The organism is Qipengyuania sp. YIM B01966 (assembly GCF_016461955.1).
GTDB lineage: Bacteria > Pseudomonadota > Alphaproteobacteria > Sphingomonadales > Sphingomonadaceae > QFOP01.
The window spans coordinates 110,604-165,364 of record NZ_JADMNM010000005.1; the positions used below are offsets into that span (position 1 = coordinate 110,604).

57 protein-coding genes and 1 tRNA gene (2 of these 58 cut by a window edge) are annotated in these 54,761 nt (G+C 66.2%); 38 read left to right on the top strand and 20 right to left on the bottom strand.

Going from position 1 to position 54,761, the window contains the following annotated elements:
* From ILT46_RS07790 to lptG, 4 genes are all read left to right on the top strand, one after another.
* A protein-coding gene (locus ILT46_RS07790) for a phasin family protein (protein ID WP_199504060.1) crosses the window boundary here: on the top strand, positions 1-663 show its 3' portion. 9 nt of this gene lie to the left of the window's left edge; 663 of the gene's 672 nt are visible here — the last part of the coding sequence; its start codon lies beyond the left edge, outside the window; it ends in the stop codon at positions 661-663.
* A gap of 113 nt (positions 664-776) precedes the next feature.
* A complete protein-coding gene (gene clpS, locus ILT46_RS07795; protein WP_233397094.1) occupies positions 777-1,181 on the top strand; it encodes an ATP-dependent Clp protease adapter ClpS in 405 nt (134 codons plus the stop codon).
* Entirely contained in the window at positions 1,160-2,404 is a 1,245-nt protein-coding gene (gene lptF, locus ILT46_RS07800; protein ID WP_199504061.1) for an LPS export ABC transporter permease LptF, read from the top strand. The genes clpS and lptF overlap by 22 nt, the downstream gene beginning before the upstream one ends.
* A 4-nt stretch (positions 2,405-2,408) precedes the next feature.
* Positions 2,409-3,506 (top strand): LPS export ABC transporter permease LptG, encoded by a 1,098-nt coding sequence (lptG, locus tag ILT46_RS07805; protein WP_199504062.1) that lies wholly within the window; start codon positions 2,409-2,411, stop codon positions 3,504-3,506.
* Between the two features lie 4 nt (positions 3,507-3,510).
* Here the strand turns inward: lptG and ILT46_RS07810 are convergent, their stop codons facing one another.
* On the bottom strand, positions 3,511-4,596 hold the full coding sequence (locus ILT46_RS07810; protein WP_199504063.1) for a fatty acid desaturase family protein: 1,086 nt from the start codon (positions 4,594-4,596) through the stop codon (positions 3,511-3,513).
* A 117-nt stretch (positions 4,597-4,713) separates the two neighbouring features.
* Between ILT46_RS07810 and ILT46_RS07815 the strand changes: the two genes are divergently transcribed.
* The 3 genes from ILT46_RS07815 (at position 4,714) to ILT46_RS07825 (ending at position 7,486) form a co-directional block, all read left to right on the top strand.
* A complete protein-coding gene (locus ILT46_RS07815) occupies positions 4,714-5,871 on the top strand; it encodes an N-acetyltransferase (protein WP_199504064.1) in 1,158 nt (385 codons plus the stop codon).
* A gap of 103 nt (positions 5,872-5,974) precedes the next feature.
* Positions 5,975-6,406: a response regulator gene (locus ILT46_RS07820; RefSeq protein ID WP_199504065.1), complete on the top strand. Its 432-nt coding sequence runs from the start codon at positions 5,975-5,977 to the stop codon at positions 6,404-6,406.
* Between the two features lie 282 nt (positions 6,407-6,688).
* Positions 6,689-7,486, top strand: coding sequence for a response regulator (locus ILT46_RS07825; protein WP_199504066.1), 798 nt, complete (start codon positions 6,689-6,691; stop codon positions 7,484-7,486).
* Between the two features lie 21 nt (positions 7,487-7,507).
* Here ILT46_RS07825 and ILT46_RS07830 read toward each other — a convergent pair whose 3' ends face one another.
* Complete coding sequence (locus ILT46_RS07830) at positions 7,508-9,160, bottom strand: CHASE domain-containing protein (RefSeq protein WP_370592383.1); 1,653 nt, start codon at positions 9,158-9,160, stop codon at positions 7,508-7,510.
* Between the two features lie 191 nt (positions 9,161-9,351).
* On the opposite strand from ILT46_RS07830, the gene ILT46_RS07835 reads away from it, so the two are divergent.
* From ILT46_RS07835 to ILT46_RS07845, 3 genes are read left to right on the top strand one after another with little or no spacing between them, the layout of a single operon-like run.
* The gene (locus ILT46_RS07835; RefSeq protein ID WP_199504067.1) at positions 9,352-9,525 is read left to right on the top strand and encodes a NepR family anti-sigma factor; all 174 of its coding nucleotides are present in this window, start codon (positions 9,352-9,354) and stop codon (positions 9,523-9,525) included.
* The gene (locus ILT46_RS07840; protein ID WP_199504068.1) at positions 9,522-10,124 is read left to right on the top strand and encodes a sigma-70 family RNA polymerase sigma factor; all 603 of its coding nucleotides are present in this window, start codon (positions 9,522-9,524) and stop codon (positions 10,122-10,124) included. Before ILT46_RS07835 ends, ILT46_RS07840 begins: the two co-directional genes overlap by 4 nt.
* Before the next feature lie 20 nt (positions 10,125-10,144).
* Entirely contained in the window at positions 10,145-11,425 is a 1,281-nt protein-coding gene (locus tag ILT46_RS07845; RefSeq protein WP_233397095.1) for an AI-2E family transporter, read from the top strand.
* 59 nt (positions 11,426-11,484) lie between these two features.
* On the opposite strand, the gene ILT46_RS07850 is transcribed toward ILT46_RS07845, so the two are convergent.
* Together ILT46_RS07850 and ILT46_RS07855 are read right to left on the bottom strand one after the other, a co-directional pair.
* Positions 11,485-12,096: a superoxide dismutase gene (locus ILT46_RS07850; protein WP_199504069.1), complete on the bottom strand. Its 612-nt coding sequence runs from the start codon at positions 12,094-12,096 to the stop codon at positions 11,485-11,487.
* Positions 12,097-12,137: 41 nt separating this feature from the next.
* Complete coding sequence (locus tag ILT46_RS07855; RefSeq protein WP_370592384.1) at positions 12,138-13,475, bottom strand: dicarboxylate/amino acid:cation symporter; 1,338 nt, start codon at positions 13,473-13,475, stop codon at positions 12,138-12,140.
* Positions 13,476-13,552: 77 nt separating this feature from the next.
* Here ILT46_RS07855 and glmM point away from each other — a divergent pair, with 77 nt between their 5' ends.
* Both glmM and thiD read left to right on the top strand, forming a co-directional pair.
* Positions 13,553-14,902: a phosphoglucosamine mutase gene (gene glmM, locus ILT46_RS07860; protein ID WP_199504070.1), complete on the top strand. Its 1,350-nt coding sequence runs from the start codon at positions 13,553-13,555 to the stop codon at positions 14,900-14,902.
* Complete coding sequence (gene thiD / locus ILT46_RS07865; RefSeq protein WP_199504071.1) at positions 14,886-15,704, top strand: bifunctional hydroxymethylpyrimidine kinase/phosphomethylpyrimidine kinase; 819 nt, start codon at positions 14,886-14,888, stop codon at positions 15,702-15,704. The genes glmM and thiD overlap by 17 nt, the downstream gene beginning before the upstream one ends.
* Positions 15,705-15,707: 3 nt before the next feature.
* Here thiD and ILT46_RS07870 read toward each other — a convergent pair whose 3' ends face one another.
* Entirely contained in the window at positions 15,708-16,589 is an 882-nt protein-coding gene (locus ILT46_RS07870) for an LOG family protein (protein ID WP_199504072.1), read from the bottom strand.
* Positions 16,590-16,651: 62 nt separating this feature from the next.
* Positions 16,652-16,725: transfer RNA gene (locus tag ILT46_RS07875), tRNA-Gln, on the bottom strand.
* A gap of 173 nt (positions 16,726-16,898) precedes the next feature.
* Here ILT46_RS07875 and ILT46_RS07880 point away from each other — a divergent pair.
* Together ILT46_RS07880 and ILT46_RS07885 are read left to right on the top strand one after the other, a co-directional pair.
* Positions 16,899-18,053 (top strand): Ppx/GppA phosphatase family protein, encoded by a 1,155-nt coding sequence (locus ILT46_RS07880; RefSeq protein WP_199504073.1) that lies wholly within the window; start codon positions 16,899-16,901, stop codon positions 18,051-18,053.
* Positions 18,053-18,721, top strand: a complete 669-nt coding sequence (locus tag ILT46_RS07885; RefSeq protein WP_199504074.1) for an RlmE family RNA methyltransferase — start codon at positions 18,053-18,055, stop codon at positions 18,719-18,721. The genes ILT46_RS07880 and ILT46_RS07885 overlap by 1 nt, the downstream gene beginning before the upstream one ends.
* A 25-nt stretch (positions 18,722-18,746) precedes the next feature.
* Here the strand turns inward: ILT46_RS07885 and ILT46_RS07890 are convergent, their stop codons facing one another.
* A complete protein-coding gene (locus ILT46_RS07890; protein ID WP_199504075.1) occupies positions 18,747-19,484 on the bottom strand; it encodes a c-type cytochrome in 738 nt (245 codons plus the stop codon).
* Between the two features lie 148 nt (positions 19,485-19,632).
* Here ILT46_RS07890 and ILT46_RS07895 point away from each other — a divergent pair, with 148 nt between their 5' ends.
* Positions 19,633-20,526: a prephenate dehydratase gene (locus tag ILT46_RS07895; protein ID WP_199504076.1), complete on the top strand. Its 894-nt coding sequence runs from the start codon at positions 19,633-19,635 to the stop codon at positions 20,524-20,526.
* Positions 20,527-20,529: 3 nt separating this feature from the next.
* On the opposite strand, the gene ILT46_RS07900 is transcribed toward ILT46_RS07895, so the two are convergent.
* Positions 20,530-21,528 carry an isoaspartyl peptidase/L-asparaginase family protein gene (locus ILT46_RS07900; RefSeq protein ID WP_199504077.1) on the bottom strand — a complete coding sequence of 333 codons (999 nt, stop codon included), beginning with the start codon at positions 21,526-21,528 and terminating at the stop codon, positions 20,530-20,532.
* Positions 21,529-21,661: 133 nt separating this feature from the next.
* Here ILT46_RS07900 and ILT46_RS07905 point away from each other — a divergent pair, with 133 nt between their 5' ends.
* From ILT46_RS07905 to ILT46_RS07915, 3 genes are read left to right on the top strand one after another with little or no spacing between them, the layout of a single operon-like run.
* Entirely contained in the window at positions 21,662-22,918 is a 1,257-nt protein-coding gene (locus ILT46_RS07905; RefSeq protein WP_199504078.1) for a mechanosensitive ion channel, read from the top strand.
* A 42-nt stretch (positions 22,919-22,960) separates the two neighbouring features.
* The gene (locus ILT46_RS07910) at positions 22,961-23,476 is read left to right on the top strand and encodes a GNAT family N-acetyltransferase (protein ID WP_199504079.1); all 516 of its coding nucleotides are present in this window, start codon (positions 22,961-22,963) and stop codon (positions 23,474-23,476) included.
* A 12-nt stretch (positions 23,477-23,488) separates the two neighbouring features.
* Positions 23,489-24,445, top strand: coding sequence for an SDR family NAD(P)-dependent oxidoreductase (locus tag ILT46_RS07915; protein WP_199504080.1), 957 nt, complete (start codon positions 23,489-23,491; stop codon positions 24,443-24,445).
* Here ILT46_RS07915 and ILT46_RS07920 read toward each other — a convergent pair whose 3' ends face one another.
* Positions 24,446-25,462: a zinc transporter ZntB gene (locus tag ILT46_RS07920; protein ID WP_233397096.1), complete on the bottom strand. Its 1,017-nt coding sequence runs from the start codon at positions 25,460-25,462 to the stop codon at positions 24,446-24,448. It lies immediately after the preceding gene.
* A gap of 82 nt (positions 25,463-25,544) precedes the next feature.
* Between ILT46_RS07920 and ispG the strand changes: the two genes are divergently transcribed.
* Positions 25,545-26,690 carry a flavodoxin-dependent (E)-4-hydroxy-3-methylbut-2-enyl-diphosphate synthase gene (ispG, locus tag ILT46_RS07925; RefSeq protein WP_199504081.1) on the top strand — a complete coding sequence of 382 codons (1,146 nt, stop codon included), beginning with the start codon at positions 25,545-25,547 and terminating at the stop codon, positions 26,688-26,690.
* 81 nt (positions 26,691-26,771) lie between these two features.
* Complete coding sequence (locus ILT46_RS07930) at positions 26,772-27,500, top strand: murein L,D-transpeptidase catalytic domain-containing protein (RefSeq protein WP_199504082.1); 729 nt, start codon at positions 26,772-26,774, stop codon at positions 27,498-27,500.
* A 5-nt stretch (positions 27,501-27,505) separates the two neighbouring features.
* Here the strand turns inward: ILT46_RS07930 and ILT46_RS07935 are convergent, their stop codons facing one another.
* Entirely contained in the window at positions 27,506-28,876 is a 1,371-nt protein-coding gene (locus tag ILT46_RS07935) for a L,D-transpeptidase family protein (RefSeq protein ID WP_199504083.1), read from the bottom strand.
* Between the two features lie 160 nt (positions 28,877-29,036).
* Between ILT46_RS07935 and ILT46_RS07940 the strand changes: the two genes are divergently transcribed.
* The 4 genes from ILT46_RS07940 to ILT46_RS07955 all read left to right on the top strand — a co-directional run bounded on the left by ILT46_RS07940 (position 29,037) and on the right by ILT46_RS07955 (position 34,140).
* Positions 29,037-29,930: a DMT family transporter gene (locus ILT46_RS07940; RefSeq protein WP_199504084.1), complete on the top strand. Its 894-nt coding sequence runs from the start codon at positions 29,037-29,039 to the stop codon at positions 29,928-29,930.
* A 103-nt stretch (positions 29,931-30,033) separates the two neighbouring features.
* A complete protein-coding gene (gene acnA, locus ILT46_RS07945; protein WP_199504085.1) occupies positions 30,034-32,712 on the top strand; it encodes an aconitate hydratase AcnA in 2,679 nt (892 codons plus the stop codon).
* A 159-nt stretch (positions 32,713-32,871) separates the two neighbouring features.
* Complete coding sequence (locus ILT46_RS07950; RefSeq protein ID WP_199504086.1) at positions 32,872-33,684, top strand: hypothetical protein; 813 nt, start codon at positions 32,872-32,874, stop codon at positions 33,682-33,684.
* 207 nt (positions 33,685-33,891) lie between these two features.
* Positions 33,892-34,140: a hypothetical protein gene (locus ILT46_RS07955; protein WP_199504087.1), complete on the top strand. Its 249-nt coding sequence runs from the start codon at positions 33,892-33,894 to the stop codon at positions 34,138-34,140.
* Positions 34,141-34,223: 83 nt separating this feature from the next.
* Here the strand turns inward: ILT46_RS07955 and ruvB are convergent, their stop codons facing one another.
* Both ruvB and ruvA read right to left on the bottom strand, forming a co-directional pair.
* Complete coding sequence (gene ruvB, locus ILT46_RS07960; protein ID WP_199504088.1) at positions 34,224-35,252, bottom strand: Holliday junction branch migration DNA helicase RuvB; 1,029 nt, start codon at positions 35,250-35,252, stop codon at positions 34,224-34,226.
* Positions 35,249-35,845 carry a Holliday junction branch migration protein RuvA gene (gene ruvA / locus ILT46_RS07965; protein WP_199504089.1) on the bottom strand — a complete coding sequence of 199 codons (597 nt, stop codon included), beginning with the start codon at positions 35,843-35,845 and terminating at the stop codon, positions 35,249-35,251. The genes ruvB and ruvA overlap by 4 nt, the downstream gene beginning before the upstream one ends.
* A gap of 135 nt (positions 35,846-35,980) precedes the next feature.
* Here ruvA and aroC point away from each other — a divergent pair, with 135 nt between their 5' ends.
* The gene (gene aroC / locus ILT46_RS07970; protein WP_199504090.1) at positions 35,981-37,048 is read left to right on the top strand and encodes a chorismate synthase; all 1,068 of its coding nucleotides are present in this window, start codon (positions 35,981-35,983) and stop codon (positions 37,046-37,048) included.
* A gap of 26 nt (positions 37,049-37,074) precedes the next feature.
* The gene (locus tag ILT46_RS07975; protein WP_370592385.1) at positions 37,075-37,635 is read left to right on the top strand and encodes a ferric reductase-like transmembrane domain-containing protein; all 561 of its coding nucleotides are present in this window, start codon (positions 37,075-37,077) and stop codon (positions 37,633-37,635) included.
* On the opposite strand, the gene ILT46_RS07980 is transcribed toward ILT46_RS07975, so the two are convergent.
* The gene (locus ILT46_RS07980; protein WP_199504092.1) at positions 37,620-38,135 is read right to left on the bottom strand and encodes a type II secretion system protein GspK; all 516 of its coding nucleotides are present in this window, start codon (positions 38,133-38,135) and stop codon (positions 37,620-37,622) included. The two genes, ILT46_RS07975 and ILT46_RS07980, sit on opposite strands and share 16 nt — an antisense overlap.
* A gap of 209 nt (positions 38,136-38,344) precedes the next feature.
* On the opposite strand from ILT46_RS07980, the gene ahpC reads away from it, so the two are divergent.
* The 3 genes from ahpC (at position 38,345) to ILT46_RS07995 (ending at position 41,262) form a co-directional block, all read left to right on the top strand.
* Entirely contained in the window at positions 38,345-38,911 is a 567-nt protein-coding gene (ahpC, locus tag ILT46_RS07985; protein WP_199504093.1) for an alkyl hydroperoxide reductase subunit C, read from the top strand.
* A 71-nt stretch (positions 38,912-38,982) separates the two neighbouring features.
* Positions 38,983-40,581 carry an alkyl hydroperoxide reductase subunit F gene (ahpF, locus tag ILT46_RS07990; protein WP_199504094.1) on the top strand — a complete coding sequence of 533 codons (1,599 nt, stop codon included), beginning with the start codon at positions 38,983-38,985 and terminating at the stop codon, positions 40,579-40,581.
* Positions 40,582-40,626: 45 nt separating this feature from the next.
* On the top strand, positions 40,627-41,262 hold the full coding sequence (locus ILT46_RS07995; RefSeq protein WP_199504095.1) for a phosphatase PAP2 family protein: 636 nt from the start codon (positions 40,627-40,629) through the stop codon (positions 41,260-41,262).
* Here ILT46_RS07995 and ILT46_RS08000 read toward each other — a convergent pair.
* Genes ILT46_RS08000 through ILT46_RS08010 form a run of 3 tightly spaced genes read right to left on the bottom strand, consistent with a single transcriptional unit; the run spans position 41,235 to position 43,683 of the window.
* On the bottom strand, positions 41,235-41,801 hold the full coding sequence (locus ILT46_RS08000; RefSeq protein ID WP_199504096.1) for a Smr/MutS family protein: 567 nt from the start codon (positions 41,799-41,801) through the stop codon (positions 41,235-41,237). The genes ILT46_RS07995 and ILT46_RS08000 overlap by 28 nt on opposite strands.
* The gene (gene mltA / locus ILT46_RS08005) at positions 41,801-43,015 is read right to left on the bottom strand and encodes a murein transglycosylase A (protein ID WP_199504097.1); all 1,215 of its coding nucleotides are present in this window, start codon (positions 43,013-43,015) and stop codon (positions 41,801-41,803) included. The genes ILT46_RS08000 and mltA overlap by 1 nt, the downstream gene beginning before the upstream one ends.
* A 5-nt stretch (positions 43,016-43,020) precedes the next feature.
* Positions 43,021-43,683, bottom strand: coding sequence for a Tim44/TimA family putative adaptor protein (locus ILT46_RS08010; protein WP_199504098.1), 663 nt, complete (start codon positions 43,681-43,683; stop codon positions 43,021-43,023).
* Between the two features lie 260 nt (positions 43,684-43,943).
* On the opposite strand from ILT46_RS08010, the gene secB reads away from it, so the two are divergent.
* The 6 genes from secB to ILT46_RS08040 all read left to right on the top strand — a co-directional run bounded on the left by secB (position 43,944) and on the right by ILT46_RS08040 (position 48,928).
* A complete protein-coding gene (gene secB / locus ILT46_RS08015; RefSeq protein WP_199504099.1) occupies positions 43,944-44,516 on the top strand; it encodes a protein-export chaperone SecB in 573 nt (190 codons plus the stop codon).
* Positions 44,517-44,550: 34 nt separating this feature from the next.
* Positions 44,551-46,161, top strand: coding sequence for a murein biosynthesis integral membrane protein MurJ (gene murJ / locus ILT46_RS08020; RefSeq protein ID WP_199504100.1), 1,611 nt, complete (start codon positions 44,551-44,553; stop codon positions 46,159-46,161).
* Between the two features lie 27 nt (positions 46,162-46,188).
* Positions 46,189-47,208 carry a tryptophan--tRNA ligase gene (trpS, locus tag ILT46_RS08025; protein ID WP_199504101.1) on the top strand — a complete coding sequence of 340 codons (1,020 nt, stop codon included), beginning with the start codon at positions 46,189-46,191 and terminating at the stop codon, positions 47,206-47,208.
* A gap of 165 nt (positions 47,209-47,373) precedes the next feature.
* Positions 47,374-48,081 (top strand): DUF4136 domain-containing protein, encoded by a 708-nt coding sequence (locus ILT46_RS08030; RefSeq protein ID WP_233397098.1) that lies wholly within the window; start codon positions 47,374-47,376, stop codon positions 48,079-48,081.
* A 287-nt stretch (positions 48,082-48,368) separates the two neighbouring features.
* Entirely contained in the window at positions 48,369-48,647 is a 279-nt protein-coding gene (locus tag ILT46_RS08035; protein WP_199504102.1) for a hypothetical protein, read from the top strand.
* Entirely contained in the window at positions 48,602-48,928 is a 327-nt protein-coding gene (locus ILT46_RS08040) for a hypothetical protein (protein ID WP_199504103.1), read from the top strand. The genes ILT46_RS08035 and ILT46_RS08040 overlap by 46 nt, the downstream gene beginning before the upstream one ends.
* Here ILT46_RS08040 and dut read toward each other — a convergent pair.
* Both dut and ILT46_RS08050 read right to left on the bottom strand, forming a co-directional pair.
* Entirely contained in the window at positions 48,925-49,383 is a 459-nt protein-coding gene (dut, locus tag ILT46_RS08045) for a dUTP diphosphatase (RefSeq protein ID WP_199504104.1), read from the bottom strand. The genes ILT46_RS08040 and dut overlap by 4 nt on opposite strands.
* A complete protein-coding gene (locus ILT46_RS08050; protein ID WP_370592387.1) occupies positions 49,376-50,908 on the bottom strand; it encodes a bifunctional phosphopantothenoylcysteine decarboxylase/phosphopantothenate synthase in 1,533 nt (510 codons plus the stop codon). Before ILT46_RS08050 ends, dut begins: the two co-directional genes overlap by 8 nt.
* A 106-nt stretch (positions 50,909-51,014) precedes the next feature.
* Between ILT46_RS08050 and ILT46_RS08055 the strand changes: the two genes are divergently transcribed.
* Entirely contained in the window at positions 51,015-51,404 is a 390-nt protein-coding gene (locus tag ILT46_RS08055) for a hypothetical protein (protein WP_199504105.1), read from the top strand.
* Here ILT46_RS08055 and ubiB read toward each other — a convergent pair.
* Complete coding sequence (ubiB, locus tag ILT46_RS08060; protein ID WP_199504106.1) at positions 51,401-52,957, bottom strand: 2-polyprenylphenol 6-hydroxylase; 1,557 nt, start codon at positions 52,955-52,957, stop codon at positions 51,401-51,403. The genes ILT46_RS08055 and ubiB overlap by 4 nt on opposite strands.
* 15 nt (positions 52,958-52,972) lie before the next feature.
* Positions 52,973-53,710: a class I SAM-dependent methyltransferase gene (locus ILT46_RS08065; protein WP_199504107.1), complete on the bottom strand. Its 738-nt coding sequence runs from the start codon at positions 53,708-53,710 to the stop codon at positions 52,973-52,975.
* Positions 53,711-53,764: 54 nt separating this feature from the next.
* Between ILT46_RS08065 and mutM the strand changes: the two genes are divergently transcribed.
* Positions 53,765-54,577, top strand: coding sequence for a bifunctional DNA-formamidopyrimidine glycosylase/DNA-(apurinic or apyrimidinic site) lyase (gene mutM, locus ILT46_RS08070; protein ID WP_199504108.1), 813 nt, complete (start codon positions 53,765-53,767; stop codon positions 54,575-54,577).
* 124 nt (positions 54,578-54,701) lie between these two features.
* Positions 54,702-54,761, top strand: partial view of a 30S ribosomal protein S20 gene (gene rpsT, locus ILT46_RS08075; RefSeq protein WP_199504109.1) — the start only. Its footprint extends 201 nt past the window's final position; 60 of the gene's 261 nt are visible here — the first part of the coding sequence; it begins with the start codon at positions 54,702-54,704; the stop codon falls past the right edge of the window.

Sequence of the window (54,761 nt, forward strand, 5' to 3'; positions counted from 1 at the left end):
ACCGTCAACCAGAACGACTTCAAGACCGAAGCGAAGCAGGCCGAAGCCAGCGCGGCTACGGTCGACGCCACCGCGAAGAAGCCGATCGAAGCGACCGCCGCCCCGGCGACCAAGACCACTGTCGACCGCAAGCCTGCGGCGCGGACCGTTACCAAGCGCAAGCCGGCCGCCGGCAAGCGCGCCGCCGCCGCTGTTGCTACCCCGAAGGAACCGAAGATGACCCAGACCACCAACAACGCCAACAATTCCCAGCAGACCGTCGCCGAAGCTGGCGCCGACGTGCAGAACCGCGTGCGTGCCGCTTACGAGCGGAGCACCGAAATGACCGGCGAGATGACCGAGTTTGCCAAGGGCAACGTCGAAGCCATGGTTGCATCGGGCCGCATTCTGGCCGCCGGTCTGCAGGATTTCGCCCGCAGCGAAATCGAAGCGGTCAAGTCGGCTTACGAAACCATGACCGACGATATGCGCCAGATGGCTGCCGTGAAGTCGCCGGCCGAACTGCTGCAGCTCCAGAGTGAAATCATGCGCCGCAACTTCGACGCGATGATCAAGCACGGCTCGAAGAACACCGAGAACATGGTTCGCCTCGCCAATGACGCCTTCGCTCCGCTGTCGAACCGGATGAGCCTGGCCGCTGAAAAGGTTGCCAAGGCCGCCTGAGCGCGCGCCGTGTGGCGCCTCGGGCGCTGAACAACAGATACGGGCCGGAAGAGCGATCTTCCGGCCCGTTTCCTTTGACCGCGCATCTTGCGCTTCTGCACCGGAAACGTGATATGGCCGCGATGATGGCCCGCTTCGCCCCAACCTTTCCGCAAGTCACCTCGCACTGGGCAGGCAATGACGATGCGGATGGCCAGAGCCCCGGCGGCGGCGATGACGGGGCCGGTCAGGTTGGCATCGCCACCCGCACGCGCACCCGGCCCAAGAAGCCCAGCCAGTACCGCGTGCTGCTGCTCAATGACGATTACACGCCGATGGAATTCGTCGTCATGGTGCTCAAGCGGTTCTTCCGCATGGACATGGAACAGGCGACGCGGGTGATGCTGCACGTCCACCAGAAGGGCGTCGGCGTGTGCGGCGTGTTCACTTACGAGGTGGCGGAAACCAAGGTCAATCAGGTGATGGACTTCGCGCGGCAGAACCAGCACCCGCTGCAATGCACGCTGGAGAAGGCGTAGCCCATTTGCTGCGCTTCCTCCCCGCCATCGACCGGTACATTCTGCGCCTGGTGCTGGTGCCGATGCTGGGCGTGTTCGTCATTGCCGCGTCGCTGTTGATCCTCGACAAGATGCTGCGCCTGTTCGATTTCGTGGCGGTCGAAGGCGGCCCGGTTGGCGTGGTGTTCAAGATGCTCGGCGCGCTGATCCCCGAATATGCCAGCCTCGCCATCCCGCTTGGTCTGATGCTGGGCATCCTGCTCGCCTTCCGCAAGCTGGCGACCACCAGCGAACTCGACGTGATGCGTGCGGTGGGGCTGTCCTATACGCGCCTGCTGCGTGTGCCCTATGCGATCACGCTGATCCTGCTGGCGCTCAATGCGGCGCTGGTGTTCTATGTGCAGCCGATCAGCCGCTATTACTACGAGCAGCTCGAATATGATCTTCGCTCCGGCTCGCTGGGCGCATCGATCAAGGTGGGCGAATTCACCTCGCTGGCCGACCGGATGGCGCTGCGGATCGAGCGCAGCGAGGAGGACGGGCGGCGGCTCATCGGCATTTTCGCGCGAGTGGCCAATGAGCGCGGACAGGTGCTGTCAATCACGGCGCGCGAGGGGGAATTCCTCTCGACCAGCGACAATCCCGACACGATCATCCTCAGTCTGGCCGATGGCACGATCGTGCAAGACATGAACACCGGCAGCCCGCGCGTGCTCAGCTTCACGCGGCACAATCTGCCGATCGATCTGCCGGCGATCGAACGCTTCCGGGCGCGCGGGGATGCCGAACGCGAATATATCCTGCCCGAATTGCTGCGCATCGGCTGGGACCGCGACGCGCCGGATGACAAGCAGGATGCCAGCCAGGCCAGCTTCCATTTCCGGCTGGTCGAGGTGGTAATGATGCTGCTGATGCCGCTCTTGGCAGTCGCGCTGGCGATCCCGCCCAAGCGTTCGACATCGGCGCTCGGCGTGTTCCTGTCGGTCGTGCTGGTCGTCGCGTATCACAAGATCAACCAGTATGGCGAAGATGTCGCAGCACTCGGGCGGGTCGATCCGATCATCGCCCTGTGGGTGCCCTTCGCACTGTTCGCCGCGCTGATCCTGTGGTGGTATCACCGGGTAGCGAACGTCCCCGGCGGCCAGGCAATCGGCGCGCTCGAAGCTTGGTTTGCCAAACTGGCCAAGCGGCTGCGGCGGCTGGTGGCGCGGCGGCGACCCGATCCGGTGATGGGCGGCGCCTAGTTTCATGCAACTCGACTTCTTCCCCTCACGCACGTTGACGTTCTACCTTGCGCGACTGTTCTTCACCCGGATCGTGGCGATGCTGTTCGTGCTGGTGCTGGTGCTGATGATGCTCGACCTGCTGGGCACCAGTGGCGACATTCTGGCGGTTCCCGGCAACGGACAGGCGGAAGTGCTGCATTACGCCATGCTCAGAATACCCCAGCTTATCGCGCGGTTCCTGCCCTATGCCGTATTGCTGGCGACGATTATCACGCTGATCGCGCTAAACCAGAATAGCGAGGTGGTGGCGATGAAGGCGGCCGGGCTGTCGGCCCATCAGGTGCTCGCCCCGTTGCTGCTGACGGCGGCGCTGTTTTCCGCCGGCAGCTTCCTGTTCAACGAACGCGTGGTGACCCGCGCCACGGCGACGCTGTCGGCATGGGAAGCCAACGATTACGCGCCCGTCGCCGCTGGCTCGGAGGTCCGCACCCACGTCTATCTGGCCGACGGCCCCAACATTCTCTACGCGCAATCCATCACCGGCACCGGCGATGCGATGCGGATGACCGGGGTCACCTGGTACGAGCGCACGGCGCAGGGAATGCTGGTGCGCGAAGTCCGCGCGCCGCGCGCGCATTACACGGGCGCCGGCTGGCAGTTGCAGGATGCGCGGATTTTCGACGTTGCCAGCGCCCGCACCGCGCTTGCGGGAACGATGGTTGTCGCGCCCGGCCTGACCCCGACCGAGGCGGCGCTGGGCAAGGTCGATGCCGAGAGCATTCCGTTCTGGCGCCTGAAGCCGGTTATCGACACGCTGGAGGGCGCTGGCCGGCGCACGGCCGAATTGCGTGCGCAGTGGTGGCACAAGCTGTCGGGGCCGCTGTCGGCCTTCCTGATGCCGCTGCTGGGTGCGGTGGCGGCCTTCGGGCTTGCTCGCTCGGGCCAGCTATTTGTCCGCGCAATCGTGGGCATGGCGCTCGGCTTTGCCTATTTCGTGGTCGACAATGCAGCGCTGGCGATGGGCAGCTTCGGCGGCTATCCGCCGTTCCTCGCGGCGTGGGCGCCCTTCGTGCTGTTTCTGTTCATCGGCGAAGCGGTGCTGATCCGCACCGAGGAATAGACCCTCAGCGCCAGCGCATCGTGCTGCGGGCGATGCGCCCGATCAGCGGCGCCATGCCGGCATGGTTCGCCCCGTCATAGGTCGATCCCGCGCCCAGCTCGACCACCAGCCGGCGATGCGCCTCGGGCAGCGCGTGATAGGGCATCGAGGGCATCAGATGATGCAGCGCATGATAGCGCAGGCCCACCGGCGCCCAGATCTCGGCAATCCGGCCGGGCGGCGGAACATTGACCGAATCGAGGAACTGCGCCGTCACGCTCATCGGCTCGCCATCGTTCTCCCACAGATGCGCCACCAGCGTGCGTAACTGGTTCAGCACGGCAGCAAGCGCCATCACCGCCAGTGCAATCAGCAACGGACGCCAGCCATAAATCGCGCTGGCGGTGATCAGACCGATCGCCCAAACGCTACCCGCCAGTTCCTGCCAGAACACGCGCGGGCGCAACTCGTCATCCGGGGGGCGCCGGCGAAAATCGGGATTGATCGCCAGCGCGGAGAACCGCTGCCACACCAGGCGGCGCAGCGGCGGGATCACTACGCCGAGCGGCACCAGCACAGCAAAGCGCAGCAGCAGCGCCACCGGCAGAAGCATCGCAATCAGCACGAAAAGGGGCAGCGACCACGGCTTCATCATAGCCAGCGGCAAATATTCGGGATCTTCCACCGTGCCGTAGCGGGTTCGCTGGTGATGCAGCATATGGACCCCTTCATACATGAAGGACGGCGTCAGCAGCGGCACCCCGACCAGCGCGTTCCAGCCGAACCTAAACCCCGGTAGCGCATTGCGGTGGATGTGCGACAGTTCGTGAATGAACAACGTCGCGCGGTACAGCGCCAGCGCCGACACGACCGCGCACAGCACGGCCACGGCCGGATTGCCGGCAACGATCGCGCCAGCAAGCGCCGCATAGCCGAGCACGGCGGAACCGGTCATGTCGGCCCAGTAGATTGCCGGGCGCGCAGTGCCGAGGTCCTTGGTCAGATCGCGCGCCGCGCGCAGCATCGCCTTGTCGTCGCCCGCACGCAGCCGCGCCTGTACCGCCGGAGCGGGGGCGTGATCGATCAAGGGCGAGGCAGCAACAGACTTCATGTGGACTCGTGAATGGCACCGGCCGGCGAACCAAGGACCCGGCGCTGCTTGACAAACCTTCCCAATCACAGAACGGGCTAACCGAGGCTGAACGCCGTCGCCGTGGCAGGAAAGACCGTGACAACGCCCGAGATAAGCATCACCGCCGTCACCGACAAGGCCGGGCGGGCCGCCTTCGTTGACCTCGGCCGCAGCTTTGCGGGCCAGACGCCCCACTCGGTGCCGCAATTGCGCTCCGAGCTGCTCGAGCTGGTCGATCCTGGCAAAAACCCCTTTTTCGGCCATGCCGACGTGCAATTGTTCATCGCCCATCGCGCGGGCCGGCCGGTAGGGCGCATCTCGGCGCATATCGACCGCCTGGCGCTGGTCCAGCCGCCTGAACAGGGCATGGGTCCGGGAACGGGCAATTTCGGCTATTTCGACGCTGCCGACGAACAGGTTGCCCGCGCGCTGCTGGCGCGCGCGGAGCAGTGGCTGCGCGAGCACGGGATGAACCGCGCCCTCGGGCCGATCTCGCTATCGATCTGGGAAGAGCCGGGGCTGCTGGTGGCGGGCCACGACCATGCGCCATCGCTGCTGATGGGGCACCATCCGCCGCATTATCAGGGCTGGATCGAAGGCGCTGGGTACACTCCGGCCAAGCGGCTGCTGACCTATCGCCTACCGATCACCGGCGATTTCCCGCCCCTGATCGCGCGGATCGTCCAGTCGGGCGAACGCAATCCGAAGATCGCCCTGCGCCGCGCGGGCGAAGTCGACTACGAGGGCGATGTGCGGATTATCCTCGCGATCCTCAACGATGCGTGGTCGGACAATTGGGGCTTTGTCCCCTTCACCGACCGCGAAATCGCCTATGCGGCTAAGAAGCTCAAACCGCTGGTCCACCCCGAGCTGGTGCGTATTGCCGAGGTCGAGGGCGAGCCGGTCGCGTTCATGCTGACCTTCCCCGACATGAACGAGTTGCTCGCGCGGATCGATGGCCAGCTGTTTCCGTTGGGCTGGCTGCGCGCGCTGCGCTGGATGCGCCGGCCGCGCGCAAAGACCATGCGGGTGCCGCTGATGGGCGTGCTCAAGAAACTTCAGAACTCGCGCCTTGCCAGCCAGCTCGCTTTCATGATGATCGAATCGATCCGCCACGACGCCACCCGTCAGTTCGGCGCGACCGAGGGCGAGTTCGGCTGGATTCTCGAGGACAATAAGGGGATGGTCGCGATCGCCGAAGCGATCGATGCGCGGATTAGCCGCGAATATCTGATCTACGAAAAAGCGCTGTAAGGCACGCCGGGCTATCGGGAACCAGCCGCGGCCATATCCCGTTAAAAGCCCTTGGACCAAAGGCTGCGCTTCGCACCAGGCCGGTGAGGATTAGGGTGGGTCAATGAGCAGGAAAGCGCCAGCCGTAGAAGGGGCCACGCCGTTCAACCGCGCGCTGGTGGTCGAAGATGACGGCCTCATCGCGATGACGATCGAACAGGCGCTGCTCGATGCCGGATGCGCGGAAGTGCGGTTGTCCGCTTCAACGGTAGATGCGATGGACGTGTTGCGCGCGTGGCATCCTGACGTCGTCGTGCTCGACGTCCACCTCTCGGACCGCAACGATGGCTGGGCGATTGCGGAACTGCTGCGCGAGCTGGGTCCGTCGCGGCCGCAGATCATCTTTTCGACCGGGGCCCCCGATGCCATCCCGCCGCACGTCGCCGAGCTCGGAAGTGTGCTCGAAAAGCCGTACCAAGCCGATGCGTTGATCGCATTGCTCCGCCAGCCGGCCAAAAGCGGGCTGCTATCGCGCATAAAGAACGCGCTTCAATGAAGCCTTCACTGGCTTGTAACGACTCACCCTTCGCCCAGAAAAAAAAGGCCTTCGTCTGCGACGAAGGCCTTTTGGGATCGTATCACTGCCGCTTGGACGGGAGGGGGGTCTCGGCGGTGATATAACAATAATGAACCGCCCGCAGGATGGTTCCCGACGGGCGAATGAAATTTCACGCGCAGCCCGGCGCATCGGCGGCGCAGGTTGTCAAACGGTGCGCAGTCTGCTCTTTGCGCCGTCATTCATCTGCCGCGCTCGGCGGCTATCCGTGGGAACTACATGATGTCTCTTGGCGACCAGATTGCCTCCAACCTCCCTTATCTGCGCCGCTACGCGCGCGCGCTGACCGGTTCGCAGGCGACAGGCGATTCCTTCGTCCGTGCCACGCTCGAAGCCGCTCTGGCCGATAGCGAGCTCAAGGCGTCGCTCGAACATGGCCGCGTGCCGCTGTACCGCGCATTCAACAAGGTCTGGTCGAGCGCGTATATGGAGGTTCCGGCCGAAGACGCCGAAACCGGAAACATGCACGAGATGGCAGCGCATGAACGCTTGCGCGTGGTGACGCCCCTCAACCGGCAGGCGCTGCTGTTATCGACGCTTGAAGATTTTTCGACACCCGAAGTGGCCCAGATCATGGATCTCGGCGAGGACGAGGTCGATGGCCTGATCCAGGAAGCGGTTGCGGAAATCGATCGCGAATCGACCACCAGCGTGCTGATCATCGAGGATGAGCCCCTGATCTCCATGCAACTGGAAGATCTCGTTCGGTCGCTCGGTCATGACATCTGTGGCACTGCGGCAACGCGCACGCAGGCGCAGGAGGTGGTGGCTGAATGCACACCTGGGCTGGTGCTGGCCGATATCCAGCTGGCGGATGGCTCTTCGGGGCTCGATGCGGTGGACGACATCCTGGCGATGGGCAGCGTCCCGGTGATCTTCATCACTGCCTATCCCGAGCGGCTGCTGACCGGGGATCGGCCCGAACCGACCTATTTGGTAACCAAGCCGTTCCAGGAATCGACCGTGCGTACCGCAATCAGCCAGGCATTGTTCTTCGGATCGAGCCGCCCCATCGATTGAGCGGCGCTGATCGGCGCGAGGTCAGCCTCGCGCGCGGATCTGGAAATCGTTGGCCAGCCGCACGGGTACGCGCAGCCGGCAGCGCACGCCCCGGGGATCGAACTGAAGTTCCACCGGGTGCTTCAACTCGTGCGCGAGGATCTTCTGGATCAGGTCCATGCCGAAGCCCCGATTCGGCGTATCGGCAACTTGTGGTCCGCCTGTCTCAACCCAGCTTAGCTCGACCAAATTGTCGGCCACCAGCTGCCAATCAATGCTGACCCGCCCGTCAGGCACGCTGAGGGCGCCGTATTTGGCCGCGTTGGTTGACAGCTCGTGCAGGGCCAGCCCCAGCGACAGGGCATCGTTCGGCGCCAGCTCGACATCGGGCCCGCTGCTCGTCACGGCGGCGCTGTCACCCTGCACGTATGGGGCGAGCTCTGCCCGCACCAGATCGCTGATCGGTGTCTCACCCCATTCCGATTGCGTCAGCAAATCGTGCGTTGCCGATAGTGCCCTGATGCGGCCATCCAGGGTATCGGCAAAATCATCCAGCCGCGTCGCCCGTCGCCGGGTCAGCGCAATGATCGACAGGACGTTGGCGAGGGTGTTTTTGACGCGGTGGTTCAGTTCCCGGGTCAGAGTGTTGCGGATCGAATTCTGTTCCGCCAGCCAGCGCAGCGAGGACTGGTCCTCCACCGCCTGCTGCGTCAGCAAGCGCGCGATCAACATCAGCAGGCTGGCGACCATCAGCCCGAAAATGAGGGTGAGCATGGACATCTGCGACAGGGCGGAGCCGCGCGAGGATTCGACCTCGAGCATCATCGTCCGGTTGGCGATCTGGACGGGACGAGTGATCGTCATCCCGGTAAGGCGTTCGGGCGGCAACTCGGCGATGAGGGTGCCCCCGTCGCCCAGATGGTCGTCATAGAGGCGAACCCCTTTGTCTCCCTGGTTTTCAAGGATCAGCGCCGATTCCAGAAAGTCTTTGGCGTTGAACGGGCTGTAGATGAACCCTGCCAGGCGTTCGCCTCCCCCCGCGCTCATCATTACCGGCATGTAGATCAGGAAGCCGGGTGCTTTCCGACGGCCCTCCTGTTGCAGCACAACCATGCCGCTGGCGGTCGGTCGGCCGCTTAGCACCGAACTGTCCATCGCCTCGCGGCGGACGGCTTCGGAATACATGTCGTAGCCCAGCGCCCGGCGGTTTCGCGGGGTATCCGGCAGCAAATAGGTTACCGGAAACAAGATCGCGCGCGCATTTGTCGGAGCAGGGCGGATCTTCACCTCGCCCGGAGCGCCGCTCAGCCGGTCGCGTTCGAATTCCGGCGCGTCGGCTGCGTTCACCGCTTGGGCCCAGCCCAGCCCCTCGACCCCGCGATAGTCGCTGTCCATCCGCAATTCGCTGACGAACCGGGTAAAGATATCGGGCTGCACTTCACCGGCCGTGGAGAACAACGCTGCGCCGGCGCGCAGGTACGATGATGCTGTCGCCCCGCGCCGCTCCAGCGCCGAGGCGACGGCGCGCGCGGTTTCCCGCATATTGGCCTGCTCCTTGAGCCGCGCCCCGCGCTCAATTGCAAATACGCTGAGCAGGGTGATCGACATGACCAGCAGAAATATGGCCACCGGCACAGCGCGCGGATATTCGATCAGCCAACGCCGGGTCAGACCTCGGTCTACTGTACTGGCCACGTCCGTTCCCTGTTTCAAGCAGCGCCTGCACCGGCAGGACACTTGCCCTGAAAATCGCCATTGACTAGACGCGAAACCGGTCGTGCGGGGAACAACGCTACGGGCGGTTCGTTCCCCGCTATAATCAATCTGTGTTATATTTTTCCGGCCCTGCGTTTTGTCGCTGCCGGCGCAAGGAACTTTATCAGATCATGGATTTCGAAGGTCACGCGTCAGCCGGGTCAGCCCCGAAGCCTGTGCGAAAAAACCATGCCGCGCCGGCCTGGGCATCGGGGCTGCGCCAGCTTTACGACCAAGTCATAGAAGAGCCCCTGCCCGACAGTTTCAAGGACCTGCTCGACAAATTGGACCAACCCGACAGATGAGCGAAGCCCGAACGGCCCGCGAGAAGGCCGATTTCAAACGCGAGCTGACCGAGGTCGTGCCGCACCTGCGGGCGTTCGCGCGCGGCCTCTGCGGACGGCCGGACATGGCCGACGATCTCGTGCAGGAGGCGTTGCTGAAGGCCTGGGCGGCTCAGGACCGGTTCGAGCCCGGCACATCCATGCGGGCGTGGACCTTCGTGATCCTGCGCAATGCCTATCTCACTGATATGCGCCGCAACCGCTTCCGCGGTGAATATGACGAGACGGTTGCCGAGCGCATTCTCACTGCGCCTGCTGGCCAGGAGGAGCCGATCCATCTGTCGGACATGCATCGCGCCTTGCTGACCCTGCCGCCTGAACGGCGCGAGGCGTTGCTTTTGGTCGGTGCCGGTGGCTTTTCGTACGAGGAGGCGGCCGAGATCTGCGGCTGTGCAGTGGGGACGATAAAGAGCCGGGTGGGCCGCGCACGGGCGGCGCTCAACGCCATGCTCGAGGACGGGACCATTCCCCGCCGAACGATTGATGATGATCCAGCCCATCGCGCGATCCTGCAAGAACTCGACGATGTGTCAGCAGGATACACCGGCACCGGAAAATAACCGGTGCCCGCGGGCAGTGCTTGTCCATCGCCGCAATCCCCGTCACAACCCGGCCAATGGATGCGGCGACACCTGATCCCGGGCCCGACAATACGCTGATCGGCGGTGCTCAAGGCAACTCAGGCGCGCCAGTGTCCGCCTCGGTGGCGCGCGCCGTCCGCCGCGCCGCGTTTGCCGAGCAGGAATTGCGGTTGGTCTCGGCGCTGGTGGTGATCCTTGGCCTGGGCCTTTTCATGGCGCTGCCTTTCGTCTTGTCGATCGGATCGGTTGTGTTTCTGCCGCTGGTGACGGCGATTGTCCTTACGATCATCCTGTCGCCGCTGGCCGACCGGATCGCTGGCTGGGGCGTGCCCAACGCGCTCGCCTCGATCCTGGCGCTGATGGTCTTTTTTGCCGTGCTGCTCGCCGCGCTGGCGCTGGTATTACAGCCGGCCATCGACCTGTTCGACAAGGTTCCGCAACTGATCGCGCAGGTCGGCAACCGGTTCAGCGAACTGCGTGACGAATTCGCATGGATTTCGCAGATCAACGAGCAGTTGGCCCGGTTGACCGGAAACACCGGCGGGCGCGAGGTGGTGCTGGCCACGCCATCTTTTCTTGAACAGGTCGCCTTCGCCACGCCCAGCGTGGTGATCGAGGTATTGCTGACTTTCCTGATGACCTATTTCATGATCGAGGCGCGGACCCGCCTGCGGCGCCATCTGCTGTTCGAACGGGCCGATTTCGGATCGAGCATCAAGGCCGCCCGGGTCATCCGTGAGGTGCAGGACCGGGTTGCCGCCTACATTTTCACTGTGTCGTGGGTGAATGCGGGCGTCGGGCTGATCGCTGGCCTCGGTGCCTGGGCATTGGGGCTCGACGCGCCGATCATGTGGGGCGGGCTGGCGATGCTGCTCAACTTTCTACCCTATGTCGGGCCGCTGCTGATGGTCGGGTTGCTCGCCCTGTTCGGGATCGGCACCAGCGACACCATTCTCCTCGGGCTTGTCCCGGCGGCGGCCTATCTGGCGCTCCACACGGTCGAATCGAATATCGTCACCCCCTCGATTCTAGGCGCGAGGTTCACCATGAACCCGGTGATGATCCTGATCGCGCTGAGCTATTTCACCTGGATCTGGGGGGTGGCCGGTGCGCTGCTGTCGGTGCCGATCCTGCTGACCGTGACAGCGTTCATCGAACATACCGGGCGGCCCAATCTGATCGGATTCATGTTTGGCGAGCCGCTGTTTCCCGAACGGCTGCTCGATGCAGAAGCCGATGCAAAAGAGGGCGAAAGCGTGATCCCGGCTGCCAGCCGGTAAAGCAAAGAAAACCCCGCCAACAGCGCTGGCGGGGTCTCGTTTGGTCAAACGCTGGCGGGTCAGCCGGGATATTTCCAGGTTTCGCCCCGCTCCAGATTTTCAGCGGCAAACGCCCAGTTAAGCTTTTCGTCCACCACCCCGGCGAGATATTTCGGCCGGGCATTCTGGTGATCGAGATAATAGGCGTGTTCCCACACGTCGATCGTCAGCAGCGGGTTGAAGCCCTGATCGGCCAGCGTGTCGCCATCATGGGTTTCCTCGATCGACAGCTTGCCGCCTTTTTCAGCGAGCCACACCCAGCCGCTGGCGAAATGCCCCGCGCCGCGATCCTTGAGCTTGGTTTTGAGTTCGTCGAGCGAGCCGAACGCCTCGTCGATCATGGTGGCCAGCCTGCCTTCGGGTTTGCCGGTTTCGCCCGTCAGCGAATGCCAGTAGAACCCGTGATTCCAGCTTTGCGCCGAATTGTTGAACAGCCCCTGATTGCTGCCGCGCGCGGCCTTGATCACCTCTTCCAGCGACTTGTCGGCGAGGTCGGTGTCCTTGATCGCGTCGTTGGTCTTGTCGATGTAGGTCTGGTGATGCTTGCCATGATGATACGACAGCGTTTCTGCCGAAATGACCGGGTCGAGCGCGTCTCTGCCATAAGGCAGGTCGATCAGCTTGAAAGCCATGATATTCCTCCGCGTGTGTTGGTTGTCAGCAGTTCACTCATTCAATGCGCCAGAGGGCCGTTCGTTGCAGCACTGTCGGCGTTTTCCCCGTGCAGATCCGTCGCGGCTCGATCCGATGCCGTGGCGAGCGCCACATCCTGGGTTACATTGCCGACCGTCCGGACGATGTCGGGCAGCATCTCGACCGCGACCAAAAGCGCCAGCGGCTCAACCGGCACGCCCATCGCGAGCGCGATCGGGCCGACCGAGATGACGAAGCTGATCGTGCCGGGCAGGCTGACAGAGCCGATGCTGATGATGAACGCCACCGCCACGCCGGCGGCCAGTTGCGCCGGGCCGGGGGTTATGCCCGCCAGCGCCGCGACATAGAGCGCAACGGCGAGGTTCATCGCCGGGCTGGTCGCGCGGAAAATCGCCACCGCCAGCGGCAAGACGAAATCCGCCGTGCTTTCGCGAATACCCAGTCGCCGCGCGCTGGCGAGCATGGCCGGCAGGCTGGCGAGCGAGCTCTGGGTCGAAATCGCCACCGCCTGTGCGGGCAGCATAGCTCGCGCAAAACCAAGCAGGGAGTGGCGGCCGATCAGCACCGCGACAAGATAGCCGACCAGCGTGACGATCACGCCGACTGCGGACACCACCAGAATGTAATGGGCAAACGCGGCAAAGGCGCCCCCGCCTGCCTCCACCGCCACGCCCAGCGCCAGCGCGAACACGCCCACCGGGGCGAGGAACAGCACCCAGCCGATCAGGATCAGCATCGCGTTACCCAGTGCGACGAAGAAGCCGATCATCTGCGCCCGTTGGCCCGCGGGCAGCCGCGCCACCGCAAGCGCGAACAGCGCGAAGAACACCGTCAGCGGCAAGGTCGCTGTCTCGGCCGCGGCGGCGATCACATTGGGCGCCACCAGCGAGGTTATGAAGTCGGTGATGCCGGGGACTTCACCCGCCGCACCGGCCGCCCCGCCGGCCATCAGCGCGGCAGCTTCAGGGGGTATCGGAAAGGCGCTGAGCAGCAGCGGCATCACGGTTACCGCGATCACTCCGCCCAGCACCAGCATCGCAGCGATGATGAGCAGCATCCGCCGTGCCACCGGCCCGGCCCGCGCGGCTTCGGCCATCCGCGCAATGCCGACCACCAGCAGCGCCGCGACTAGCGGAATAATCGTCATCTGCAAGGCGCGCAGCCACAGGCTGCCGAGCGGTCCCGTCACCGACAGCACGCTGTCGGCGGCTGCGCTTCCGGCCAGCAGCATCCCGGCAACCAGGCCGGCGACCAGCCCGCCCAACGTCCACCACACGGGCAGGCGGATCGCGACCAGGCCGTTTTCGTCGCCCGGCGGGGCGGGACGGGTACTCGTGTCGTGCACTGTCTCGCTCACCGCAGCCCCTTCCCTTACCCGCTGCGACACGCCACAAGCGCCCGCACATCCATCGACCGAGGTTCGGGCAAAATACGATGACACGCAAGTTTTTCGGCACTGACGGCATTCGCGGGCGCACCAATGAAGGCGTGATGACCGCCGCCACCGCGATGCGCGTGGGCCAGGCGGCCGGTCGCCATTTCCTGCGCGGCGATCACCGGCACCGGGTGGTGATCGGCAAGGACACGCGGCTGTCGGGCTACATGATGGAGAGCGCGCTGGTGGCAGGGTTCACCAGCGTCGGGATGGACGTCATCATGACCGGCCCCTTGCCCACCCCGGCAATCGCCATGCTGACGCGCGAGATGCGCGCCGATCTGGGCGTGATGATCTCGGCCAGCCACAACCCCTATCAGGACAATGGCATCAAGCTGTTCGGGCCAGACGGGTTCAAGCTGTCTGATGCCGATGAAGAGGCGATCGAGGCCGCGCTCGATGCGCCTGATGGTTGTACGCTCGCCGCGGCGACCGAGATTGGCCGCGCCCGGCGGATCGATGACGCGGCCGGCCGCTACATTCACGACGTCAAGCGCACTTTGCCTGACAATATCCGGCTGGACGGGCTCAAGATCGCGCTCGATTGCGCCAATGGCGCAGCCTATCAGGTAGCCCCCTCGGCAATCTGGGAGCTGGGGGCGAAAGTGGTCGCGCTTGGCGTTGCGCCCAATGGGCGCAATATCAATGACGGGGTCGGCTCGACCGCGCTCGATGCGATCAAGTCCACCGTGGTTGCCAGCGGTGCCGATATCGGCATCGCGCTTGATGGGGATGCCGACCGGCTCATCGTGGTCGACGAAAAGGGCGAGACGGTCGATGGCGACCAGATCATGGCACTGATCGGGATGGAATGGGCCCGTCAGGGCAAGCTGCGCGGCGGCGGCGTGGTGGCGACGGTGATGTCCAATCTCGGGCTTGAACGGTTCCTCGGCGGCCACGGCCTCAATCTGGTTCGCACCAAGGTCGGCGATCGGCACGTGCTCGAGGCGATGAAGGCGCAGGGTTATAATGTCGGCGGCGAGCAATCGGGGCACATGATCCTGCTCGACCATGCGACCACCGGCGACGGTACGGTGGCGGCGCTGCAAGTGCTGGCGGCGCTGGTGCAATCGGGCAAGCGGGCGAGCGAGCTGCTGCACCAGTTCGATCCGGTGCCGCAACTGCTCAAGAATGTCCGTTTCGCCGGGGGCGATCCGCTGGCCGATGCCAAGGTCCGCCAGGCGATTGCCGATGCCCAGAGCGACCTTGGGAGCGGCGGGCGGCTGGTGATCCGCAAATCGGGCACCGAGCCGCTCATCCGGGTGATGGCCGAAGGCGACGATGCGGCGCAGGTTGAACGCGCGGTGGACAGCATCTGCGACGCGGTGCGCCATGCTGCCGCCAGCTGACAACGCGCGCCCCCCGCGCATCCTCGCCATTGCCGGATCGGATTCGTCCGGCGGGGCAGGCATCCAGGCCGATATCAAGACCATCACCATGCTGGGCGGCTACGCGATGACCGCAATCACCGCGATCACTGCGCAGAATACCACCGGGGTGAGCGCGATCCATCCCGTGCCAGGCTCCATGATCGCCGAGCAGATCGCCGCCTGCGTAGATGATGTCGGAGCGGACGCGGTCAAGATCGGGATGCTCGCCGATGAAGCGACCGTCGCGGTCGTGGCGGAGGCTTTGCAAGCGGTGGATGCGCCCATCGTCGTCGATCCCGTGATGGTCGCCACCTCGGGCGCGGTGCTGACCGATGATGCCGCGATGAGGGCGCTGACCGCGCAGCTGCTGCCCCGCGCTGCTCTTGTCACGCCCAACCTGCCCGAACTGGCCCGGCTGACGGGTCTCCCCACCGACACCACCGAGCAGATCCACGCGGCGGCGCACCACCTTGCCGAACGGTGCGACGCGCCCGTGCTCGCCAAGGGCGGGCATGATGCGCGCGATCCGCTGCGGGTCCACGATTATCTGGTCTGGCCGGACGGGGCGTTTCATTCCTTCGACCATGCGCGGATCGACACCACCAGCACGCACGGCACGGGCTGCACGCTGTCATCGGCGATCGCCACCCTGCTCGGCCACGGACAGGCTTTGCCGCACGCGGTGCGGCTGGGGCGCGAGTTTGTGCGCCGGGCAATTGCCGCCGCGCCCGGTTACGGCGTCGGTCACGGCCCGCTGGGCCATCAGGCCGTGCGCGGCTGAGCCTCAGTCGAGCTTGTAGAATGCCTTGATATGGCCCCACGCCTCTTCGGCGGTTTCGCACCAGCGGAACAGGTCGAGATCGGCATGGCTGATCGTGCCTTCCTCGGCCAGCGCCTCGAAATTCACCACCCGTTCCCAGAACTCGCGACCGAACAGCAGCACCGGGATCGGCTTCATCTTGCCTGTCTGAATCAGCGTCAGCAGTTCGAAAAACTCGTCGAACGTGCCGAACCCGCCGGGGAAGACCGCCACCGCCCGCGCGCGCATCAGGAAATGCATCTTGCGCAGCGCAAAATAGTGGAACTGGAAGCTGAGATGCGGGGTCACATAGGGATTTGGCGCCTGTTCGTGCGGCAGCACGATGTTGAGCCCGACCGATTCGGCATTGGCGTCCGATGCGCCCTTGTTCGCCGCTTCCATGATCGACGGGCCGCCGCCCGAGCAGACTACGAACTGCCGCTGCCCGTTCTCGATGATCGCCCGCTCGCTGGCAATCCGCGCCAGCGCGTGAGCCTGCGTGACATAGCGTGCCTTGGCCGCCAGCCGCTCGGCCACCATGCGCTCGCGCTCGGGCAGGTCGGCCGCGGCTTCGAGCAGCTCGGCGGCCTGCGTTTCGGAAGGAATGCGCGCAGAGCCATAAACCACCAGCGTCGAGCCGACCCCCGCCTCTTCCAGCAGCATTTCGGGCTTCTGTAATTCGAGCTGGAAGCGCACCGGGCGCAGTTCATCGCGCAGCAGGAAATCGGTATCGCGGAACGCCAACCGATAGGCCGGGTGGCGGGTCTGCGGCGTGCCTTCCTGCTGGTCAGCGAAATCGACTTCCTGGTCGGCCGGGTAGAATTTGCGATCCGTCAGATCGCGCTCGCTTTTCTCACTATCGTTCATCTGCGCGGGATAGGCGCACGCTCACCGTGCGACAAGCGGTGTGGCAAGAATGCTAGAAAAGCTGGATGCCCCGCAAGGATTCGAACCTTGATTGACGGAGTCAGAGTCCGCTCTCTTACCATTAGAGGACGGGGCATCAGGTCGCCACGCGCATAGGCCGCTGGGCGAGGGGCGCATCTAGTTTCGCCGTCAGGCTTGGTCAAGCCCGACCTCGCCGCGCCCCCGCTTGCCGCGCGCCCGACGCTGGGTTAGGGTGACAACAAGTCCCCGCCGGGCTGAACTCGTGCGGGAGGAACAGAAAGCATTACGATGGCGGATATCTCTCCGCCGGACACGCAGAAAAGGGCAGGTCACAAGCAGGGACAGACGTCCGGCAAGGTAGCCGATTTTCGCTACAAGCGTCCCTCCGCCCCGTCGCCGCGTCAGCCCGCACTGCAGCGGCCGCGTGGTAATGGCCACATACGGCAGGCCTATGCCGCGCTCGATCTCGGCACCAATAATTGCCGGCTTCTGATCGCCCGTCCTTCCGGCCCTGACTTCACTGTCATCGACGCGTTCAGTCGCGTCGTTCGGCTGGGTGAAGGGCTGGCGATGTCCGGTCGTCTGTCCGATGCGGCGATGGAGCGGGCAATGGGCGCGCTGCATATCTGTGCGGAGAAACTGCGCCGCCGCAATGTCCAGCTCGCCCGCTCGGTGGCGACCGAAGCCTGTCGCCGCGCGGCCAATGGCGCGGAGTTCATTGCCCGCGTACGCGCCGAAACCGGCATCGCGCTCGACATCATCTCGGCGCAGGAGGAAGCGCGGCTGGCCGTGCTCGGCTGCCACGTCCTGCTTGATCGCGGAACGGGGCCAGCGATCATTTTCGATATTGGCGGCGGCTCTACCGAACTGGTGCTGGTCGAGGCGGGCGGCGCAGTCCCGCGCATCATCGACTGGCAGAGCGTGCCGTGGGGGGTCGTTTCGCTGTCGGACACGATCGGGCGCGACGAGGGCGCGTCGGGCGAGCAGCGCGCGAACCGTTACCGGGCCATGCGGCGCACCGTGCTCGAAAGCTTCGCCCCCTTTGCCGAGCGCATTTCCGGCGCGCGCGCGAGCACCGAAACAATCCGCTTACTCGGGACCAGCGGAACCGTCACCACGCTCGCCAGCCTGCATCTCGAACTGACCCATTACGATCGCCGCGCGGTTGACGGGCTGATCGTGCCGGCACCGGCGATGCGGGCGATCAGCGACCGGCTGTCGACCATGCCGTTCGATGAACGCCGCACGCTTCCCTGCATTGGGCCCGACAGGGCCGATCTGGTGGTGGCCGGCTGCGCGATCCTCGAATCGATCCTCGATATCTGGCCTGCCGCGCAGCTGGGCGTGGCTGATCGCGGTATTCGCGAGGGCATATTGCGCTCGCTGATGGCGATCGACGGTCCCGTCCGCGTACCGCCCCGCCCGCGCGCCAGGCCCGCCTGATGGCCCGTTCCGGCCGCAATCCCGACCGGCGGGTCAAGACCTCGCGCGGGCGCACCGCCAGTTCCACCCGCTGGCTCGAACGCCAGCTCAACGACCCGTATGTCCGGCAGGCCAAGGCCGAAGGCTATCGCAGCCGTGCGGCCTACAAGCTGATCGAACTGGACGAGAAGTTCGCGCTGCTGAAAGGCGCGCGGCGCGTGGTCGATCTGGGCGTTGCGCCGGGCGGATGGGCGCAGGTCGTGCGCAAGCTTGCCCCGCGGGCCGAGGTGGTCGGGATCGACCTGCTCGAAACCGAACCGCTTGAAGGCGTCACGCTGCTGCAGATGGATTTCATGGCCGACGCCGCGCCAGCCGCGCTGACGGCGGCGCTGGGTGGGTCGCCCGATCTGGTGCTGAGCGACATGGCCGCCAACACGGTCGGGCACAAGCAGACCGATCATCTGCGGACCATGGGGCTGGTCGAGGCGGCCGCTTGGTTTGCGGTCGAGAACCTCGACGATGGCGGCACCTTTGTCGCCAAGGTGCTGGCCGGCGGGACCGATACCGAACTGCTGGCGCTGCTCAAGCGGCACTTCCGCACGGTCAAGCACGCCAAGCCACCGGCGAGCCGCAAGGGCTCGTCGGAATGGTATGTCGTGGCGCAGGGGTTCAAGGGCCGCGCCGAATAACCGGCGGTGGCCTTGGCTGGTCGCTCTAGCGGGTGCCCGCTGCCGGGGCTGCCTGCGTGGCAGCTACTGGCTGAGCCGAACTGGTAGCGCCGGCGGCCTGGACAGGCGTAGCCGGCTGACCCGCAACGGGTGCGGGCGCAGCCGTCGCGCCTTCGGCTCCGCCTTCTGCCGGGGCTGCCGTGCCATCGGCAGGCGCTGCCGCGCCGTCTGCCGGTGCCGCACCCTCTGCTGCGGGCGCCGCTTCGGCCGCCGGCAGTTCGGGCCCGCCGCCATTGGCGCGCAGGAACAGCATCAGATTGGCGCGGTCTTCCGCGCTCGACAGGCCGGCAAAGCTCATCTTGGTGCCATTGGCAAAGCCGCGCGGGCTCTTGAGCCAGGCATCCATGTTCTCGTAGGTCCAGTCGCCGCCATGGCCCGACAACGCCGCCGAATAGGCAAAGCCCGGAACATGCTTGCCAATCGGCTTGCCGAGCACGCCGTTAAGGTTCGGCCCGATACCGTTGGCGCCACCGGCATTGATGGTGTGACAGGCTGTGCACTTGGCGAACACCGCTTCACCCTTGGCCACATCGCCGGCGGCTAGCAATGCGCCGAGGCCCGGCCCACTATCCGCGCCGCCATCCGCCTCGACCCCGGCGATCGGGTAGCCCATTTCTTCCGGCCGTTCGGTGTGGAACAGACGGCTCGACACGCTCGACAGGCCGAGCGCGACGACGCCCGAAAACAGAAGCCATCCGGCGGCAGTGTTGAAGCGGTCTTGCATGGGTCGAAGGTTCCGGCTCGCATCGCGATAGGGTTTGAGATGCGCGAGGCTCTAGTAAGCACAGGGCCGCCGCGCAAGCCTGCTCTGCCGGTCGGCTGACAGTCCGGGTTCTTGCCCCGTCCGGGCCCGCACGCTAGCGCGGGTGGCGATGGACAGTTTTCCTGGCCCTGCCCTGGCCCTGGTTGAACGGCTGCGTGCGGCGGCCGCCGCTGATCCCGCGCGGGCGATCGCGCTGCAGGGCGCCCCGGGGGCGAATTCGCATCGCGCGGCGCAGGAATATGCGCCTGATGCTCTGCCGCTGCCGTGTTTCAGCTTCGAAGATGCGATCGACGCGGTGAAGCAGGAGCGGGCCGGGCGGGCGATTATCCCGATCGAGAACAGCCAGAACGGGCGGGTCGCCGATATCCACTTCCTGCTGCCCGAAAGCGGCCTGTCGATCGTTGGCGAATATTTCATGCCGATCCGCCACGCGCTGATGGGTATGGGCGCGGGGCCGTTTCGCGCCGCCTACAGCCATCCGCAGGCGCTCGGCCAGTCGCGCTTCTTCCTGCGCGAGCGCGGGATTGTGCCGCTGGCGTTCTCCGATACCGCGGCGGCCGCCGCTCATGTTGCCGAACTGGGCGATCCTGCGCTGGCCGCCATCGCGCCCGAACTGGCAGCCGAACTCTACGGCCTCACCGTTGCCGAGCATGGGGTTGAGGACGCGCACGACAATATGACCCGCTTTGTCGTGCTGGCGCGCGAACCGCTGCGCCCGGCGGATCTCGCAGGCCAGGCGACCGTCACCACCTTCGTGTTCGAGGTCAAGAACATCCCGGCCGCGCTCTACAAGGCGATGGGCGGGTTCGCCACCAACGGGGTCAACATGACCAAGCTTGAAAGCTACCAGCAGGGGGCGAGCTTTTCGGCGACCATGTTCTATGCCGATATCATTGGCGCACCCGGCGATCCGGCGGTTGACCGCGCGCTGGAAGAGCTGGCGTTCCATTCAAAGCACGTGCGGATGCTCGGCACCTATCGGCAGGGCCGGCCGCGCGGTTAGCGTTTATTCGGCGTCGGCTGCGAAGATTGCCACCTCGTTAACGCCGGTGCTGTCGGCCCGCCCGCGATACATGCCGCTGCTGTTGAAACTGAACAGCGCCTCGCCCGCCGGGGTCATCAGGATCACCCCGCCCTCGCCGCCCAGCGCGCCGATCTCGGCGATCACTGCATCGGCGGCGCCTTGTGGCGCTTCGCCGGCAAGGCGGATGCGGGCGCAGATCTCGTGCGCGGCGGCGGTGCGGATGAAATATTCCCCCGAACCGGTGGCCGAGACGGCGCAGGCCCGGTCGTCGGCATAGGTGCCCGCACCGATAACCGGCGAATCGCCGATCCGCCCCCAGCGCTTGCCCGTCATCCCCCCGGTCGACGTGCCCGCCGCGAGGTGCCCGGCCGCATCGCGCGCGACCGCCCCGACGGTGCCGAATTTGAGATCGACCTCCAGCGCCGAGATCTGTTCGGCCTTCATTCGTTCGAGCGCGCGACGGCGCGGTTCGGTGGCGAAATAGTCGGGCGGCGCGGTTTCGAGCCCCCGTTCCGCGGCGAACTGTTCGGCCCCCGCCCCGCTCAGGAAAACGTGCCGCCCGTCGCGCAGGATCGCGCGGGCGAGGCGGATGGGGTTTCTGATGCTTGTCACCCCGGTCGCCGCACCGGCCGCGCGGGTGGCGCCGTCCATGATCGCTGCGTCAAGCTCGTTGCGCCCATCCCAGGTGAACACCGCGCCGCGCCCGGCGTTGAACTTGGGGTCATCCTCCATCAGGACGATCGCCGCCTCGACCGCGTCCATCGCGCTGCCGCCCGCCGCAAGGATCGCGCTCGCCGCCGCCAGCGCGCCTTGCAGCGCGGCGCGGTATTCGGCCTCGCGCTCAGGCGTCATGTCCGCGCGCGACAGCGTACCGGCACCGCCATGGATCGCGACCGACCAGCGGGGCGGTTCGGCTGCTTGCGCGGCAAACGGGACAGCAGCGAGGCCAAGGGCGAGCGCGGCAAGAGCGAGTGTTTTCATGACGCCAAGCCTAACACACGCCGCCCGCCGCGCCACCCGCTTCGTGTTTGGCGCTCAGGCACTTGCATGATAGGCTGCCAGGTGTCGCAGACCGTCCGGCGCCAGATCGGGCGGAACATGGGGAGTGCAGCCAATGCGCATAGGCAATTATTATTTCGACCAGTCGCTGGCGACGGACATCATGCAAAAGGTGATCCTGGCCGCGCTGATCCTGCTCGCCACCTGGGCGCTGGCCCGAGCCGCAAAATGGGCGTTTGCCAAGCTGGTCGACAATGTCGCCTTTTTCCGCCGCCACACGGGCAGCGGCTCCAGCCTCGGCGAATCGCTGGGGCGGATCGTGTCGCTGCTGGTCTGGCTGTTCGGCCTCGTCGCGGTGCTGCAGGTGTTCAACCTCAGCGGCGTGATGGGCCCGGTCCAGCAGATGCTGAATTCGGTGATGGCGTTCCTGCCCAATCTGATCGGCGCGGCGCTGATCTTCTTCATCGGGCTGATCGTTGCGCGGATCGTGCGCGATCTGGTTGTCACCGCGCTCCAGACTGTCGATTTCGACCGCTGGGCTAATCGTGGCGGGGTCGATAGCGTCACCGGCAACAGCGCGATCAGCAAGACCATCGGCACGATCGTCTATGTGCTGATCATCATCCCGGTGGCGATTGCCGCGCTCGAAGCGCTCGATATCGAGACCATCTCGCGCCCGGCATCCGATATGCTGCGGATGATCTTCGATGCCATTCCGCGCATCCTCGGCGCCGCGATCATCCTTGGCCTCGGCTATGTCATCAGCCGCTTCGTGGTGCAGATCCTCAAGGAAGTGCTGCCGGGTCTCGGCGCGGACCGGGCGATTGCCGAAGCGGATATCCTGCCAGCCGGGACCACGCTATCTTCGGTCGTCGCGCGGATCGCCCAGATCGCGATCATGCTGTTCGCCGCGATTGCCGCCACCCGCCTGCTGGGCTTCCCCGAACTGACCGCGATCCTCGACCGCGTGCTCGAACTGGGCGGAAGGGTAATTTTCGGCGCCGTGGTGATCATGGCTGGCTTCCTGATCGCCCGCCTTTTGGCGCGGATGATCGGCGGGTCCGACGAAACCGGCTTGGCCGCAGGGATCGTCAAATGGGCGACCATCGTGCTGTTTACCTTCATGGGCCTCGAGTTCATGGGGGTCGGCAACGACATCGTCCGCATGGGCTTTGGCGCGCTCGTCATCGGCGGCGCGGTCGCGGCGGCGCTGGCCTTCGGGCTCGGTGGCCGCGAATGGGCCGCGAAGAAGCTTGAGCACGCCGATACGAAGGCGCAGGCGCTCGCCGCGCGCGAAAAGAGCGCCGAAGTCCGCGCCGAGGCGATTTCCGACGCGCACCGCGCCAACGATCCGCTGCCGCCGGGCGCCTGACCGGCTTTCCGGCCCATAGGGGCCCGTGATAGGGGCGCAGGCATGATCCTGCGCCCCGCTTCTTTGGCCGATACCGCGCCGCTCGCCGCACTCGGCCGCGACAGCTTCGTCGCCGCCTTCGGTGACCTCTACCAACCACGCGATCTGGCCGCGTTCCTCGATGCCGTGTTTTCCGACGAGGCCGTTGCCGAGGAGATTGCCGGCGCGCGCTGCACGCATTGTCTGGCCGAAGAAGAGGGCCGGCTGATCGGCTATGCCAAGCTGCGTGATCCGAGCGATTATGCCCGGCACAGTGCCGCGCGCCGCCCGGTCGAACTGGGCCAGCTCTATACCGCGCCCGGCGCCACGGGCCGGGGTATCGGGGCGGCGCTGATGGACTGGGCAATCGCCACCGCGCGCAGCGGCGGGCACGACGCCATCTTGCTCTCCGTCTGGGCAGAGAATTACCGCGCGCAGCGGTTTTATGGGCGCTATGGCTTTCGCCACATCGCCGATATCGACTTCTGGGTGGGCGACCACCGCGACGATGAGTTGCTCTACCAGCTCGACCTTGCCTGAAAGGACCACCGGATGACCGTTTTCAACGCCCAATCGACTGCGGACGAGGTGCTGGCCGGATGCGATCTTGCCGGGCAGACAATCTTAATCACCGGCGGCGCCTCGGGGCTGGGTCAGGAAACCGCGCGGGCCATGGCGGCGCGGGGCGCGCGCGTCGTGCTGGCCGCGCGTGACGAAGGCAAGCTTGCCGCCGCCGCCGACGCGATCCGTGCCGAGATACCCGGCGCCGAGGTCGAGACGCTTGTGGTCGATCTTGCCTCGCTCGCCAGCGTGCGCGCGGCAGGCGAGGAGGCCGCAAGCCGGTTCCCGGTGATCGACGTCCTGATCAACAATGCCGGGGTCATGGCCTGCCCGCAGGGGACCACCGCCGACGGGTTCGAAACCCAGTTCGGCACCAATCACCTCGGGCATTTCCTGCTGACGAAATATTTGCTGCCCTCGGTCGAAGCGGGTTCAGCCAAACGGATCGTGAACCTGTCGAGCCGGGCACATCACCGCGCCGGGGTGGATTTTTCCGATCTCGATTTCACACAGCGCCCCTATGACAAATGGGAAGCCTACGGCCAGTCCAAGACCGCCAACATCCTGTTCACCCGCGCATTGCAACAGCGGCTGGCGCCGCGCGGGATCGATGTGTTTGCCGTTCATCCGGGCGGCATTGCCACCAATCTCGGCCGCCATCTGACGCAGGATGATCTGAAGGAACTGGTCGCGCGGATGCAGGACGCGACGGCTGCCGGGGCCAGCGCCTTCAAGACCATCCCGCAAGGCGCCGCAACCACCGCTTGGGCCGCCACCGCGCCCGAGCTTGCCGGCAAAGGCGGGGTCTATTGCGAGGATTGCCATATCGCCGCCCAAGACGATGCCGATCCGCATGGGGGCGTCAGATCCTACGCCTATGACGATGAGGCGGCCGAGCGTCTGTGGACTGTATCGGAAGAGCTGGTGGGCGAGAGTTTCCGGCCCTGATCAGAGCCATTTCCACCAGCGGAACAGCAGCACCATCCCGAACACCAGAGCGAGGCACAGCAGAACGATCCACCAGAACGCTTGCGGATCGGTCGCATAGGGGATGCCCTCGACATTCATCCCGATAAGGCCGGTCAGAAAGGTCAGCGGCATGAAGATCGTCGCCACCAGCGTCAGCAGATAATTGGTGCGGTCCGACCGGGCGAGCGCCCGCGCGCGCAATTCATCCATCAGCACCACCGCGCTTTCCTTGCTGATGTCGATATCCTCGAGATAGCGTTTCAGGCGGAAGATCGTCTCGCCGATCTCGCGCCGGTCGTGGTCCTCGAACCAATCGGGTGCATCGCGGCTGATGCTTTCGAGCGCGACGTGTTCGGGCCCCATGTGCCGTTGCAAGGCCAATGCGCCGCGGCGAACTTCGGCAATCTCGCTGACCATCGCGTCCGGTGTGCCGCGCACTTGACGCCGGTCCAGCTCGTCGATTTGATCGTTGAGGTCGATGATCGCCGCACTCATCCGGGTGATGATGTGTTCGATCAGCCGGGTGATCAACGCGCCGGCATCCACCGGGCCGCGGGCCTCGTTCAGTTCCTGTACGATATCGCGGGTGGTTTGCAGCGGCAGGCGGCGCAGGGTGACGACGCGGGCGCCGTCGCTCCACAGCTGGAGCGACACCATATCTTCGGGCTCGGCGCCGGGGTTGAAATTGATCGCCCGCAGCGTTGCCACCAGCGTATCGCCCTCGCGGAACGCGCGCGGGCGGGTGGAATCCGATACCAGCAGGTCGAGCGTGGGTGGGCGTATCCCCAGCGCCCCGCTCAGCCAAGGGCGCACGTCGGGCATCGTCCGGTCGAGATGGGTCCACAGCACCTCGCCCGGCCGGGCCGGCTGCCAGGCCTGCGCCTCGGACCAGCCCAGCGCGCGCGCCCCGCCCTCGCCGTCGAGCAGGCGGGCAAACAGCAACGGACCGTCGGGCATGGCGGGCGATGGCAGGGACGGGTGCGGGTCGGGTATCATCGCGCCTCTGCTTGCCGATTTTGCGCGCCGCTGCAATCGCGCGTGTTCCGCCGCGCTCCGCTTGCTGCTAAAGGGCCAGGCCATGAACGCGATCCGCCCCTGGCGAACCATCATCCGCCGTCCCAGCCGCCAGATCATGGTCGGCAATGTCCCGGTGGGCGGCGATGCGCCGATCACCGTGCAGACGATGACCAACACCCCGACCGAGGATGCGGTGGCGACGATCGACCAGATCCGCCGCTGCGAGGATGCCGGCGCGGATATCATCCGCGTATCCTGCCCGACCGAGGAATCGACCGCCAGTTTCCGCCAGATCGCCCGCGCCGCCCGCGTGCCATTGGTGGCCGACATCCATTTCCACTACAAGCGCGCCCTCGAAGCCGCCGATGCGGGCGCGGCCTGCCTGCGGATCAATCCGGGCAATATCGGTTCCTCCGAACGCGTGGCAGAGGTGGTCCGCGCGGCCAAGGCCAATGGCTGCGCGATCCGCATCGGCGTCAATGCTGGGAGCCTCGAAAAGGACCTGCTCGAGAAATATGGCGAACCCTGCCCCGAGGCGCTGGTCGAAAGCGCGCTCGACCATATCAGGCTGCTGCAGGACCACGATTTTCACGACTACAAGGTGGCGGTGAAGGCGAGCGACGTGTTCCTTGCCGTCGCCGCCTATCAGGCGCTGGCCGAAACGGTCGATTGCCCGCTGCATCTCGGCATTACCGAAGCCGGCGGGTTGATCGGCGGGACGGTCAAATCCTCCATCGGCATCGGCAGCCTGCTGTGGGCCGGCATCGGCGACACGATCCGCGTCTCGCTCTCGGCCGAGCCGGAGAAGGAGGTCAAGGTCGGGTTCGAGATCCTCAAAGGACTGGGACTGCGCACGCGTGGGGTGCGGATCGTCTCGTGCCCGTCGTGCAGCCGGCAGGGCTTTGACGTGATCCGCACGGTCGAGGCTCTTGAGGCGCGGCTCGAACACATCAAGACCCCGATGAGCCTGTCGGTGCTCGGCTGCGTCGTCAACGGCCCCGGCGAAGCGCGCGAAACCGATATTGGCATTACTGGCGGCGGCGCGGGCAAGCACATGGTCTATCTGTCGGGCGTGACCGACCACCACGTCGAAAGCGGCGCGATGCTCGACCACATCGTCCGCCTGGTCGAAGCCAAAGCCGCCGAAATCGAAGCCGGGATGAGCGATGCCGGTAACGCCACCCACACGGCGGTGGCCGCGGAATGAACGGCGCGCCTGGTCGCACGAGGGGAACGGCCCACGCCTCGTTCATGGCGCGGCTAATGGCGGGCTGCTAGGCGCCGGACGATGAAACGGCGTGATCTGTTGAAGGGTGGCCTTGCTGCCGGCGCGGCGATGGCGGTGCCGGTGCGCGGGCTGGCCCAGGCGGCCACCGTGCCGGCCGCGCCCACCGCGCTCGGCCAGCGCGACCGCGCGCTGTTCGAGATCGCGCGCCGCGAGCTGGCGCGCGCGCCGGCCGGAATCCTGTGGAAGCATGACATTGTCGGCATCGCCGATTTCGGGCTGCATTCGGCCTATCCCCGGCTCCACTTCGTCAATCTCGAACAGGGTTCGGTCAATTCCTATCTCTGTTCGCATGGCTCTGGGTCCGACCCGGAACATGATGGCTGGCTCAACTGGTTTTCGAATGTCCACGGCTCGAACGCGACCAGCCGCGGGGCTTATGCCAGCCGTAACTGGTACACCGGCCAGTTCGGTGTGTCGGTGCGCCTGATGGGCCTCGACCCGACCAATTCGAACGCGCTCGACCGGGCGATCGTGCTGCACCGCGCGCATTACGCCGAACGCAGCCATGTCGATCGCTGGGGCCGGCTGGGCCGGTCGAACGGCTGCTTTGCGATGGGTGTGGCCGATTTTCGCATTGCCTTGCAGCAGCTTGCGGGCGGTCGGTTGCTGTTTGCCGACCGCCTGGGCCTGATGCCCGACGGCGTCCCCCCACCCCCACCGCCGGGCCAGCTTCAACTGCTGAACCCGCAGCCAAATTACGGCCCGCGCGAGAACCCTGGGGTCTTCTGACTGGCTCAGGTCGTCTGCAAATCGTCGATGATCTCGACCGCTTCTTCGCTGGTGCGGCGGGCGCGGTTTTCCTGGCGCGGGGCGTCCAATGCCGCCAGCACCGGGGCGTCGCGCCCATAGATGTCGGCGAAGGTCGCCAGATTGCCGTTAATGTCCTGCGCCATGGTGAAATAGGTGATGTAGACCGGCATCCGCCGCTCGACCGGGACACGGGTATATTTGCCCGAGGTGGAGATCCGCACCGCCTCCGCGGCGGCCGCCTGCCGCGCTTCGGGGGTGGTCGCATTGTTGCCGAGGATAGCCAGCGTGATCGCCAGTTCCTGCGCCCGCTCGGTCCGCACGCAGCCATGGCTGAGCGCACGATTGGCCTGATTGAACAGCCCGCGGTTGGGCGTGTCATGCAGGAAGATGGCGTGCGGATTGGGCATGTCGAGCTTCATCAGGCCAAGCGAATTGCCGGGCCCAGGCTGCTGGACCACGGTGACGAACCCGTTGGCCCCGCGCGTCCCGACATAGCCCGCGCGCCGTGCCCATGCCGGGTTGCCGAGCACGCGCGCCCCCAGCCCCTCGCCGCGCACGATCGATTGCGGCACCGTCCAGGTCGGGTTGAAGATTACCCCTTCGACCGTTTCGGCCAGTTGCGGCGTGGCCGTTCGCCCCGGCTTCCCGACAATTGTACGATAGGTGCTGATAATCTTGTCATTGACCGTCAGCCGGAGCTGATATTCGGGGACATTGGTAATGAGATACTGGCTGCCCAGATCGCGCGCGAGCCAGCGCCAGCGATCCATATTGGCGCGGATCAGCTTGGTCCGGCGCGGATCGGTAGTGGTCGCCAGTTCCTGTTTCAGCCGCGCATAATCAGGATGCGTCGGGTTGAGCATGGCCAGTGCGCCGGCGATGTCGCCGCTGGTAAGCGCGCGGGTCATCACCTCGGCGGTCGGCATCCGGTCGGCATCGGGATCGACCACGAACCACTGGCGGCGGGCCGACATCGGCGTGCGCCCGTCGCGCAGATCCTCGACCAGCCAGGCAAAGGTGCGGCTGGCCATTTGGTCAAGCTCCGCGCCCGGGCCGGCCGACAGCGCCGCTTGCAGTTCGGCAGGCCGATAATCCGCCGGGTCGAGCCCTTCGGCGCCGATCCCGGCAATCACCGCCTGCAGCGCGCGGGCATTGGCAGGCGACCATTGCTGCACCAGCGGCGCAGCTGTTGCAGCAACATCAGCGGATGGTTCTGATGCGGGCGCTTGCGCGGCGGGCTGATTTTCCGCGGGGAGCAAATTGGCCGGCGCAGCCTGTGCTCTGGCGGTATTGGCTGACAGCGCCAGAGCCAAAGCGCCCGAGGTGAGGCCGAGAGTGCGAACCGCGAAATTCATGATCTGTATTCGTCCTGCTGAGTGGCTACGGGCTGTGGCCGGCTTCATAGCGCGCGATGCGGACAAAAACCATCGTCCCTACTGCCTGAAGCCACGCTGAATCCGCAATTTTGCGCAGTCGCCTCGCCAAGGCTGTCTGTGCGGAGTAAGTCCTCCGGCGATGCGCGCCCATCCGACCCTCCTGCCATTCGCAGCCACGTTCCTGGCGGTGGGCCTGCTGTCGCTGATGGACGCGCTGATGAAAGGAGCGGCACTGGCGGCAGGGGCGTACAGCGCCGCGCTGCTGCGGTCAGCCATTGCGGCGGCAATCGTGATCCCGCTTTGGCTGGCGGGCGGCGGCAGCTGGCCTGCCCGACCGGCGTTGCGGGTCCATCTGCGCCGGGGCGTGGTGGCCGCGTTTATGGCGCTGACCTTTTTCTATGCGCTGACCAAGCTGCCGATCGCCGAGACCATCGCCATCTCTTTCGTCGCTCCGCTGGCCGCGCTGTGGCTTGCGGCGTTTGTGCTGGGCGAGCAGATCCGGCGCGAGGCTATTGCTGCCGCCGTGTTGGGGCTGATCGGGACGCTTGTCATCATCGGCGGGCGGATCGGCAATGCCAGCTTCGACCACGACACACTGCTGGGCCTCCTGGCCATCCTGTTCTCGGCTGCGCTCTATGCGTATAATCTGGTGCTCACCCGGCAGCAGGCGCTACTGGCCGGGCCGCTCGAAGTGGCGACTTTCCATAGCGGCGTGGGCGTGGTTACGCTCGCCGCCGCCGCGCCGTTCCTGCTGACGATCCCCGATGCGGCCACGCTGCGGCTGATTGGCGCATCGTCCTTCCTGACCATTGGCGGCAGCATGGCCTTTGCCTGGGCCTATGCCCGAGCGGAGGCACAGGCGCTGGTGCCGATCGAATATTCGGGTTTCCTGTGGGCGGCCTTGTTCGGCTGGCTGTTCTTCTCCGAAACCGTGACGACGACCACGCTCGCCGGAACGGTCCTGATCGTAATCGGCTGCTGGCTGGCGACGCGCCGAGCGCGGGCCGACCCGCCTGAACAGCTTGCCGTCTAGCGCCAGCGGCCTACCCGCCACCTTGACGCCGCCGCCGTGAAAGCGCAGGTGCCCGGCCAAATGTCAGGCGCCCGGCGCCGCAGTAGCGAAAGGATCCGCCCCCATGGCCCAGGTCGGCAAGAACTCTCTCGACACGCGCGCGACGCTCAGCGTTGGCGGGCGCGACTACGCCTATTATTCGCTTGCCCGGGCAGCGGAAAAAGTAGGCGATGTCAGCCGCCTGCCGTTCTCGATGAAGGTTCTGCTGGAAAATCTGCTGCGTTTCGAAGATGTCGGCCATACCGTCTCGATCGGCGATGTGCAGGCGATTGCCGATTGGCAGCGCAACCCCGTCACGGGCAAGGAAATCCAGTACCGCCCCGCGCGCGTGCTGCTGCAGGACTTCACCGGCGTCCCCTGCGTGGTCGATCTTGCCGCGATGCGCGATGCGATCAGCCGGCTGGGCGGCGACACCGGGAAAATCAATCCGCAAGTGCCGGTCAACCTCGTCATCGACCATTCGGTGATGGTCGATGAATTCGGCCATCCGCGCGCATTCGAACAGAATGTCGAGCTGGAATATGCGCGCAATGCCGAACGCTACGACTTCCTCAAATGGGGATCGAAGAGCTTCGACAATTTCTCAGCCGTGCCGCCGGGCACCGGCATCTGCCATCAGGTGAACCTCGAACACATCGCCCAATGCGTCTGGACCGGAGAGGACGCTGACGGTGTCACGGTTGCCTATCCCGACACCTGTGTCGGCACCGACAGCCACACCACCATGGTCAACGGCCTTGGCGTGCTCGGCTGGGGCGTTGGCGGGATCGAGGCCGAGGCGGCGATGCTGGGCCAGCCGATTTCGATGCTGATACCCGAAGTGGTCGGGTTCAAGCTCACGGGCAAACTCAGCGAAGGCGTCACCGCGACCGATCTCGTGCTGACCTGCACCCAGCTCCTGCGCGCACATGGGGTGGTCGGCAAGTTCGTTGAGTATTACGGCGACGGGCTATCCACGCTGAGCCTCGCCGACCGGGCGACGCTGGCGAACATGGCGCCCGAATATGGCGCGACCTGCGGATTCTTCGGGATCGACGACAAGACCCTCGATTATTTGCGCCTGACGGGCCGTGACGAGCAGCGCATCGCACTGGTGGAAGCCTATGCAAAAGAACAGGGCCTGTGGCACGATCCCTCGGCGCCCGACCCGGTGTTCTCGAGCACGCTCGAGCTCGATCTTGGCAGCGTTGTGCCCTCGCTTGCTGGCCCCAAGCGGCCGCAGGACCGGGTCGATCTTGGGCTGGTGGACGACACGTTCAATGCCGATCTCAGCAAGACCTATGGCCGCGCAGCGGGCAAGCGCGCCCCGGTAGAAGGCAAGGGCCACGATATTGGCGATGGCGACGTAGTGATCGCCGCGATCACCAGTTGCACCAACACCTCAAACCCGGACGTGCTGATCGCGGCCGGACTGGTGGCCAAGAAAGCCAATGAGCGCGGCCTGACCCGCAAGCCGTGGGTCAAGACCAGCCTTGCGCCGGGATCGCAGGTGGTCACCGACTATCTCGAGAAAGCCGGCCTGCAAACGCATCTCGATGCACTGGGGTTCGATCTGGTCGGCTATGGCTGCACCACCTGTATCGGCAATTCCGGCCCGCTGGCCGAGCCGATTTCAAAGGCGATCAACGAGAACGAGATCGTCGCTGCCAGCGTCTTGTCGGGCAACCGCAATTTCGAAGGCCGCGTCAGCCCGGACGTGCGCGCGAATTTCCTCGCCAGCCCGCCTTTGGTAGTCGCCTATGCGATCAAGGGCACCGTGACCGAGGATATCACCACCGCGCCGATCGGTATGGACCGCAACGGCGATCAGGTGTTCCTGCGCGATGTCTGGCCGACCAGCCTCGAAATAGCAGAACTGCGCGCATCGAGCATAGACCGAGGCATGTTCGCGGCGCGCTACGCCGATGTCTCCAAGGGCGACGCGCATTGGCAGGCGATTACCGTCGAAGGCAGCGACACCTATCAGTGGCGCCCGGGCAGCACCTACATCGCCAACCCGCCCTTCTTTGACGGAATGACGATGACCCCGGCACCGGTGACCGACATCGTCGATGCGCGGCCGCTGGCGATCCTCGGCGATTCGGTGACCACCGATCACATCAGCCCAGCCGGCTCGATCAAGGCCGACAGCCCGGCCGGGCGGTTCCTGCTCGAACATCAGGTCCCGCGCGAGGATTTCAATTCCTATGGTAGCCGGCGCGGCAATCACGATGTGATGATGCGCGGCACCTTTGCCAATATCCGCATCCGCAACGAAATGGTGCCCGGCACCGAAGGCGGGTTCACATCGTACAAGGGCGAGACCATGGCGATCTATGATGCCGCCATGCGCCACCGCGAGGACGGGACGCCGCTGATCGTGGTTGCGGGCAAGGAATACGGCACCGGCTCGAGCCGCGACTGGGCCGCCAAGGGGACCACTCTGCTGGGCGTGCGCGCCGTGCTGGTCGAAAGCTTCGAGCGTATCCACCGGTCGAACCTCGTCGGGATGGGTGTGCTGCCGCTCCAGTTCAAGGATGGCGACAGCCGGCTCACGCTGGGCCTGACGGGCGAGGATCAGTTCACCATTCGCGGCCTCGCCGATCTGGTGCCGGGGCAGGATGTCACCGTCGATGTCACTCGCGCCGACGGCTCGACCTTCAGCTTCGCGGTCAAGTGCCGGATCGATACCGCGAACGAGATGGATTATTACCGCAACGGCGGCATCCTGCACTACGTACTCCGCAAGCTCGCTGTGGGCTGATGGCAGGCCTCAGCGGCCCTGTGCGGACGTGAAAAGGGCGGCCTTCCATCGCGGGAGGCCGCCCTTTCCTTTGCGCCTGGCGAGGCTCAAATCGCCTTGCGCGCAGCCAGTTTCCGGCGACTCAGTATGGCTGCGGCGGCCATGCCGAACAGGATTGTCATGGGCGGCGCAGGAACCTGCGTCCCACTGGTGGTGCCGCCCGAAGCCGAGGTCGAGGTCGAGGTCGACGTGGACGTGCTGGTTGCCCCGCCCGAGGTGCTGGTCGAGGTTGAAGTGCTGGTGTCACCACCCGACGTGCTGCTGGAAGTCGAGGTCGAACCGCCCGAGGAACTCGAACTGGACGAAGAGGACGAAGACGACGAACTGCTCGTGCTCGTGCTGACATTGCCCGAACTCGACGTGCTGGTCGAGGTGCTGATTCCCCCCGTGCTGGTCGAAACTCCGCCAGTAGACGTGCTGACACCTCCGGTCGAAGTGCTTACACCTCCAGTGCTGGTCGACACCCCGCCGGTAGACGTGCTGACGCCGCCCGTCGAGGTACTGACACCGCCGGTGCTGGTGGTCGTGCTGCTGCCCCCGGTCGAAGTCGAGACCCCCCCGGTTGAAGTCGTGGTGCTGCTGCCGCCGGTCGAGGTCGAAACGCCGCCAGTGGTGCTCGAACTACCGCCCGTCGAGGTTGAACTGCCCCCCGTCGAGGTCGAGCTACCGCCCGTGGAGGTCGAGGTTGAACCGCCCGTGGTCGTCACCCCGCCGGTCGAGGTCGAAGTCGAGCCGCCCGTGGTCGTCACGCCGCCGGTCGAGGTGATCACGACATTGCCGCCGCCCGATCCGCCGCCGCCGAAGAAGCCGCCGAAGAAACCGCCCCCGCCGCCCCAGCCACCTGGGCCGCCGCCGATGACGGTCACCCCGCCATTGCCGCCGCCGCTACTGACCGCCGGCATCGGCGGAAGCGGCGCCGGGACCGCGGCATAAGCCATCCGGTAACGCGGGCCGCAGCGCTCATCCTGCACCGCGCCGGCGGGAATCGCCTGACCGGGTTCATAAGGCACGCATTCGACCACGCGGCGCACGATCCGCCGCTGCGGTGCGCGCGCCGGTGCGGCCCTGCGCGCGACGCGGCGCGGCGGGGTTGCCTGCGCCCGGCGAGCCTGCGGGGCACGGCGCGCCTGGCGCGGCCCCTTGATCGATTTGTACGAAGGCGCATCGGTGATCGGACGCTCGGCAACATGCACCGCGCCGCCCGCCAGCATCGCACCGCCAGCAGCAGTGGTCGCCAATTTCGTCAGAGCCATTCTTACCGACATCGTGGTCCTACTTTCATCCCCCTTGCGGGAGGGCGCCGGACAACGGCGTTCTTCCGCTCATGCCACAGAACGCAGCAATGTGGCACCGGGCAATGGTATTAACCAGTATATTGCCGCCAGATAGCGCATTTTGGCAAGCGAGGGGCACCTGCGCGTTAGGCTTGTCCCACTATGGAACCGATGGCACCGCGATTGCTGACCATTCGGTTATTTGGCCGGCGGAAAGAGTCCGCCTTGCGTGCCCGATGGCGGCACCATGTCGAGATGCTGCCAGCCCGATTCGTTGAGACACCGCCCCCGCGCGGTGCGCGCGATCAGGCCGAGCTGGATGAGGTAAGGCTCGATAACTTCTTCCACCGTATCGCGCGGTTCGGCGAGGCCTGCGGCGAGCGTTTCGACCCCGACCGGCCCCCCGCGATAGGTGTGCGCGATCATCGTCAAATACCGGCGGTCCATCGCGTCGAGCCCGAGCCGGTCGACTTCGAGCCGGGTCAGCGCCTCGTCCGCCACCTTGGCGCCGACACTGGCGGCGCCCGCCACATGGGCGAAATCGCGCACCCGGCGCAGCAATCGTCCGGCGACGCGCGGCGTGCCGCGGCTGCGGCGGGCAATCTCGCGCGCGCCGCCGGTATCGAGTGGCAGGCCGAGCAACCGGGCGCCGCGGGTGACGACCTGCTCCAGCTCCTCCACGGTGTAGAAATTGAGCCGCACCGGGATGCCGAACCGGTCGCGCAACGGCGTGGTCAGCAGCCCCTGCCGCGTGGTGGCGCCGATCAGCGTGAAAGGCGGCAGATCGATCCGCACGCTGCGCGCCGCCGGCCCCTCGCCGATGATAAGGTCGAGCGCGCGATCCTCCATCGCCGGGTACAGCACCTCTTCGACCACCGGGTTGAGCCGGTGGATCTCGTCGATGAACAGCACGTCGTGCGGTTCGAGGTTGGTCAGCAACGCGGCCAGATCGCCTGATTTCGCAATTACCGGCCCGCTGGTGGCGCGAAAACCGACGCCCAGCTCCTTGGCCACGATCTGCGCCAGCGTGGTCTTGCCGAGGCCGGGCGGGCCGAAGAACAGCACGTGGTCCATCGCTTCGCCCCGCCCGCGCGCAGCCTCGATGAACACGCGCAGGTTCTCGCGCGCGACCGCCTGTCCGACGAATTCGCCCAGCGATTTGGGCCGCAGCGCGGCGTCGGGATCGTCAGGCTGCCGTTCGGGGGAATGGAGGGGTTGGTCAGTCATCCCGCCGCCCGCTTCAGTGCCACGCGCACCAGATCGCCGAGCGCAGCATCCACGCCCAGTTCAGCGCTCGCTTCCGCGACGGCGGCGGCGGCGATGGCGGGTTTGAAGCCGAGGTTCTGCAGCGCGCTGACCGCATCGGCGCTGGGCCCGGCGGCGGGGAGCGCGGGGACGCTGCCTGGCGCGGTTGGTAGGCCGCCGGCCTTGTCGCGCAATTCGTTGACGATCCGCCCAGCCAGCTTCGGCCCCACCCCCTGGGCGCGCGCCACGCTGGCCGCGTCACTCCCGGCGCAGGCGCGCTGCAATTCTTCGGTCGAGAGCGCCGAGAGGATCGCCAGCGCGACCTTGCTGCCCACGCCCTGCACGCCCGTCAGCAGGCGGAACCAGTCGCGCTCCGCGCCATGGGCGAAGCCGAGCAGGCGCATGTCGTTTTCACTGACCTGCAGATCGGTGTGGACGGTGCACGCCTCGCCCAGATCACCGAGGGCCGCGAGCGTCTTGGACGAACAATGGACCAGATAGCCCACGCCCGCGACGTCGATCAGCGCCCAGTCGGCGCCGGTTTCAGCCAATGTCCCCCGCAGCCGCGCAATCATGCTTTGTTCCTGAACTATGCAGTCCGCTTTGGCCAGAGCGACCGGGCGATTTTCATCCGCTCTTTCCCTCCACCAACAAAATCCTTGGCCGCCATGGTTGGACAGCGGCGGCATCTTGCGGCACATCGCCGGCCCATGAGCTGGAACACTTTCGGCCGCGTGCTGCGCTATACCACCTGGGGCGAAAGCCACGGCCCGGCGCTGGGCGCGGTGGTCGATGGCTGCCCGCCGGGAATCGCGCTCTGCGAAGGCCACATCCAGCCCTTCCTCGAAGCGCGGCGGCCGGGCCAGAACCGCTATACCACCCAGCGGCAGGAAGCTGACGCCGTGCGCATCCTGTCGGGCGTGTTCGAGGGGCGGACGACGGGCACCCCGATCAGCCTGATGATCGAGAACACCGACCAGCGCAGCAAGGATTATTCCGAAGTAGCCAAGGCCTACCGCCCCGGCCACGCCGACTACGTCTATGACGCCAAATACGGGTTGCGCGACTATCGCGGCGGCGGGCGGTCGTCGGCGCGCGAGACGGCGGCGCGGGTGGCGGCGGGCGCGGTGGCGCGGTTGATCATCCCCGAGGTGACGATCGACGCCTATGTCGTCGAACTGGGGGGCGATCCGATCGACCGGGCCGGATTTGACCCGGCGGAAAGCGGCAACAACCCGTTCTGGTGTCCGGACGCGGCCGCCGCCGCGCGCTGGGCGGGCGCGGTCGATGCCGCGCGGCTGGCCGGGTCCTCGCTTGGCGCGGTGGTCGAATGCGTGGCGCACGGCGTGCCCGCCGGCTGGGGCGCGCCGCTTTATGCCAAGCTGGACGCCGATCTCGCCGCGGCGATGATGGGAATCAATGCGGTAAAGGCGGTGGAGATCGGCGATGGCTTTGCCGCCGCGCGCCTGACCGGCGAAGCGAACGCCGACGCGATGCGCCCCGGCGAAAACGGGCCGGAGTTTGCCGCCAATCATGCGGGCGGCATTGCCGGTGGGATCAGCACAGGCCAGCCGGTGGTGTGCCGCGTCGCATTCAAACCGACCAGCTCGATCCTGACCCCGGTACCAACGATCACGAGCGAGGGGGAAGCGACTGAAATCCGCACCAAGGGGCGCCACGACCCCTGTGTCGGCATGCGCGGCACGCCGGTCGTCGCCGCGATGATGGCGCTGGTGCTGGCAGACCACAAACTGCTCCACCGGGCACAATGCGGCTAGGCCGGAGGCGGCTCGGCATCGGCAGGGTGGCGCTGTGGGCTGCGCTTGCCCTCCCAGCGCTGGCAATTGCCGGGCGCTGGACGCTGACGCCTGCCGATTATGGCTTCGGCCATGCGATCAAACAAAGCGGCGACTGGGCCGCCTGGCTGCTGCTGGCAACGCTCGCGGTCACGCCGGCGCGACTGGCGCTGGGTACGCGGCCGTTCACGCGCTGGCTCGGAATCCGGCGGCGCGACCTGGGGGTGGCGAGCTTTGCCTATGCTGCGCTCCACACCGCGATTTACCTGGCCGACAAGGCCGGGATAGTTGCCATCCTGGCCGAAGCGCGCGGGGTCGACTTGCTGACCGGATGGTTGGCCTTGGTGCTATTTGCCCCGCTTGCGATCACTTCGAACGACCGCTCGGTACGGGCGCTGAAGCGGCGCTGGAAGGGGCTGCACAGGCTGGTCTATCCGGCCGCGGTGCTGGTGTTCGTGCACTGGGCGCTGACCGCGTTCGACCCGCGCACGGCCTATGGGCACATCGCGATCCTGGCCGCCATCGAAACGGTCAGGATCGCGCTGCAATACCGTCAGAGAGTGACGTAGCTCCGCAGGCGGGCAACCTCGGCCTCGTCGACATATTTGCCGATCTCGCGATCGAATTCGGCCATGTTTTCATAGGGGCGGTATTCGAGGAATTCATGGACCATCTTGGGCGTCATGCCGGGGATCTGCTTGATCGCTTCCTCGCTGTCGGTGTTGAGATTGACCGGGACGAACACGCGCGCGCCCACGGTTTCCGCCGCGGCAGGCAGCGTTTCGCGCAGCTTGGCGGCAAAGGCGGCGGCATCGGCATAGGGGCGGCCGGCGACGATCGCGGCGGCTGCTTCGGGGGTCATCCCGGCAATCGCAGCGAGTTGTTCGGCGGTGGCCGTATTGGGGTCGAGCACGGCCGCCGGCGTCGCGGCGGCAGTGGTGGTCGCAGTCGGCGCGGCCGGGGTCGCCGTTGCAGCGGCGGTCGTGGCGTTGGCGGCGGGGGCCTCCGCATTATCCGAACAGGCGGCAACCAGCGCGAATAGCGGAGCGGCGAGGATCAGGCGATTCATAAGAGTTCCTTATTGCGAGAGGTTCGCAATAACACAATCTGCGGTTCAGGGAAGCGAAATTTACGCCTTATGAATCGTCTTTTCCGATTGAACGGCCAGTGATTGATTAATTCGCTCTAACTAATCGGAAGACTCCGTTTCCGCACGCAGCAACCGGTCCCTATCTCTGAGCCTGTCAGTTTCACCCCCCAAGCTCAGGAGCATGAATAATGGGTATCATCGGCAGCAGCATCAAACCGTTCAAGGCCACCGCCTTCCAGAAGGGCAAGGAATTCTTCGACGTCACCGATTCCGACGTGAAGGGCAAGTGGGCGATCTTCTTCTTCTATCCTGCCGACTTCACCTTCGTCTGCCCGACCGAGTTGGAAGATCTCGGCAAGCAGTATCAGACGCTGAAGGGAATGGACGTCGAAGTCTATGCCGTCTCGACCGACACGCATTTCAGCCACAAGGCGTGGTCGGACACGTCGGACAAGATCGGCAAGCTCGAATTCCCCTTCCTTGGCGACCAGCTGCACACGCTGTCGAACAATTTCGGCGTGCTGCGCGAGGAAATGGGCCTCGCTGACCGCGCGACTTTCGTGGTTGATCCCGATGGCGTCATCCAGCTGATGGAAATCACCAGCGAAGGCGTCGGCCGCAATGCCAGTGAACTGGTCCGCAAGATCAAGGCTGCCCAATATGTCCGCGCCAATCCCGGCCAGGTGTGCCCGGCGGCATGGGAAGAAGGCGGCGAAACGCTGGCCCCCAGCCTCGACCTCGTCGGCAAGATCTGAGCCTTGCCGGTCGTCCCGGGGGCTGTTGTACCAGCCCCCGGGGCCCCGCTGATCATATACGGACTGTACCCATGCTTGACGCAGAACTCACCCAGCAGCTTTCCACGTATCTCGCCAATCTGCGCGAACCGATCGAGCTGGTCGCCTCGCTGGGTGAAGATCAAGCCTCGGCGCAGACACGTGAGTTGCTGAACGAGATCGCGGCGCTGCACCCCCAGGTGTCGGCGCAGTTCGATGGCGAGGATCAGCGCCGTCCCAGCTTCATCGTCCGCCGGGCGAGCGATCCGGCCGTGTGGGTCCGCTTTGCCGGCCTGCCGCTGGGGCACGAGTTTACCTCGCTGGTGCTTGCCCTGCTGTGGGCCGGCGGGCACCCGCCCAAGGTCGATCCCGAAACCATTGAACAAATCCGCGCGCTCCAGGGCACTTACGAGTTCGAGATGTATTTCTCGCTCTCGTGCCACAACTGCCCCGACGTGGTGCAGGCGCTGACGCTGATGGCGCTGTACAATCCGCATATCAACGCCACGCTGATCGAAGGCGGTGCGTTCAAGGACGAGGTCGAGGCGCGCAATGTGATGGCGGTCCCCTCGGTGTTCCTGAACGGCGAACCTTTCGCCAACGGCAAGATGGGGGTGGCCGAGATCCTCCACAAGCTTGACGGCAATGCCGGCGCGCGTGCGGCAGCCAAGCTGGCCGAGAAGGCCCCGTTCGAAGTACTGGTGGTCGGCGGCGGCCCGGCCGGCGCGGCGGCGGCGATCTACACGGTCCGCAAGGGCTATTCGACCGGCATCGCCGCCGAACGGTTCGGCGGGCAGGTGCTCGACACGATGGGGATCGAGAATTTCATCTCGGTGCCCTATACCGAAGGGCCCAAGCTGGCCGCGCAGCTCGAGGCGCATGTCGCCGAATATCCGATCGACGTGATGAACCTCGCCACCGCCACCCGGCTGATTCCGGCCGCAGAGCCAGGCGGTCTGCACACCGTCGAGTTCGATAACGGCGCACAGCTCAAGGCGCGCAGCCTGGTGCTGAGCACCGGCGCGCGCTGGCGCAACCTTGGCGTGCCGGGCGAGTTCGAATATCGCACGCGCGGGGTCGCCTATTGCCCGCATTGCGACGGCCCGTTGTTCAAGGGCAAGCGGGTTGCCGTGATCGGCGGCGGTAATTCCGGCGTCGAGGCCGCGATCGACCTCGCCAATATCGTCGGCCACGTCACGCTGATCGAATTCGACCACCAGCTCCGCGCCGACCAGGTGCTGCAGGACAAGCTGCGCTCGCTCGGCAATGTCGATATCGTGCTGTCGGCTGCGACCACCGAGATCACCGGCGATGGCGAACGCGTGGACGGCCTCGTCTACATGGATCGGAACAGCGATGACGAACATCGCCTCGCGCTCGAAGGGGTGTTCGTACAGATCGGGCTGGTGCCCAACACCGAATGGCTCCAGGGTTCGGGCATGGAACTGAGCCGCTTTGGCGAAATCGTGATCGACGAGCGCGCGGCAACCAGCCTCCCCGGTATCTTTGCCGCGGGCGATTGCACGACGGTCCCGTACAAACAGATCATCGTCGCTATGGGAGAAGGGTCCAAGGCCGGGCTGTCGGCGTTCGACTACCTGATCCGCACACCCGAGCCTGCCGCAGCGCAGACGGTGGCTGCTGCCGCCTGAAACAACACAGCGCTTCGCTCATTAATGTTTCGAGCAGGGACGCAGATGAGCACCACCACCGATACGACCGAGCACAATCCGCTGCCCGAAGGCGCGCCCGATATAGCCCGCGCGATCGAGGAGGTTGATATCGAGGTCGCCGACGCCGCCGGGGCGATCCGCGAACACCCGGTGGTGGAAACGCTCGGCACCGTGAGCGAGATGGCCGATCAGCCGCCGCTGATCATCGGCTCGACGCTCGTGCTCGCAGTCGGCCTGCTGGCGCGCAACCCCCGGCTGGCGCGCGCTGGAGGGCGGATGCTGGCAAGCCATCTGCTCGCCACTTTCATCAAGGGGCAGGTCAAGCAGCGCGTCGACCGCACGCGCCCGTTCGTGATCCACGAGGAGGGGCGCTACGAGGTGGGCACCCAAGCGCCCCGCGACGAGGGCAAATACAATTCGTTCCCCTCGGGCCACACGGCTGGCGCAGTGGCCGTGGCAGAAGCGCTGATCCGCGAATATCCCGATACGGCCAGTCCGGCGCGGCTGTGGGCGGGCGCCATCGCGCTCATTCAGGTGCCCCGCTGCAGCCATTACCCAAGCGACATCGCCGCCGGGGCGCTGGTCGGGCTGGCGGCCGAGCGAGCGGTGAATTTCGCTTTCGACCAGGCCGATCAGCGCTCGCGCCGCAGCACAAGGTAGAGCGCCCCGCCCCCGCCATGGCGGGGATGTGCCGGCCGGATCGCGGCGATGGCGCTGGCGTGGGGGCCAGCGGCCAACCAGTCGAGCAACTTGGCGCGGATGGCCCCGCGCCGCTCGCCCCGGTCCGCGTGCTCCACCGGGCGATGCCGGCCGGCGATTACCAATACCACGCGCGCGCCCATCGCCCGCGCCTGCGACAGCCCGGCATCGAGCCGCTGATGCGCCGCGTCGAGGCCGTAACCATGCAGGTCGAGCGTCAGTTCGGGCGCAGCTGTCCCGGCCCGCAGCCGCCGCTCCCAATGCGAATCGAGCCCGTGCCCGCGCGCGTGCACCGACTTGGGCGATGGCGCGGGCGGCGGCGGGACGGGGCGCACCCACGCGCCTTTGGGCTTGGCGGCGTTTTTGGCAGGCGCGGCGTTCGGGACCGGGATTGCGCCCGTTTTCAGAGGCGGCGCCGGATGTAGCGGGGTGACCGTGCCGGCGACCTGCGCCCACAGGGCGGCCTCGTCGCTGCTGAGGCCGCGCGGGGGCGTGCGCATTACTGGCCGCCGGCAGCGCGGCGCGCCAGCGTTCCCTTGGGGACGAACAGCAGTGCCTCGCCCCGGGCGCTCATCCCACCGGCAATCCGCCGTGCTTCGTCACCCGCGCCCCAGAAGGTGTCGAACCGGTTGGCGCCCTTGATCGCGCCGCCCGTATCCTGCGCGATCCACAGCCCGCTCGCCTCGGTCCGGTCCATCTCAAGCCACACCGGCGCGCCGAGCGGGGTGAAGGCCGGGTCCGCCGCAACCGAATTGCCGGCGCGCACGGGCACATTCATCGCGCCGAGCGGCCCGTCGCCCGTCAGTTCGCGAAAGAAGATCCAGCTCTTGTTGAGCCGCATCAGCTCGGCCCCGTCGGCGGGATGCTCGCGCAGATAGGCCATGATCCCTTGCATCGAGCCGGGATATTGGCCTGGCCCATCGCCGATCAGCCCGCGCTCGCGCATGACCGAACCGATGCCGACATATTCGCGGCCGTTCTGCCCGGCATAGCCGATCCGCATCACCGACCCGTCCGGGGCGCGCAGCCGGCCCGAACCCTGGATCTGGAGAAAAAAGAATTCCACCGGATCGGCCGCCCAGGCAATCTCGAGCCCGCGATTGGCCAGCGCCCCCGCCTCGATCTCGGCGCGTTCGTAATAAGGGATGAACGCGCCGCTCGCATCCGTTCGGCCCAGCGGCGCGCGGCCGGTGCGCTGATCGGCCGGCGTTTCCGCAGGCCAGCCGCGCACCAGATCGGGCGGCATGGCATAGACCGGAACATCGTAGCCGGCGATCCGCTGGCGGCTGCCGGCGATTTCCGGTTCGAAATAGCCAGTCGCAAAGGCGCGGCCATCGCCCAGCCGGACGGTTTCGAACTGCGCGGCGAAGAAACCGGCGGGGTCGGTGTCGCTCCAGTTTCCGGCGGCGGCGCAGACGGCGCGCCAATCCTCGGTCCGCGTCAGTCCCGTCTGGTCGCTGCGGCGAAGGAGCGCGGGGCAGCTTTCACGAAACGACCGCAGCGCACCAAGCGCATCGCCATGGCCAAGGCCGAGCGAGGCGATCGCCGGTCCGGGCGAAAACGCGGCGACCGAGGCCGGCGTGCTCGGCGTGGCAATCGGTGGGCGCGGCCGCGCCGGTTCAGGTGCCGGGACGATACGCGCACAGCCGCCTAGCAGCGCGGCGCCGAGCGCGAGTGCGCCCCATGCCCCGCGCGGCAATCCGCCAATCCTCACGCCGATCAATCCTGATCGGTTTCGTCGAGCAGCCAATCCGGCCCTGCGGCATCGACCTCGCGCTTGAACGTCCACACGTCGCGCGTTTCGATCGCATCGTTCATCGATCCGGCAACGACCACGCCGTCTCTGTTGCGCGTGACAGCGGCAATATCGGCCACAAACCGAACCGCGACGCGGGCCGTGCGCCCGTCGAGCCGCGCCGAATCCAAGCGCACATCCTCGATCCGAATCAGCCGGTTGTCGAGCGTTTCGCCCGCCGCTTCGCGCGCGTCGATCACGGCGGCGAATTCGGCATAGACGTCATCGTCGCACAATTGGCGCAGGGTTTCGCGGTCGCCCTGCCAGAACGCCTCGAGGATCATCGCATAGGCGCCGCGCGCGCCCTCGACAAAAGCGGTGATGTCGAACCGGCGGTCCACTGCGGCAATCTCGCGCACACCGCGTTCGATCGCCGGAACCAGCAACTCGCCTTCGACGCGAGGCGCCGCCGCGGTGGTACGCGCAGCAGGTTGCGGGCCGAGCGGCGAAGCGGTTTTGGCCGGGCCAGCATCGATCCGGGTCGGTACTGGCTCCTCCTCGTGCTCGGCCCGGCGGCCGAGAACCGAATAAAGACGCAGCCCGAGAAAGGCGGCGATCATGGCCAGAATGACGATTTCAACGATCACAGTTGCGCTACCTGCTTGCGGCCACGGGCAACCGCCCGCGCCTAATTGTTCCAACCTGCCTTAAATAGGTAGACAAGACAAATGAACAACGCGTGTCGCGCTCGCTGGTGCCCATCGCGCGGTCGTCTGCGGCGCGTGGGGCGCTCAGGCGCGGTTGCGAGGCTTACGCCCTGGTGCTAGGCGCGCTACCGATGGCCGCCCCGGCGGCGACAGGCGGCGCACCTTGCGCGGCCGCATCCTTTTGACAGGAAAACGCAATCATGGCCCAGGAAGGCGACATTCTTACCGACCTCGATCTTGACGCTCCGGCGGGCGGCCCGGTGCCCAACGGCGCCGATACCGCGCCGAGCGCGGGGATAATCTCGCAATATATCCGCGATCTCTCGGTCGAAGCGCCAAACACGCCGCAATGCTTCGGCTGGAACGAACAGCCGCAAATCGATCTGCAGTTCAATATCGGCGCCCGGCCGGTAGAGGGGCAGCCGCAGGGGGAACTGCACGAAGTCGAACTGAAGCTGACCGCCACGGCCAAGACCGGCCAGGGCAGCCTTTATCTGGTCGACCTGGCGTATTGCGGATTGGTCGGGATGCGGAACCTGCCCGACGATCAGGCCCATGGCTTTCTTTATGCCGAGGCGCCGCGCATCCTGTTTCCGTTCGTTCGCCGGATCATCGCCGATGCCACGCGCGATGCGGGCTTCCAGCCGCTGATGCTCGACCCGATCGATTTCACCGGGCTCTATCTCCAGCAGCTCGACGCGCGGGCCCGGGAACAGGGCGATGTACCCGCCCCCGGCGAGGCGCTGCCGCCGCTGAACGAGGGGCAGGCCTGATCCGCCGCCTGGGCGACGCGGACGACGCTTCGCGATGAGCCTGGTCAGGAATGTCGGGACAATCGGCGGGCTGACAGCTGTCAGCCGGGTGTTCGGCTTTGCCCGCGATATGTTGCTCGCCCGCGCGCTGGGTGCGGGGGCGGCGGCCGATGCGTGGCAGGTCGCGTTCATCCTGCCCAACACCTTCCGCCGGCTATTTGCCGAAGGAGCGTTCTCGGTCGCCTTCGTGCCGATGTATGCCCGCGCGCTCGGCAGCGAAGGTGGCGGCGCGGCGGGTGAGGAAGCGGCGCACCGGTTTGCCAATGACGTGCTGGCGGTGTTCATCTGGGTGCTGCTGGGCTTTTCCGCGCTGGCGATGCTGGCGATGCCCTTGTTGATCGGGCTGCTGGCAGGCGAATTTGCCAACGTGCCGGGCAAGTTCGAGCTGGCGGTCAGCCTGTCGCGGATCACCTTTCCCTATCTGATGCTGGTCAGCCTGGTAGCGATGCTGTCGGGCGTGCTCAATGCCCGCTCGCGCTTTGCGCCGGGCGCGTTCGTGCCGGTGCTGCTCAATCTGACGCTGATCGCGGCGATCGGAGTGGGCTATTGGCTGCGCGCTCAATGGGCCGGCGATGACGACCGGATCATGGCCAATGCGCTCGCCTGGGGGCTGTTTGCCGCCGGTTTCGCGCAGCTTGGGTACATGGTCTGGGCAACGCGCAAGGCGGGCGTGCGGCTGGAGGTGCGCCGGCCCCGCTTTTCGCCCGAGGTGAAGCGCCTGTCGCTGCTGATCCTGCCGGCGACTTTCGGCGCGGGGATCTACCAGATCAGCCAGTTCGTCGACACCTTCTTCGCCACCAGTCTGCCGCAGGGCTCGCTGACGCTGCTCAAATTTGCCGACCGGCTGAACCAGATGCCGCTGGGGATCATAGGCATTGCACTGGGCACCGCGATCCTGCCGATGCTCGCCCGGCATCTGCAATCGGGCGACCATGCCGAAGCGCAGCGATTGCAGGCCAATGCGGTGGAAATGGCGCTGCTGCTGACGCTGCCGGCGGCAACCGCGCTGGCGATCTGCGCGCCCGCCTTTACCGAGGCGTTCTTTCGCGCGGGCAAGATGACCGCCGCCGATACCGCGCTGATGGCGCAGATCACAATGGCGCTGGTCGCAGGGCTGCCGGCCTATGTGCTGGTCAAGGTCTTTCAGCCCGGCTTCTTCAGCCGCGAGGATACGCGCACCCCGGTATGGATCGCGGCCGGCGCGCTGCTGGTCAACATCGCGCTCAATTTCTATGTCGTGCCGCGATACGGCATCGTCGGGCTGGCGAGCGCCACGGCGATCACTGCGACCCTCAACGTGCTGACGCTATACACATTCCTACAGCTGCGCGGCTGGTTTCACTGGACCGCCAAGCTGACCGGGCGGGTGCTGCGCCAGCTTGTCGCCACCGGTGCGATGGGCGCTGCGCTTTACTGGCTGACCCCGGCGCTCAGCGCCTATTATGGCGGTAGCGCGTGGGAGCGGGCGCTGGCGCTCAGCGCGCTGGTGGCCGCCGGCATGGCGGTGTTCTTCCCCGTCGCCTGGTTGATCGGGGCGATAGACAAGGACCTCGTCGCCCAGCTACGCCGCAAGCGCCCGGCCAAGCCGGTCAATCTCGCCCCTTGACCCCGCCTTACTTTCGCAAGGACCATCATGCGCGTCGTTTCCGGCATCCAGCCTACCGGTAATCTGCATCTCGGCAACTACCTGGGGGCGATCCGCAATTGGGTGGCGATGCAGGACGAGGCGGCGGCAAATGGGGGGCAGTGCCTGTTCTTTCTGGCCGACCTCCACGCTATCTCGCAGCCGCACGATCCGGCCGCGCTGGGCGAGGCAACCCGTGACATGGTCGCCGCGCTGGTCGCCTGCGGGATCGACCCGGCGCGCTCGATCCTGTTCAACCAGGCCCAGGTGCCCGCCCATGCCGAGCTGCAATGGCTGCTCAACGGTACCGCGCGGATGGGCTGGCTCAACCGGATGACGCAATGGAAGGACAAGGCCGGAAAGAACCGCGAGGGTGCCAGCGTCGCCTTGTTCACCTATCCGGTGCTGCAGGCGGCGGACGTGCTGCTCTATCAGGCGACCCATGTGCCGGTGGGCGAGGACCAGAAGCAGCATCTCGAGCTCGCGCGCGACATCGCGCAGAAGTTCAACAACGATTTCGCCGCGCCCGATGCGCCTGTGTTCACCCTGCCCGACCCGCTGATCCCGCCCGAAGCCGCCCGGATCATGAGCCTGCGCGATGGCAGCGCCAAGATGAGCAAATCCGATCCCAGCGACATGAGCCGGATCAACCTCACCGACGATGCGGACACGATCATCCAGAAAGTCCGCAAGGCAAAGACCGACCCCGAACCGCTGCCGGTCGATGCTGCCGGGCTCGACGGCCGGCCCGAGGCGGCGAACCTCGTCGGCATCTATGCCGCGATCGCCGATAGCAGTGTGGCGGCGGTGCTGGCCGAGCATGGGGGCAGCGGCTTCGGCGCGTTCAAGCCGGCGCTGGGCGAATTGCTCGCGCACCATCTGTCGCCGATCTCCGCCCGCTACTGCGATCTGCGCGCAGACCGCGAGGCGCTCGACGCGATCCTGGCGCGCGGCGCCGCTCAGGCGCGCGAACTGGCCGCGCCGACGCTCGATGCGACGTATCGTGCGCTGGGTCTCGTGCGGGGCTGAGCATCGCGCAGGGCAAATGGCATAACATTTGCTATAATGACCATTCAAAATCGGTTCACCGACGAACGCGTACGATTCGTCGCATGATGGGCCGATGTGTGGTGGCAACCCACGCGGGCGTTCAGCGTTTATGTTTCGGCACTCTCTCAACGGGGACCACTCAGAATGACGATCACCACCGCCAAGATGCTGCGCGGCCTCAAGCTGGCAACGGCGCCGCTGATGCTTGCGGGCCTGTCCGCCTGCGCCACCGGGTTTAATGCCGATGTGTCGCGGTTCCAGACCCAGCTACCGGCGCCGACCGGGCAGACCTTTGCCGTGGTGGCCGACGATCCGGCGCTCGCGGGCGGCCTCGAATTCAGCCACTATGCCAATTATGTCGCGCAGCACATGCAGCGGCTGGGATATACGCCTGTCGCCAATGCCAGCGATGCGACGCTGCTGGTGCGGTTCGATTACGGCGTTGACCAGGGCCGCGAGCGAATCCGGTCAACCGGCTTCGCGCGTGATCCGTTCTTCTCGCCCTGGTATGGCTACAGCCCGTATCTGGTGCGCACGCCGTTCGGTTATCGCCGCGCCTATTCGCCGATGGGGGCGTGGGGCTACGGCTATTACGATCCGTTCTTCAACCGGCCGGAAGTCACCAGCTATACCGTCTATACCAGCGGGATCGACGTGAAGATCGACCGTGCGGCCGACAATGTCCGCCTGTTCGAAGGCAAGGCCGAGGCGCTGTCGACCTCGAACCGGCTGCAATATCTGGTCCCCAATCTGGTCGAAGCGATGTTCACCGACTTCCCCGGCAATTCGGGCGAAACGGTGCGCATCTCGGTCGCGCCGGAAAACATGCCGGTGCAGCGCGGCCGCCGTTGAGGCTGACGCGGATTAAGCCAACAAAAGGGCGGGCCTGGCGACAGGCCCGCCCTTTTGTTGGGGGACAATGATGCATAAAAGGTTCGCTGCTATTGCCATGCTGGCCGCTTCATTCGGTCTGGTCGGTTGAGCCGGCACGATCCGCGAGCGCATCTATCATCCGCTGGCGCTGGGTGAAACACCGATCACCTTGGCGGCCCCCACCCGCAGACCGTGACCGTCCGCACCGCTGACGGCCTGGAACTGGCTGGATATACTGGCCGCCCGCCCGGCCGGGCGGCGATGTGATGATCTATTTCCATGGTAACGGGCACAACCAGCTCGTCGGCGCGCAGCAGGCCCAGCCGCTGGCCATTGGCAGGCGCGGTGTCTTGGTCGCCTCCTATCGCGGTTATGGCGGCAATCCCGGCGCGCCTTCGAAACAGGCTTATTTGCCGATGGCGATGCGTGGCTGGCCCGCGCCACCGAACTCGCACCGGGATCGCGGCGCGTCCTGTTCGGCCATTCGCTGGGCGGGGCGGTGGCGCTCGAAATGGCGGCGCGGCACGAAGTTACCGGCGTGGTGACGCTCGGCATCTTCACCAGCATCGTCGACATGGCGCCGGGGCTGGTGCGCTTTATCATGCCCGACAGGTTCGACAATCGCGCGGCGGTGGCGCAGGTCGCGGAACCAGTGTTTATCCTCCACGGCGATGCCGACGACGTGGTGCCGTTCTCCGCTGCGGCCGAACTGGAGCGTGCCGCGCCTTCGGGAAATGTGACGGTCATCCCGCTGCGCTGCGCAGGGCATCAGGTGCCGCTCGCCGCGATTGCCGAACGGGTGTGGGCGTTGTTCCCGCCGCGCTAGAGCGCGCTGTGCCCGCCGGTTGAGCCGAAGCCGCCTGCGCCGCGCGCGGTATCGTCGAGTTCGGCCACCTCGACCCACGCCGCCTGCACGACCGGCGCGAGCACCAGTTGCGCGATCCGCTCGCCGCGCCGGATGGCGAACGGCTCGGCGCCGTGATTGATCAGGATGATCTTCACCTCGCCGCGATAATCGGCATCGATCGTGCCCGGCGCATTGGGCACGGACAGCCCATGCTTCAACGCCAGGCCCGAACGCGGGCGCACCTGGATTTCGTACCCTTGCGGTATCGCCAGTGCGAAGCCGGTCGCAACCGCATGGCGCGCGCCCGGTGCCAGCGTCAAATTCTCAGCCGCGAGCACGTCCATCCCGGCCGAGCCTGCGGTTGCGTAATGCGGCAGGTCGAGTCCCTCACCATGCGGCAGGCGACGGACCCTGACGGGAACCGGCTCAACCATCTCGCGCCCCCAACAGAGCATCCAACGCGTCGGCCACCCGTTCAACCAGTTCGCGGGCAACCTGGTCCTTGTGCATGGTGGGGAGCGTTTCCACGCCCTGCTCGGTGACGATGTGGACGGTGTTCGCCTCACCGCCCATGACATCGCCGGAAACATCATTGGCAACGATCCAGTCTGCCCCCTTGCGCCTGCGCTTTACTGTCGCATTTTCTACCACGTCCTGCGTTTCAGCCGCAAAGCCGACGACCAGCGGCGGGCGCTCGTCGCCGGTCGCGATGGCGGCGAGGATGTCGGGGTTTTCTTCCAGCAGCAGCGCCGGCGGGGCCGAGCCGCGCTTCTTCATCTTGTCGGCCGCCACATCGCGCGACCGCCAATCCGCGACGGCAGCCACCATGATTGCCGCATCGGCGGGGAGCGCCGCCTTGACCGCCTGGGCCATCTCGCGCGCGGTTTCGACATCCACCCGGTCCACGCCGGGCGGGGTCGGCAGGACCACGGGGCCAGACACCAGCGTGACCTGGGCGCCCAGTTCCGCGGCGGCGGCTGCGATGGCGAAGCCCTGTTTGCCCGACGACCGATTGGCGATGTAGCGCACCGGATCAATCGGCTCGTGCGTCGGACCGGAGGTGATGAGGAGATGGCGGCCATAGAGCGGGCGATGCGCAATCTCCCCCTCCCCCTCGAACCCCGGCTGCCCATCCAGCGGATCGGCGAGAACGGCGGCGGCCCCATCATAGGCCAGCGCGTCGGGATCGGTCGGCGGCGCAGCGCGGGCAGCGCCCTTGCCTGGCAGTAGCGCGCCGCCATTGTCAGAATGCCGTTCGCCCGGCGCCGCATCCGCCGGCCTGCGCGTCACCAGCGAGGAGAGCAACCCGCCAAGCCCGCCGCCCCCTGCATGGTTCTCGTCTTCGGCAGCTTCATGCGGGTGGAGCAATTCGGCGTCGGTTGCGGGTGCGAGCTCTAGCCGGCCAGCTATTGCCCGCCACACGGCATCGGGTTCCGGCAGACGGCCGGGTCCGAATTCACCGCAGGCCATCGGCCCCTCGTCAGGCTCAAGCACGGTGATGCCTGCGCCGCGCAGCCACGCGACGTTGCGCTGCGTCGCCTCGTGCAGCCACATCCGCACATTCATGGCCGGCACCGCCAGCACCGGCTTGTCGGTGGCGAGCAGCAGCGTGGTGGCCAGATCGTCGGCAATCCCGGCGGCCATCTTCGCGAGGAGGTCGGCGGTGGCGGGGCAGACCACCACCAGATCGGCCTCGCGGCTGAGCTGGATGTGCCCCATCTCGGCCTCGTTCCGAAGATCCCACAAGCTCGTATAGACCGGGTTTTCGCTCAGCGCGGCGAGCGCCATCGGGGTGACGAATTGCTGGCCGCCTTCGGTAATCACACAGGTCACTCTGCCGCCATGCCGGCGGATCAGCCGGACCAGTTCGCAGGATTTGTAGGCCGCGATCCCTCCGCCGATCACCAGCAGGATGCGCGGCACCCCGAGCAATTCTGGTGCCACAAGGTCTGCCGCCACTCACCCCTCCTCTGTCGCGCATGGTCCTAGCCGCTGGCGGCCCCGCTTGCCAAGCACCCGTGCCGGCAGGCACAAGGGGCGCCGTCGCCGCGAGGGGAGTACGATCATGCGCCTTGTTATCACCGCCCTGCTGTTTGTCGGTGGGCTGTTCTTCTCGTTCGTAGGTGTCGGCTTCCTGACCGATCCGGTGGCGTCTGCCGCCGGGTTCGGGCTGGCGCCCGACAGCACGATGGGCCTCGCGACCATCCGCGCCGATCTGACGGCATTTTTCCTTGTCGCCGGGTTCTGCATGGTCTGGGGCGCATGGCGCCGCAATGGCGACCCGCTGCTGATCGCCGCCGCCCTGTTCGCGGTCGCCTTCATCGGCCGGGCGGTTAATGCGGCAGTGGTCGGCGCCTATGAGGGGTTCTGGGTGCCGATGCTGGTCGAAGCGGCAGCGGTGGCGCTCAATCTGGCGGGAAGCCGGGTGCTGCCGCACCGGGTGATCGCAGACTAGCCGAACAGCCCGGCCGCCATGGCAGCGGCGACCGCGCCGCCGCCCGCCAGCGCCGCCAGCAGATAGCCCGGCCAGCGCCGTTCCTGCCGCGCGCGCCGCTCCCACATCAATTCGACGTGCGGCAGCGGTGGCGGTTCTGGCGCGCCGCCGCGCGGCGGATATTGCTCTTCCAGCCGGCGCAGCAATTGCGGTAGCCGCAGCAGCGTTTGCGTGTCTTCGCGGATCCGGTCCGCCAGGGCCGCCTCGGGCCCCAGCTCGTCGCGGATCCAGCCGCGCACAAACGGCGCCGCCACGTCCCACAGATTGATCGTGGGATCGAGCTGGGTAGCGATGCCTTCGACCATCACCATGGTCTTTTGCAGCAGCAGCAGATGCGGCTGGGTCTGCATGTCGAAATCGCGGGTGATCGCGAACAGGCTGTCGAGCATCTGCCCGACGCTCAGTTCGCTGACGGGCTTGCCGCGCATCGGCTCGCCCACCGCGCGCAGCGCCGTCGCAAACTCTGCCACCGAATGGTGGCTCGGCACATAGCCGGCCTCGAAATGGATTTCCGCCACCCGGCGATAATTGCCGGTGGTCAGGCCATAGAGGATTTCCGCCAGCCAGGCGCGCGCGCGCCGGTCGATCCGGCCCATGATGCCGAAATCGATCGCCACGATGGTCCCGTCAGCCTGCACGAACAGATTGCCCTGATGCATGTCGGCATGGAAGAAGCCCGCGCTGATCGCCTGCGTCAGAAAGCCGAGCACCAGCCTCCGGGCGATGTCGGTCAGATCGTGGCCCGCGTCGATCAGCGCCGCGCGGTCGGAAATCTTGATTCCGTCGATCCATTCGACGGTCATCACCCGGCCGTTCGACCGGTCCCAGTCGATCCGCGGCACGCGGTAACCGGCAACGCTTTCCATTGCCTCGGCCAATTCGCTCGCTGCCGCCGCCTCGCGGCGCAGGTCGAGCTCGTTATTGGTCCAGCGCTTGAAATTGGCGATCGTCAGCCGCGGGCGAAGCCGGCTCGCCTCGCCGCCCAAAGCCTCGAGATGCGCGGCGGCCCATTCGTAGGTCTCGATATCGCGGGCAAACTTCTCGCGGATACCGGGGCGCAGCACCTTGACCGCCACCTGTTCGCCGCTGGTGGTGACCGCCCGGTGGACCTGCGCGATCGAGGCTGCGCCGATCGGCTGCGCATCAATCTCGGCGTAGAGCGTGTCGAGCGGCGCGGCGAAGCTCGCCTCGATCGCCTGGCGGATCTCCGTAAAGGGGACAGGCGGCAGGCTGTCCTGCAATGCCAGCAGATTGCGCGCCGCATCCTCGCCCACCAGGTCAGGACGGGTCGCCAGCGTCTGCCCCAGCTTGATCGCCGCCGGGCCAATCGCCCGAAACGCGCCGGCATAGTCAGGCTGGCGCGGCTGGCTGGCGGCGAAGCGCGCGATCCGGGTCAGCCGGCGGACCTGCGGCGGGGTGTTCGGGTCACGCTCGATCCCGCGCAGCGCGCCGTGGCGGGCCAGTGTGCGCCCCCATCTTAGCAGGCGCGTGATATGAACGGCGTCGGTGGTCATCGCGTGGCGGCCGGCTCAGGCCTTCCAGCCCGAATGGATAGCCACCAGACCGCCCATGATCGGCTCGACCCGCGTGCGGGTGAAGCCGGCATCGCGGATCATTGCCTCGAACGCCTTCATATCGGGGAAGCGGCGGATCGATTCGATCAGATAGCGATAGGAATCAGCGTCACCGGCGATCGCCTTGCCCAGCTGGGGCACCAGCCGGTGCGAATAGAGGTCATAGGCTTCCTTGAAGCCGGGCCATTGGGTGGTTGAGAACTCGAGGCAGAAGAACCGCCCGCCGAATTTGAGCACCCGGTGCGCTTCGGCGAGAGCCGCCGGAATGTCGGTCACATTGCGGATGCCGAAGGCAATCGTGTAGGCATCGAACTGCCGCGCGGGGTAGCTCAGCCGCTCGGCGTTCTGGCATGACCAGACCAGCCCGTCGATCCCGCGCTTGAGCGCGCGCTCGACCCCGACATCGAGCATATCCTGATTGATATCGGCTACTGTCACTTCGGCGCCGGCGGCGGCCAGGCGAAAGGCAATGTCGCCCGTGCCGCCCGCCATATCGAGCACCGCCTCGCCCGACTGCGGCTTGACCCGGCGCACGAAGCGATCCTTCCACAGCCGGTGCATTCCGCCCGACATGGCATCGTTCATGATGTCGTATTTGGCGGCCACGCCCGAAAACACTTCGCCGACGCGGCGGGTCTTTTCCTCGGGCGCGACATCTTCATAGCCGAAAGAAACGGTGGTGCTGTCGCTCATGCCTCGCGCCTTAGGGGAGTTTCGGCAGGGGGCAAAGGCTGATAGCGGGTCCTCATGCCGGAACTGCCCGAAGTCGAGACCACCGTGCGCGGCCTCGCCCGTTTCCTCGACGGCGCGCGGATTGAACGGGTGGCGCTCGCGCGGGCCGATCTGCGCCGACCGTTCCCGGTGGATTTCGTTCAGCGGGTGACGGGAGCGCGCGTCACCGGCCTGTCGCGGCGGGCCAAATACGGGCTGATCGCACTCGACCGGGGCGACACGATCATCTTCCATCTCGGCATGAGCGGACGCTGGCGGATCGACCCGAGCGAACCTGACAAGCACGATCATCTGTCGCTGGAAACGGCCGATCACAGCTTCACGCTAAACGATCCGCGCCGATTCGGCTCGGTCGACCTGGTCGCTACCGACGCGCTCGATCAATGGCCCGGCATCGCCGCGCTTGGCCCCGAACCGTTGGGCGACGCACTGACCCCGCCGCACCTTGGCGCAGCCTTCGCCGGAAGGCGGCAGGCGATCAAGCTGCTGCTGCTCGACCAGCGCATCGTCGCCGGCCTTGGCAATATCTATGTCTGCGAGGCCTTGTTCATGGCCCGCATCCGCCCGACCAAAGCTGCCGGCAGCGTCTCGCGCGTGGCGCTGGCGCGGCTGGTCCCGGCGATCCGCGCGGTGCTGCTGCAATCGATCGAAGATGGCGGCTCAACCTTGCGCGATTATGCGCGGCCCGATGGCGAACTGGGCTATTTCGCCAGCCGCTTCGCCGTCTATGACCGCGAGGACGCGCCCTGCCCGCGCTGCCCCGGCACCATCCGGCGTATCGTTCAAGGTGGGCGGAGCACATGGTATTGCCCGCGCTGCCAGCGCTAGGCGGTTGACCATGCGCGCAGCGCTCGCTAAGGGGCGCGCTTTCTGGCGTTCCGACGCCGCCTTTCGCTTGGACCGAACAAAGATTTGACGGCCGCCCGCACGGTGGCCCGTAGCAAGGACGAACATGGCCAATACGCCGCAAGCCAAGAAGCGCATCCGCCGCAACCAGACCCGCGCCGCGATC

Excerpts from the sequence above, each read along its gene's own strand:
- clpS (WP_233397094.1), top strand. The coding sequence starts at position 777 with ATGGCCGCGATGATGGCCCGCTTCGCCCCAACCTTTCCGCAAGTCACC.
- lptF (WP_199504061.1), top strand. The coding sequence starts at position 1,160 with ATGCACGCTGGAGAAGGCGTAGCCCATTTGCTGCGCTTCCTCCCCGCC.
- lptG (WP_199504062.1), top strand. The coding sequence starts at position 2,409 with ATGCAACTCGACTTCTTCCCCTCACGCACGTTGACGTTCTACCTTGCG.
- ILT46_RS07810 (WP_199504063.1), bottom strand. The coding sequence starts at position 4,596 with ATGAAGTCTGTTGCTGCCTCGCCCTTGATCGATCACGCCCCCGCTCCG.
- ILT46_RS07820 (WP_199504065.1), top strand. The coding sequence starts at position 5,975 with ATGAGCAGGAAAGCGCCAGCCGTAGAAGGGGCCACGCCGTTCAACCGC.
- ILT46_RS07825 (WP_199504066.1), top strand. The coding sequence starts at position 6,689 with ATGTCTCTTGGCGACCAGATTGCCTCCAACCTCCCTTATCTGCGCCGC.
- ILT46_RS07835 (WP_199504067.1), top strand. The coding sequence starts at position 9,352 with ATGGATTTCGAAGGTCACGCGTCAGCCGGGTCAGCCCCGAAGCCTGTG.
- ILT46_RS07840 (WP_199504068.1), top strand. The coding sequence starts at position 9,522 with ATGAGCGAAGCCCGAACGGCCCGCGAGAAGGCCGATTTCAAACGCGAG.
- ILT46_RS07850 (WP_199504069.1), bottom strand. The coding sequence starts at position 12,096 with ATGGCTTTCAAGCTGATCGACCTGCCTTATGGCAGAGACGCGCTCGAC.
- glmM (WP_199504070.1), top strand. The coding sequence starts at position 13,553 with ATGACACGCAAGTTTTTCGGCACTGACGGCATTCGCGGGCGCACCAAT.
- thiD (WP_199504071.1), top strand. The coding sequence starts at position 14,886 with ATGCTGCCGCCAGCTGACAACGCGCGCCCCCCGCGCATCCTCGCCATT.
- ILT46_RS07870 (WP_199504072.1), bottom strand. The coding sequence starts at position 16,589 with ATGAACGATAGTGAGAAAAGCGAGCGCGATCTGACGGATCGCAAATTC.
- ILT46_RS07880 (WP_199504073.1), top strand. The coding sequence starts at position 16,899 with ATGGCGGATATCTCTCCGCCGGACACGCAGAAAAGGGCAGGTCACAAG.
- ILT46_RS07885 (WP_199504074.1), top strand. The coding sequence starts at position 18,053 with ATGGCCCGTTCCGGCCGCAATCCCGACCGGCGGGTCAAGACCTCGCGC.
- ILT46_RS07890 (WP_199504075.1), bottom strand. The coding sequence starts at position 19,484 with ATGCAAGACCGCTTCAACACTGCCGCCGGATGGCTTCTGTTTTCGGGC.
- ILT46_RS07895 (WP_199504076.1), top strand. The coding sequence starts at position 19,633 with ATGGACAGTTTTCCTGGCCCTGCCCTGGCCCTGGTTGAACGGCTGCGT.
- ILT46_RS07900 (WP_199504077.1), bottom strand. The coding sequence starts at position 21,528 with ATGAAAACACTCGCTCTTGCCGCGCTCGCCCTTGGCCTCGCTGCTGTC.
- ILT46_RS07905 (WP_199504078.1), top strand. The coding sequence starts at position 21,662 with ATGCGCATAGGCAATTATTATTTCGACCAGTCGCTGGCGACGGACATC.
- ILT46_RS07910 (WP_199504079.1), top strand. The coding sequence starts at position 22,961 with ATGATCCTGCGCCCCGCTTCTTTGGCCGATACCGCGCCGCTCGCCGCA.
- ILT46_RS07915 (WP_199504080.1), top strand. The coding sequence starts at position 23,489 with ATGACCGTTTTCAACGCCCAATCGACTGCGGACGAGGTGCTGGCCGGA.
- ILT46_RS07920 (WP_233397096.1), bottom strand. The coding sequence starts at position 25,462 with ATGATACCCGACCCGCACCCGTCCCTGCCATCGCCCGCCATGCCCGAC.
- ispG (WP_199504081.1), top strand. The coding sequence starts at position 25,545 with ATGAACGCGATCCGCCCCTGGCGAACCATCATCCGCCGTCCCAGCCGC.
- ILT46_RS07930 (WP_199504082.1), top strand. The coding sequence starts at position 26,772 with ATGAAACGGCGTGATCTGTTGAAGGGTGGCCTTGCTGCCGGCGCGGCG.
- ILT46_RS07935 (WP_199504083.1), bottom strand. The coding sequence starts at position 28,876 with ATGAATTTCGCGGTTCGCACTCTCGGCCTCACCTCGGGCGCTTTGGCT.
- ILT46_RS07940 (WP_199504084.1), top strand. The coding sequence starts at position 29,037 with ATGCGCGCCCATCCGACCCTCCTGCCATTCGCAGCCACGTTCCTGGCG.
- acnA (WP_199504085.1), top strand. The coding sequence starts at position 30,034 with ATGGCCCAGGTCGGCAAGAACTCTCTCGACACGCGCGCGACGCTCAGC.
- ILT46_RS07950 (WP_199504086.1), top strand. The coding sequence starts at position 32,872 with ATGGGCGGCGCAGGAACCTGCGTCCCACTGGTGGTGCCGCCCGAAGCC.
- ruvB (WP_199504088.1), bottom strand. The coding sequence starts at position 35,252 with ATGACTGACCAACCCCTCCATTCCCCCGAACGGCAGCCTGACGATCCC.
- ruvA (WP_199504089.1), bottom strand. The coding sequence starts at position 35,845 with ATGATTGCGCGGCTGCGGGGGACATTGGCTGAAACCGGCGCCGACTGG.
- aroC (WP_199504090.1), top strand. The coding sequence starts at position 35,981 with ATGAGCTGGAACACTTTCGGCCGCGTGCTGCGCTATACCACCTGGGGC.
- ILT46_RS07980 (WP_199504092.1), bottom strand. The coding sequence starts at position 38,135 with ATGAATCGCCTGATCCTCGCCGCTCCGCTATTCGCGCTGGTTGCCGCC.
- ahpC (WP_199504093.1), top strand. The coding sequence starts at position 38,345 with ATGGGTATCATCGGCAGCAGCATCAAACCGTTCAAGGCCACCGCCTTC.
- ahpF (WP_199504094.1), top strand. The coding sequence starts at position 38,983 with ATGCTTGACGCAGAACTCACCCAGCAGCTTTCCACGTATCTCGCCAAT.
- ILT46_RS07995 (WP_199504095.1), top strand. The coding sequence starts at position 40,627 with ATGAGCACCACCACCGATACGACCGAGCACAATCCGCTGCCCGAAGGC.
- ILT46_RS08000 (WP_199504096.1), bottom strand. The coding sequence starts at position 41,801 with ATGCGCACGCCCCCGCGCGGCCTCAGCAGCGACGAGGCCGCCCTGTGG.
- secB (WP_199504099.1), top strand. The coding sequence starts at position 43,944 with ATGGCCCAGGAAGGCGACATTCTTACCGACCTCGATCTTGACGCTCCG.
- murJ (WP_199504100.1), top strand. The coding sequence starts at position 44,551 with ATGAGCCTGGTCAGGAATGTCGGGACAATCGGCGGGCTGACAGCTGTC.
- trpS (WP_199504101.1), top strand. The coding sequence starts at position 46,189 with ATGCGCGTCGTTTCCGGCATCCAGCCTACCGGTAATCTGCATCTCGGC.
- ILT46_RS08030 (WP_233397098.1), top strand. The coding sequence starts at position 47,374 with ATGACGATCACCACCGCCAAGATGCTGCGCGGCCTCAAGCTGGCAACG.
- ILT46_RS08035 (WP_199504102.1), top strand. The coding sequence starts at position 48,369 with ATGATCTATTTCCATGGTAACGGGCACAACCAGCTCGTCGGCGCGCAG.
- dut (WP_199504104.1), bottom strand. The coding sequence starts at position 49,383 with ATGGTTGAGCCGGTTCCCGTCAGGGTCCGTCGCCTGCCGCATGGTGAG.
- ILT46_RS08055 (WP_199504105.1), top strand. The coding sequence starts at position 51,015 with ATGCGCCTTGTTATCACCGCCCTGCTGTTTGTCGGTGGGCTGTTCTTC.
- ubiB (WP_199504106.1), bottom strand. The coding sequence starts at position 52,957 with ATGACCACCGACGCCGTTCATATCACGCGCCTGCTAAGATGGGGGCGC.
- ILT46_RS08065 (WP_199504107.1), bottom strand. The coding sequence starts at position 53,710 with ATGAGCGACAGCACCACCGTTTCTTTCGGCTATGAAGATGTCGCGCCC.
- mutM (WP_199504108.1), top strand. The coding sequence starts at position 53,765 with ATGCCGGAACTGCCCGAAGTCGAGACCACCGTGCGCGGCCTCGCCCGT.